The following is a 48,918-nucleotide window of genomic DNA, read 5'->3' as shown; positions in this document are numbered from 1 at the left end:
AATATGGCACAGGCACAACGGCTCGCGGGCTATGGTCTAGACGTTTTGAAGAAGCTGTTTAGAATGAAATAGCCCTGCTTTCTATAATCTCCTCGGTCTCTCGAATCATCATCCGTAGCTGAGGGACAGAATACTCATCATTAGAGGGAATCGTTAATCGATACTCCTGATAAATCATAAACTGGTGCTTACTTCCAGAAAAAGGGCCAGAAAAGCCTAGCTGTTGTAATTTCTGGATGAACTCTCGACGCTTACAAGGTGTCCAACGGCTCAAGGCTAGGCTCCTGATTTAAATCAATATTGTCAATGACGGGCATTCGATGTCGCAATTTCAACCCTAGCAAAATCCAGTCTTCCAAAGTTGATCGCAACTCATTTTGACACTCTTTTAAAGTTGAACCAAAGGCGATGACTCCCTTGCAAACAGGAATTTTCCCAACAAAGCTATGATCTTCAAGTTTGTCATACGTAGCCTCAGCCATCGCTTTGTCAACGTATTCGCTCAGAATGAATTTTACAGTCATTGAGTTTCCTTTTGCTTGTCGAATATTGGAATCTCCTTCACAGTTACATCCATTATATTTGTTTTTGTCAAGTTCCGGGATTTAGATTTCCGAAAAATGTTTTTGCAACAAATCGTGAATAAATCGATAACGCCGATCGCCAGTTTTTTGCAGCAGCAGGCGATCGGTCGCAGCATCGAGAAAACGCCTGTAATCCCAAGGAATGTAGCCGTTAGACCACATAACTAGGCGCAATATAAACCTTTCAATCCCCGGAATTCCCGGCAACAAAGCACTAATTACCGCAGCAACAGCACCCGCAGCTATTCCCCAAATTGACCCGGAGATTAGGGTGGCAATTAATCCCAAAATCACCCAAATCAGCCCGCCAGCCAGCTTAACTCCAAACTGATACTTGCGCCGTTCATCGGCTGTTTGCAGCCAGCTAGACGGTATGCGATCGAGGTAAAATTCTTGAATTCCTTGCTGTTCCATCCTTCTCGCCAACCATCCCAGCCAGTGGCGAATTTGTTCGGGCCGCAGTTCCTTACCTCTGGGATACTGCTTGACTTGCCCGGTCATTTGGTGGCGAATATAGGCAGTTAACAAATATTTGCGCTGTTCTTCTGCGGAAGTTATGCGCTTCCAAGCTTCAATTAAAATATCGTCGTAAGCCAAAGCCATCATGCTCAAAAGCAAGGGAACTTTTGCCAATTTCAACAACTCCGGCTCGTGCTCAATGCTGTACCAAAGTTCGCGGCTTCTGGCTTCTAGCAGATAATTCTGAATTTTAGTTTCTGTTAAAGGTTTCAATAAAACCGCTGCTTGCAGGCGAAATCTAGTCTGGCAGTTTTTGTAAGCTTCAAAACTGCTGCAAGCTACTAAATGTTTGGGTTTAAATTCGCTTTCAACAAACTGATTGATTGCTTGAATGCAGATATTTTGGCGGTCGGTTTCTACTTCGTCCAAGCCGTCGAGGAGAGGCAGCAATTGTTGTTCGGCAAGCCATTTTTTGCCAACAGCAGGAGAGATGCCGTATTTGAAGTGAAGTTGAGCAATTAACCAATCTGCGATCGCCCCGGATTCTGCTTTCCACGATCCGAGTTCAAACAGCGCTGGTACTGGCAAACTAGCATCTTTTTGGGCGCGGGAAACTAACACCCGAGCTAATTCTAGCAGCGTCGTAGTTTTGCCTGCACCCGTCGCTCCCAAAATTACCAATTTGCCGCCGGTGCGATCGAACACTTTAGCAATGCTTGCTTTGGGAGGAAGCCGAAAACTCGGACGGTTCCCCGCTTTCACTTCCACATCCCAACAGCGGTTAACACCAACAGCCGACGAGTCTTGGCTGAGGTTAGCCAGCACAGCAGCGTGCAAACACTGCGATCGTCCTGCTTGGACTTCCTGCTTCACCTCCTCCAACAATCGATCGCGAGGCGGTTGTAATCTCAGAGGAATCAATTTTGACATTTTATGTACCTCGCGCTGAACGCTTACTTTCGCAAATTTGCGCGCAAATACCCCAGAGCAAGATTACCATCAGTATAGGCGTCCAGTATATATTGACTCAAATTATTGCGACAATTATCCATGTAAAATTTTATATAAAAATCCTGACCCTGTGGCCCGCACTAGGTATTTCCACTATAAATTAACTGGCGATCGCCTCAACTCCCAAACAAAAATTATTAGTATAGATACAGAGAGGGTTTTTTATGCCATTTACGAAGGGTCAAATCATCACAGTAAGCTTAGCAGGAGTGGCAACAGCGGTGGGAGTGGCTGTTGCAACTATACAGTCGGGTGCGATGAAACAATCCCATCCTCCCCTTGCAGAATCACCGGCATCCACCACAAACCAGATTGCAGGGCCGACGAACAACCTTGAATCTCGGCAACCAGAACCTCTGCAAGCACAAACCCAGGCCGCACAATCTCCGAAATCCGAACCCCAACCTGCAAAAACCCCAGCACTTCAATCCTCGCTAGTTGCAGGAGTTTCTGGGCCAAAAGTTGAGCCAGTAGTTGTCACACCGCCAAATTCGGGTTGCAAAATCAGCCAAGCTGTAGTCAGCGATCCGAATCCACCGCTAAATGTGCGATCGATCCCGCAAGTAAGGGGCAGCAACATAGTAGGAAGACTTAAAAATAATACCTTTGTTTCAGTCGTCGAAGAACAAAACGGTTGGCTGCGAATTAACGATCCGCCCGGTTGGATTGCCAAAAACCGCACCGAAAGCAGTTGTTCTAACGTCAACCAGCAGATTAATTTTCGGCGGGGAGGAGATGAGGCAATTGTTAAAGGTCGAATCATCGGCGGCGGCACCCACTCTTACATAATTCGCGCCGCTAAGGGTCAAACTATGACTGTTAGGAATCGCAAAGATGTTTTCCCCCAAATTATAACTCCTGGTGGCAAGCTTTTAGCAGGAGATGCTTATCAAGGCAATGAAACAGAGTGGACTGGAAAAGTGCCAGTAACTGGCAATTACACATTAGAACTAAACTCAAATTTCCGGGGATACGAATACGAATTTTCGGTTAAATTACGATAAGTTTTCTGACATATTTAGGGAGACGGCAGTGCCGTCTCCCTAACCGGATCTGCGACTTTTAATAAATAGTATAATTAAGGAATCTCGGAAAGTGATATATCCAAAATCGCAAACTTCTGCCAATCTTCCGAATCAAAGTGCCACCATTCAGTTGTGATACTCATAAATCCGTGTTTTTTCATCGCATCCTTAAGCACTTGACGATTTTTCCGAGATTCGGCGCTGCCGCCTTGATAATCTCCGTGAGCTTTTTCGGTAAAATCATCGTAAGGTGTTGGCATTTCCAATTCTTTGCCGGTGCGATCGACTAAAGTCAAATCAATAGCAGCACCGCGATTGTGCCGCGAACCCCTAGCAGGATTAGCAACATAGCGCGGATCTGGCATAACTTCCCACATTTGCTTAGTCACAGAGAAGGGCCTGTAGCAATCGTAAACTTTCAAACCCAATCCAATTTTTTCCAAATCTGTTTGAACTAGCGCTAACTTTTGAGCAACAGAACTTCTCAAAGCGCATTTCGATATAGGGTAAAGTTTTCGTTTCAAGAAATTGTTAGTAGTGGCGTATCGGATATCGAGGCGAATGTTGGGATTTACGGTGCGGATGTCAACCAGTCGTGCCGAACGGGGAAGTTGACTCATGAAAATACTTTCAGGTACTACTGGGTTTGGTTCTGGTTGGGTAATGTGCACTTGTGGCGGCTCCTGGGCGCGGACAAATGTTGTGTAATGCAGTGTGGTTGTAGATAGTAATATTAGAACGAATACAATTAAATATTTTGTAAATCGGTTTAATTTCATAGCTGTGTTAAGTGGATATTTAATAGAGTTTTTACATTTCCTATCTTGGGAAATTTTCGTGCTTTTCGTGTTGTCTGTCATCCCGCCAGACCGACAGGGGTTGAAACCCCTGTCTCATAGCTAAAGTCCTCTGAAGAGGACTGAAATATTTCTCTAAAACTTTTATTTTATGAGTCTTTCAGTCGGTTTTAACCGACTTTAGCTATAAGACGGGGGTTTCAACCCCGGCGGACTGTGGGACAAGCGCGAGAACGCTCGATCTCTTCTCTCTCTCTGAGTAATTTTTAATTGTTAATTATCCTCAAATTCCCAAGCGCTGATACACTAAATCTAAATGCCTCAATTGATACTGCGGATCGAAACAATCATCAATTTCTTTGGTTGTCATCTTAGCTGTTACTCGATCGTCCTTAGCAATTAAATTGTAGAAATTGCCGCCCGGTTTGTTCCAAGCTTCGTGAGCACAAGATTGCACAATTTTGTAGGCGTCTTCGCGACTGGTGCCTTTTTCTACTAAGGCTAACATCACTCGCTGGCTGAAGATGACTCCGCCGTAAAGGTTCATGTTTTGCTTCATGTTTTCGGGATAGACTAGCAGGTGTTTTACTAAGTCTGTGGTTTCTACTAACATGAAGTGAGTGACTGTAGAACTATCGGGCAAAATCATCCGTTCTACGGAACTGTGAGAGATGTCTCTTTCGTGCCAAAGTGCAACGTTTTCTAAGGCTGCGACGGCGTTGGCGCGGACGATTCTCGCCATTCCTGTCAGTCTTTCCGATCGAATCGGGTTGCGTTTGTGGGGCATGGCGGATGAGCCTTTTTGCCCTTTTGAAAAGAATTCTTCGACTTCGAGAACGTCGGTGCGTTGCAGGTTGCGGATTTCTACTGCAAAACGCTCGATCGATGCTGCTAAGAGTGCTAAGGTTTGGACGTATTCGGCGTGTCGATCGCGCGAAATGACTTGAGTCGATGCACAATCGGGTTCGAGTCCGAGGTTTTGACACGCGATCGCTTCAATTCGCGGATCGATATTAGCATAGGTTCCGACTGCGCCGGAGATTTTGCCGACTGCAATGGACGATCGCAAATTCACCAATCGGGCGCGGTTGCGAAAGACTTCTGCCAGCCATCCTGCTAGTTTAAAGCCAAAGGTGATGGGTTCGGCGTGAATTCCGTGCGATCGGCCAACCATGACGGTATTGCGATGCTGTTGAGCCTGATAGCGAATAGCTTGACTCAATTCTTCGACACGTTCTAACAAGATATTGACGCTAGCGACTAATTGCAGCGCCAAAGCGGTATCGAGCACGTCGGAACTGGTTAAGCCCAGGTGAATGTAGCGGCCGGCATCGCCTACATATTCGTTGACATTTGTCAAGAATGCGATCATGTCGTGGCGGACTTCGGCTTCAATTTCGAGGACTCGTTTGGGGTCAAAATTAGCCTTAGCTTTGATTTCTTCGACTGCGGCGGCGGGGATGTAGCCGAGTTCGGCTTGAGCTTCGCAGACAGCGATTTCTACTTGCAGCCAGCTTTTAAGCTTGGCGGTTTCAGTCCAGATGTTGCCCATTTCGGGCAAGGTGTAGCGCTCTATCACGGTGGGAGTTGGGGAATGCGATCGTCTTATTGTACATCTGCGAAGCATCCGTCTTCAGTCGGGAGGGGGAATTTCGGGCGATCGAACTATCCCTCTTCTGAGTTTGAATATTTCGTTTGTTTCGGATATTGCGTTTATGGCAGGGTAAGTGTTATCGTGAAGGAAACAACCAAGTATATGCCGGCCAAATACTTACAAACCCCTTCCAGCAATGCCTGCACAGGTTTTCCCCGATCGCAGATTCTGTCTGCTGAGGCATAAAATATTGACCCTGTGCTTCAAAAACAATCACATCAAAAAAGAGATTAATTATGTTGAACCAAAAAGCATCGCTTGAGTCTGTTTTGATTCCCGAACAAAAACAAGAAGAAATAGCAAAATTAGATCGGATTCTCAGCCACGAATTTGCACAACCAAAATTAGTCGGAAGTAACGGAGAAGAGATAGTAATTCCTGAATCAGTCTACAGCATTTTGCGTCAGGTCGTGCGTGCAATGGCATCAGGTCAAGCTATCTCTCTAGTACCTCACAATCACGAACTGACAACACAAGAAGCTGCTGATATTCTGAATGTATCCCGACCATTTCTGGTCAAGTTACTAGACCAGGGAGAAATTCCTTGTATCAAAGTAGGAAAGCATCGACGTATTCGTTTGGAGGATTTAACTTTATATAAAGAACATCGAGACAACAAACGTCGCAAACACTTGGATCGGCTAATCGAGATGACCGAAGAAGCTGGCTTGTACGAGGCATAGAAATAATTCCAACATTAATATGTCTAAGCTTAGTGCTGTCCTCGATGCTTGTGTCCTGTTTCCTATGTATCTGCGCGATACTCTGCTTTCCACCGCCGAGGCTGGTCTGTATTTACCGTATTGGTCGCAGAAAATCCTTGATGAAGCAATGAGCAACCTTGTCCGCCAAGGGATATTATGCCAGGAGAAAGCAATCCATCTTGAAGCGGAAATCAATGCAGCCTTTCCCGAAGCAATAATTGAAGTACCTGTCGGCTTAGAGCAAATCATGAAAAATGACCCTAAAGACCGTCATGTTCTTGCTGCTGCTGTAACAGCCAAGGCTGATGTCATTGTTACCAGCAATCTAGCGGATTTCAAAGAAAAGGATTTAGCTCCTTGGAACATCAAATCGCTGTCACCTGATGAGTTTATGAGCGAGCTATTTGACGAATACCCGGACTTAGTAGTGAGATTATTACGGCAACAGTCAGAAAGGTACAAAAAACCTCCGAAGACTATTGCTGAATTACTTGAATTTTTGGAAAAAAAAGCAGGTATGCCCAAATTTGCTAGTGATATTTTGTTATATGAATATAGTCTAGATATTGTGCAAACTGCGGAAACAGTCTTAAGGAACTACGGCAGACAAATACCCGAAGGCGGTAAATTTCTTGAGGGAGAGCGGTATCGTATTTGGCAGCAAGAAGAAACGCTTACAATTACTGCGAAAGATGGTAGAGGTGAAATTCTACGATTTCAGAATGAGGAAATTGAGGGGAATATCTCATCAGAGGATATCAAAGCATTCCAAATATTTGCTCAAAGCTTGGATCGAGAATCAACAATAAATACGGTTGAGGAGCAAGAAGCTGATTAAAATAACCGATTTGCAGAAGCTGAAGGAGATAGAAGAATGAATAGCCATTACAGTCTCATCATCCATTGGTCAATTGGTCAGAAGAAGATCGACTTTTTGTTGTCAGTTAGCCTGAGTTTACCGATGTCATGCAGCCTTGCACTCACGGACACACTTACGAGGAAGCGGCAAAACACGGACAAGAATTGTTAGAAACATTGATTTAACTTTATCAAGAAGATGGCAAACCTCTACCAGAACCTCAGAAGTTGGGAAAACGATTGCAGATTGCGTAAAGTTGTTAATACCAAGGATTATAAATCCAAACGCATACTATTTCATTTTTACTGACCGATCGCGTCCCTTGAGTTAGTTGGATGACTGGTAAAATAAGTGCGATCGCATCTACATCATTCATCTCAGGAGTGTCTGGTGAAGAAATGACTAGGTGACAAAATGCGATCGCCCTGCTATTAGTAGTAGCTGCAACCCGTAAAATAACGATAATTTGGTAGACTCTGACAAGTTGTTTCGTTGACGAGCGCAAACATATTGTACCCACTACCACCTACACCTGCAATCCGGTAGACAACCCCTGAACCGTTGTCAACTTGCAAACTGCCATTGTAACTCATATTCTTGACCTGCATGAACTGCGAACCCAATCGATAGTTATATCCAGAAACTGGGCCGCCATCTGGTTTCACGGCAAACATATTCCGCCCACCGCCACCAGTGGATTTAATTTTGACCAGTACAGGTCGATTTCCACCCTCTAAAACACCTGCTACAAAAAGAACATTATGCTCAGGCACCCACATCATGCCATAGAACTGCCCCAACTTCTGTTCACCTAACCATTTTCCCGTACTTGCCTCAGTTTTAGTGAGAACTTTACGTTCATTGTTGACTGAAATGTTGACATCGGCAATCTTTAAGTTGGAAGTTGAAAACACACCCTCAGCATATACAGGAATCGTCGAGAAACCAATCATTGCCAAACATAGGATTGTTACTTTTTTGAGCATAGCTTCATCTTGGAGTAATCTTTTTTACATTATTCCCCGAATCTCAAAGGTATCAGAATTGTTGAGTGGCGGAAAATGGCGGAAAAAGACGGGAGTTTGATTAAGAATATTTACAACGGGCGGATTTTAGCGGATAATGACGGATAGAGTAGGATTTAAGTAGCAAAATATGGACGCAACAGAGGTGTTGAGATATTTAGACGAACTGGTTTTCGCTCAAACAGGTAAACACCTCGATAGTCTGCAAAGAGCAATTATTAAAGGCGTTATCAACGGTCATAAATACGCCGATATTGCGAAAGAATATCAATGTACGCGAGGTCATGCAAAAGATGAAGCTTACGCACTTTGGCAAATTCTTTCTGAAGCGTTGGGAGAAGATTTGAATAAGTCAAATTTTCGTGGTTCTATTGAAAGATTGGGATTAGATAACTCTCACTATCAAATCATTGGAAATTCTGTGGTGGGTGGTAATATTAACCTCTGTCGTAATCCTTCCCAAAATAACGAAAAATATGAATTGGAAAAATTTGAATCTATAGTTAGGGAAACTCCTACACCGGTTAACGATAGGGATGACAGTATTGAAACTGAGCGAAAGCTAGCTAAACTAGAAACGATACCGCGATTAGTAAAAATTGGCTTAACGGCAGAACAAATTGCCCAAGCTCTCGATTTGTCCCTAGAAGAAGTAGAACAAAAAATGCGATAAGTTAATTAATCATGAAATATACAGTTGTTATCCAATGGTCAGAAGCAGATCGATGCTTTGTCGTGTTTTTGCCTGAATTTGAGGATCTAATGCAACCAGTAACTCACGGAGATTATTATGAAGAAGCTATCTACAATGGGCGAGAGGTACTAGACTTACTAATCGAAAGTTGTCAAGCTGAAGGTAAACCATTGCCAGCAACTAAGAAGCTAGAACGATTATTTCAGGCTGCTTAAATTTGTTCATAGCAATATCAGTTAAATATGGAATAAGTGCAAAACCGATACACTCTGCTAAGCGGGGCGAGATCGATCGCTTAAACACAGGCACGCTACATATAGCGTGCCTGCGTAAGTCCTGTTTATTATTTTGGCTTGACTTCGCCCTTGAGTGCATTTACTCAAAAAGTATTGCGATTTTCAGGGTTATTCGCTAGAATAGCCAACCTGTCAAGTAAAAAAATCCCATCAACAAGACAGACATTTCCCACATCCGCTTATGACCATTGCCTATACTCCACCTTGGCTGCTGAACAACGGCCTATTAATGACGTTGTACACCGCATTAAGGGCTAGTCGCCGCTGGGAAAAGACGATCGCTCTCCCAGAACCCCCTTACCGAGAACACATCTTTACGGGTGCCTGTGGAGTCCCGATTTTCGGCTGGGTTGCCATCCCCGAAAATCCCCGATATACCATTGTCGGCACTTACGGTATTACTGGCGATCTGGATAATCAATGGTATCTCAAGCTATTAGGCCGTAAAGCTTATGCCCAAGGCTGTGCAGTGGTGTTATTTGACTGGCGAGCTCACGGCAAAACTGCCCAACTCTCTCCCACCCTGACTTCTGATGGCCTATACGAAGGCGAAGATTTCGTTCGGATTGCTGCCGCTGCTAAAGAAATGGGATGTCCCGCGCCTTTTTGGTTCACGGGTTATTCTCTGGGCGGACAATTAGCTTTGTGGGCCGTAAAATCAGCTCAGACGATCGCAGATTGGGGACCTGACTTAGGGATCGAAGAGTCAGAACTAGCAGGCGCGGCGGTGATTTGCCCCAGCTTAGACTCGAACCGTTCTCTGTCTTATCTAGTTAAAGATGAGTGGGGGAAATTTTTAGAAAAAGCGATCGCGCGACAGTTAAAAAAACTAGCAAAACAGATCGCCGCATCGCATCCAGGGGCGATCGATCCTGCAGCTATTGAACGCGCCAACAGCATTTGGGGCTTTGACAATGAACTGGTAATTGGCCCGTTAGGTTTCTCCTCTGTGGAAGAATACTATGAGGCTAGCAGCGCTCTACACATTTTGCCTCACCTCAATAAACCCACTTACATCCTTTATGCAGCAGATGATCCGATGTTTGATCCGGTGCTTGTCTCTGAGTTGCAAGCCATTAGCGCGAACAATCCAGCCTTAAAATTAGGGCTGACAGCCTACGGCGGTCATGTTGGGTATATCAGTAGTAAACGTTGTCAGAATGAATTTGCTGATAGCGATCGGTGGTGGGCATGGAATCGGATTTTACAGTGGTTCGATGCCTTGAGTGTTGATTAAGATTATCAAATAAAACCTGAACACTCCTCGGCAATAGTTGCAGGGAGGAAATGATTAGGGGGTTTAATCGATCTAGTGCAGAACGTTAAAACTATTTCGCAAAAACACTAGAGATCTCGGCACAACCTGAATGGCTCACTGGGACTCAATTGTGCATAATTTGCACAGCCAGTTGGCTTAACCTAGATGTGACGATCGCATAAGGATTAGAAGCAATTATAGTTAATAACTGGTGAATAAATATCGATTAACTTATTCGTTTTTTTGAGAAGAGTGTCAGCTATTAACTAGGTAAAACTAAAGCTCCAACTCTCAATCTAATCAAACCGCAAAGAGCGATAATTACTCTCTCGTATTTAGAGTTCGCTGTAGTTGGCTAGCATTATTAGTGTTATCTTCCCACGTCCTTGATTGATGCCCTCGTCCTCGGCAACAACAAACAGCACCGCCTCGTACAAAATCTTATTTGAGTTGAGAGACGGGGCGATCGCGCATCAAAACCAAAGAAACCGGGTTTTTTGCCGTTGCTGTCGGTTTTAACGCCGTATTCTCGTAAAAAACCCGGTTTCTGAGTACCCGCACCTCGATTTTCAGCTTTTAGAGAGAGGTAAAAAGTCCCCCGATCGCTACACTATGATTAACTAGGAACTCAGCAATTTTGGAGAAGAGGTGAATTGAAATTCGTTTCCGACCCGCAAATAAAAGTCAAAATCCGCAAAATGAACGAGCGGGTGCGGTGGCAAGAACAGTCGATCGTCGATCGGGGAATCGACCAAACTCGGATGGTTTTGGAATCTCAAACCACCGACTCTCCTGAGTTTTCGTTTTTAGTCGTAGGCGACAGCGGCACGGGCAATCACCGCGGCCACAATCCCCAGCGGCAGATTGCCGAACAGATGGTCTCCGAACGCGAAACTTGCCGTTTCCTCCTCCACACCGGCGATGTAGTTTATCTCGTCGGTTCCAGCGAATATTACTTGCAAAACTTTATTCGCCCCTACCGAGAATTTATAGTCGGCGGCGAGCATCCCTCTCGCATTGCGTACGATCGCATGGTGTTTAACTTTCCGTTTTTGCCCGTACCGGGAAACCACGACTATTACGACTTGCCCATAGTCTACGGCATTCTGTCGGCGACAGCTTTGCCGCTGCGCCGGCTGTTGGGTTCCAAGTTGGATCTCGATGTCGGCTGGCGCGGTTCCGATCGCGGAAATACCTACGCCAAAGCCTTTCTCGACTACCTGCAAGCTCACAAAATGCCGGGAGAACTCGATCGCCACTTAGACGCCCACTACACCGCCAGCACCAGCACAGGCCGCTGCATCCGCTACCAACCCGGACGCTTTACCCGCTTACCCAACCGCTACTACACCTTTCGCAGCGGCGGCATCGACTTCTTCGCCCTCGACTCCAACACCTTCAACGAGCCCTTACCGATCCCGAAAACCAAACAGGGCGACATTCGCCGCCAGAATTTGGAACTCGATCGCCAGAAGTTGGAACAAGAAAAATTGGTAATGCTCGAAATGTGCGATCGGCTCAACCCCCAAATTCCCGAGGAAGCCGAACAGCTAGACGACTTGGCCGCCAAATTAGAGCAAGTTGACGAAATGTTGATGGATATTGACAAACAACTGTCCCCCGACAAAACAGCCGCTACCGACGTTGAACAGCTCGAATGGCTGAAAAAAAGGCTGATTAACTCTTGGCGTGATTCCGAGGTGCGGGGGCGGGTAATTTACCTGCACCATCCCCCCTACGTGACCGAGGCGACAAAGTGGAATCAAGCTCAAACTTTGGCGGTTCGGTTGCGATTGCGCGAGGTACTCGATGGGGTGGCCGATGCCGTTGGGGAGGCGGCGCAGGGGCGTCCGCTAGTAGATTTGGTGCTGACTGGCCACGCTCACTGTTTGGAATACCTGCGGACTGGGGATACTGGACACGGTGACTCTGGGATTAATTGGATTGTCTGCGGGGGAAGCGGGCACAGTCTCCGCCGCCAGCGCCCGGAAGGGCCGATGTTGGAGGAAGCATTGAGTCCTGAAGCTTATCGGTTGGCGCGGCAGTCTGGTTCCGAAACAGCTAGCCGGCGGGTAGCGGAGTCTTTGCTATTTGTCGGCCGCAGCGGTCAAGGTTCCCACAAACGCCGTCCTTATTCGTGTTTGCGGATTGATGTTCTCGATGGGTGTCCCCCGAAGTTCCGCATCCGACCTATGGTTGTCGAACGATTTGAGGGGAAATGGCAGGAGATATCGATCGAACCTTTTGTGATTTAACTTTCGTTTTTCTGCAAGTTTCGATCGCCCTTAAACAGGTGGACTTTGACCGATTCCGGTTTCCGCTTTTTTAAGGCTAGAGGCGATCGAGAGCCGAACGATCGCACAAAATACTTTTATCAATTTAATTCAGGACAAAAATTCAATGATTGCTAACTTAACCGCCACCGGCTGGGAAATTATTTACCACCGCGCCCATGCTTTGCTCGCCGCCCAACTTGGCGGACAGTGGAAGCGCTCGAAATCTCCGCTTCGCTTGTACGAAACCATAGCCGCGATTTCGCATCACGATGATTTGGAGAAAGAGTGGGAAGATAATATTTTAACTGAAGCGGGCGCGCCCTTTGATTTTACGTTGCAGACGGAAACTTCTCTACCTAAAATTAAAGCCATGACGGAGAATTCCCTATATCGCGGTAGGTGGGTAGCAATGCTAATTTCTATGCACATGAGCTATCTCAATGAAGGAAAGCGGGGAGAGTCGAAGGAACTCGACGAGTTTTTGGACGAACAACTGGAAAATCAAAAAAAATGGCAAAAAGAGTTGAATATTTCTGAGGAAGATGCTAAGGCAGCTTATGCTTTTTTCCAGTGGTGCGATCGGCTATCATTAATTCTTTGCTGCCGCGAGTTACCCGCCGGAGAACGAGCTTTAGAAATTACTGTCGGCCCGGACGGCAAGCGCTACGATATTTTACAGCAGAGCAACGAACTCGTGACTGTAACTCCTTGGCCTTTTGAAGACGATAAGTTTACTGTGAACGTCGAAGCGTGCAATTTGGATAAAGTCAAGTTTGACAGCAACGAGGAAATTAAGGAAGCGCTGCAAAAAGCTCCGCGCCAAGTCTTAGAGTGGACTTTTGTCAAGTCTTAATTAAACCTTTGAAAAATAGGTGAGGGTTGTTGTCGAAGTTTAGCGGGCATGACATTTGTGTTAACTTAATGTTAAAACCATGTCTCATATTATGTCGGGTCGATTACCCCTAATAAGGTAGGGGCGGGTTCACGAAAAATATCTGCCAATAATTGACAATCTCAAAAACCCGCCCTGTTAATCGCGGTCACTCGATCGGACATGATATCAATCAGCGTTATAGTTGAGTCTTGCTCTCCCTTAACTCCCCTTAATAAGGGGGGGATAAGAACAGTCAAAATGGGTCTTATTAAGGGGGATGTGATGGCTATCGAAACTTCGAGACCAACGAAAAAAAATCGAGGGTTTCAGTTCAGCCATTATCCATTACCTATTACCTATTACCAACTATGAAACGTTCAGCTTGCCTAATTTTCAATCCAGTCGCCGGCAACAGCGACCCCGACCAAGACTTAGCTAGAATTCAGGAACTTTTAGAGCCTTTTATTGACTTAGACATTCGTCTAACAACCCCAGAATTAGACGCAGATCAAATCGCCCGCGAAGCAGTTGATAGAGGAGTTGAGGAAATTATTGCTTGCGGGGGCGACGGCACATTATCTGCAGTTGCTGGGGCGATTGTGGGCACAAATATTCCTTTAGGAATTATTTCGCGGGGAACGGCTAATGCTTTTGCTAATGCTTTAGATATTCCGAATACAATTGAAACCGCCTGCGCCACTATTTTTGGAGGGTTGACGCGGGTGGTGGATGCGGCGATTTGCAACGGTGAAATGCCGATGGTTTTGTTATCGGGAGTGGGTTTTGAGGCAGAAACCGTCGAACTAGCCGATCGCGAAATGAAGAATCGCTGGGGAATGCTGGCTTACATTTTGTCGGGAATTAAACAGTTAAACAATTTAGAAAGATTTGAAGCGGAAATCGAAACGGAAGATAGAATTATCAGCCTTACTGCTGTCGCGGTGACAGTGGCGAATGCAGCGCCGCCTACTTCGATTTTAGCTCAAGGCCCGGCGGGGATCGTTTTTGATGACGGCTTGCTGGACGTGACGCTGGTGGCGCCTGAGAATAAAGCTGGGGCGATCGCAGCTTCTTATCACCTTTTGCAAACAGCTTTGAGCGGCAATCCTACGGATCGCGACGACATTGGTTATTTGCGAGCAAAAAAAGTAACAATTAGTGCCGATCCGCCTCAAAAAGTGGTTGTAGACGGCGAACTCATCGGCATGACTCCGGTTTCTATTGAGTGCGTTCCGGGAGGTTTAACTATTTTTGTACCGCGAGTAGAAGAAGAACCTGTGGTGGAAAAACTCACCGGTTTAGCGGACATCGAAATTACATTGAAACCCTCAACTTAAAATTTTTAGCGACACAAACAATAAGAAAGACCGTCCGAGCGGTCTTTAATTTTTATGCGTCTAAAATTTGGCGAATGCGACGCTCCAAACGTTCTAAGTCGAGTCCGCCTTCATCGCGGCTGATGCGGCGCACGGTGACGTTAACATTGCTCAAATCTGCCAGCAAATCTTGCAGGATTTCTTGTTGCTGCCGAGCTTGAGTTATTTCGCGCGGTTCCTGCACCAAATCGCGAACAATTGTATCTTCCGCGCGCGAAGCCACGATCGGGTCTGCTTCGCCGTCTACGTGCACGAAAGTGCGCCGACCGGGCCCGCGTTCTTCTTCAATTGGTATTACTGCTGTTACTCGATCGGAGCGTACATATTTGCCAAATCCCAGGTGGACTAAGACAGAAGATTGTATTTTCATAGATAGCAAATTTTATTTGTTAGTTATCTATATTTTAACTTTTAAATATCGTATATAACAACTCAATTAGAGCTATTATTGCTACAATTTATTTCGGTTTTTAGTGTGTTTTATAGTTGTAAAATTTCCTAAAAAATGCTAAGTTAATTAACTGAATATAACTTACCAACGGTGGGTCAGAAACCGGGTTTTTTAGGAAAAGACGCGCTCCGACCAGCAGATTCCGTAAAAACCCGGTTTCTTTGGTCGGAGCGCGTAAATCCTGTTACCATAATAAAAATAGAGCTGTTTGCGATCATCGCCCGCAGCGCATTTCAGGGACACAGCCTACCGATTCTAGATTTGAGCATTACTTCCACAGAAAAACAGGAAAGCCTAAATCATGCTAATTAGTCTCGACTTAGTTATCAGTCTCCTGACGACAATTCCCTTCGGCACCCTACAAGACAAGCTTCAGCGCAACGAAAGAGTCATCAAAATCTTAAAAAAATTTAACCTCGATCCTGATGCTCCGCCCGCAGATTTTAGCGGAGTTTACGTTTATACTTTAGTCGAGTACGGCGCTGGCAAACCCAAACAAATTTTAGAACTGTTTCGCCAAAAAGAGATTGAATCAGCATTTCGCAAAGCCTTCGAGTCCGATAGCCCAGCCATTTTAATTCAAGCAGGCGATGAGTTTCTCAGCGAGTCTGCTTTGGGTCGGGAACTCCGAAATTTAGGGATTGACCCCAGACGGGAATTCATGGCGTTTGCGGCCGTGTTTATGGAGGTAGCAAAGCGGACGAGATCGATCAACGACGTGATGGTGGGAAATTCGATCGCATCTTTGCAAAAACGCCTATCTTTGGTAATGGATCGCATCGAACGCCTGCCCACTATCGAAGGAATTCGCACCGAGTTTGCACGACTGGAAGCTGAAGATTATCCCGCACTTCCCGCCGCCGCCGCATCAACTAATATTCAAAAGTCTCAAGCTTTTATTTTATCACAGCAAGTTCGTGGTTGGTTTGAAACATTAAGTTATAAGTTTGAAACCTATCACATCTCGGAAGATAACTATTTTGAATGGATTATCAATGTTCCCGTCAGACGCAATCGGTACGATCGCATTTTAGTGCGCGGAATAGCCGGAGAAGCCGGACTCAGAGACATCTCAGCCTTGCGCGAGTCGGTAGAAAAACAGCGCACCGATGAAGGCTGGTTAGTTACGGCCCGCCGCATCAGTCGCGCCGCGCGGGATGAAGTAGAGAAAGCCGAAAATCGTAATTTAGCTTGCTATACGTTCGATGAATTACTCGACCAAGATGCCGATTTTACCGCTTATCTGGATTGGCTAGAAACAGAAATTACCAGCCGGAAAATTAATACAAAATACGTGCCGCTAGCTTGTACGAAAGAAGAAATCGACCCCGATACTCACCGCAAGATAGGCGTGAGTCATTATGGCCAAGGAGATGGCTGGATCGAAGGTTATCTTGACCTGTGGTTGAATGACCCAGTAAAAGAACATATTTCAGTTTTAGGAGAATTTGGAACTGGAAAAAGTTGGTTTGCGATGCACTATGCTTGGATGGCGCTGCAACGCTACCGAAATGCTCAAAAGCGGGGATTAGAACGTCCGCGTTTGCCGTTAGTAATTCCTTTGCGAGATTACGCCAAAGCAGTTAGTGTCGAGTCGCTATTTTCCGAGTTTTTCTTTCGCAAGCACGAGATACCTTTGGCGGGTTATTCGGCTTTTGAACAGCTAAATCGGATGGGCAAGTTTCTGTTGATTTTCGATGGTTTTGATGAAATGGCCGCTAAGTGCGATCGGCAAGAAACCATCAACAACTTCTGGGAATTAGCAAAAGCCGTCGTTCCCGGCGCAAAAGTCATCCTCACTTGCCGTACCGAACACTTTCCTGAAGGCAAGGAAGGACGGGCATTGTTCAATGCAGAACTGCAAGCATCAACAACCATTTTAACAGGCGAAATTCCCCAATTTGAAGTCTTAGAATTAGAAAAATTTAACGACGACCAAATTAGGCAAGCGCTGTCATTTCAAACAGAAGCGGCGACTGTCGAAAAAGTGATGGGAAACCCGCAACTATTGGATTTAGCGCGTCGCCCGGTGATGACCGAGTTAATTTTGGAAGCATTGCCCGATATTGAAGCTGGAAAACCAGTCGATATGTCGCGGATTTATCTGTATGCGGTGCGGCGGAAGATAGAGAGAGATATCAAAGCAGAACGTACTTTTACTTCAGTAGCAGATAAGCTTTACTTTTTGTGCGAACTGTCTTGGGAAATGCTGTCTACCAACCAAATGAGTCTCAATTATCGCGGTTTTCCCGATCGCATTCGAGACCTGTTTGGTTCCGTCGTGCAGGAGGAAAAAGACTTAGACCACTGGCACTACGACATGATGGGTCAAACGATGCTAATTCGCAATGCAGATGGGGATTATACTCCAGCCCATCGTTCGTTATTAGAGTTTTTTGTCGCTTACAAATTTGCAGCGGAATTGGGAGTTTTGGCCGCAGATTTTACCGAATTAGTTGCGCCCGAACAGTCTTGTTTAGATCCTAATGCAGCGCCTCAAAAATATACTTGGTCTAATTATTGTCGATTGCAAGCCCAAAAGAGAAACAATGGTGAACTTATCGCGCCTTTGCAGGGATTTACTACTGAAGATTTAGGGCAACTTTGTCAGAGTTTCGGAAAAGCGCCGCTGACAAAAGCTGTGATGGATTTGTTGTTACCAATGGTAGGGGCGGTGTCCTCGTGCCGGCCCTGCCTTGATGTAGGGGCAGCTACGGAGGAATTATTGGAAATTCTGGAAGCAACGCGGGGAAAAACAGAAAGTGAGGTGGGTTATGTGGGAGGGAATGCGGCGACGCTGTTGGTGAAAATCGATCGCACTGCGTTAGAAACAAAAGACCTGTCTCGTGCGGTTATTTTAGGTGCTGATTTTACAAATGCGACGCTGCGTCACGTCAACTTTGCTGAAGCTAATTTGGCTAATTCTGATTTTACTAAAATCTTCGGAAGGGTTCGGTCAGTAATATTTAGTCCTGATGGCAAACTGTTAGCTACAGGTGATAGTGATGGCGTAGTTCGCTTGTGGGAAGCTAGCACTGGCAGAGAAATATTGACCTGTAAAGGACATACCAACGTGGTGGAGTCAGTGGCCTTCAGTCCTGACGGTGAGATACTTGCTAGCGGGAGTTATGACAAAACAATCAAGTTATGGGATGTCAAGAGTGGTGAATGTTTAAAAGTGTTGCAGGGACATACCGAATCAGTAATGTTTGTCACCTTCAATCCTGATGGAAATATACTTGCTAGTGGGAGTTTCGATCGCACGATAAGGTTATGGGATATCCGCAGGGGTGAATGCCTCAAAACTTTGCAACACCATACTAAAGTTGTATTTTCAGTTGCTTTCCATCCTGCTGGTGAAATACTTGCTAGTGGAAGCGGCGACAAAACAGTGAGGTTGTGGAATATCGGTAGCGGTGAATGTCTCAAAACTTTGCAAGGTCATACTAAAAACGTGTTTTCAGTTGCTTTCGATTCTGCTGGTGAAATACTTGCTAGTGGAAGCGCCGACAAAACAGTGAGGCTGTGGAATATCGGTAGCGGTGAATGTCTCAAAACTTTGGAGGGACATTTCGATCAAGTACGGTCTATCGCCTTGAGTCCTTCGGGCGAAATACTGGCAAGTGGAAGTTTCGATCAAACTGCGAAACTGTGGGATATTCGCACTGGTGAATGCTTGAATACTTTGCAAGGACATTGTAATCAAGTAGGGTCAGTGGCTTTCCATCCTGCGGGTGAAATACTTGTTAGCGGTAGTTATGACCAAACGCTGAGGCTGTGGGCTATTAGCAGCGGTGAATGCTTGAATACGTTGCAAGGGCATAGCACTCAAGTAAGGTCAGTAGCCTTTAGTCCAAACGGTGAAATTCTTGCCAGCGGCGATGACGAACAAACAGTCAGGCTGTGGGATGTCAACACTGGTGAATGCCTGCAAATCTTGCAGGGACATCTCGACCGGGTACATTTAGTTGCCTTCCATCCCAACGGTGAAATACTTGCTAGCGGTAGTTATGACCAAACGTTGAGGCTGTGGGATGTCAACACTGGTGAATGCCTCCATACTTTGCCAGAGTGTGGAAAGGAAGTACGCTCGATCGCCTTTAATCCTTCGGGTGAAATACTTGCCAGTGGTAGTTATGACCAAACGGTGAGGCTGTGGGATATCCGCAGTGGTGAGTGCCTCAAAACCTGGCAAGGGCATAACACTTCATTATACTCGGTTGCCTTCAGTCCCTTGGGCGAAATATTTGCCAGTACAGGTTATGACGGAACGGTGAGGCTGTGGGATATCCATACTGGTGAATGCCTCCAAATCTTGCAGGGGCATACCGGTTCGGCACGCGCGATCGCCTTTAGCCAGAATGGTGAATTAGTTGCTAGTGGAAGTGTGGATCAAAAAGTAAGACTATGGGATATCAACAGCGGTGAATGCCTCAATATTTTTCACGGGCATACTGATTGGATAAGTTCAGTTGCCTTTAGTTATTCTGGTGAAATAGTTGCTAGTGGAAGTGTCGATCTAACGGTAAGACTATGGGATATTCGTACAGGTGAATGTCTCAAAATTTTACAAGGTCATACCAGTAGAATTAACTATGTTGCCTTCAATTCAGAGGATCAAATTATTGCTGCTTGCAGTCGGGATGGCACAATTATGATTTGGGAGATTGAGACCGGTGAGTGCCTCAAAATACTCAAAAGTGACAGACCTTATGAAAACATGAATATTGCAGGAGTTACGGGTTTAACAGAAGTTGAAAAAGCCACGCTCAAAGCTTTAGGGGCTGTTGAAAATTAATCATCGAAAAGTAGAAACTATGCAGTCAGCAATACGGATTACAACCAAAGTTCTTGCAGGAAATAAACTTGAAATTCAAGTGCCACCTGGATCGGTGGGCGAAGAGGTTGAAGTTTTTGTGATCATACCAGAAAAGCCGCAAGGCAGGCGGCGTAAGGTGTTGGAATTGCTTACAGAAATCCGCAGCCGTCATGTCTCTAGAACTGTTGAAGAAATTGACCGGGAACTAGAAGAAGAAAGAAACTCATGGGACAACTAAACCTACCATCCTCTGCTACAATTTACTTGGATACACAAGTCATTATTTACACCGTTGAAGCTCACCCGAATTACTATTCGCTTCTCCAACCCTTGTGGCTGAAGTTTCAAACAGGTGAGATTGAACTTATGACCAGTGAATTGACGTTACTGGAAACCTTAGTTTTCCCTCTGAAAAATGCTAACACTATCTTAGTCAGTGACTACGAACAACTTTTATTATCCTCAGATATACAGCTAGTTCCCATCACTCAATCTGTACTGAGAACAGCAGCTAATTTAAGAGCTAATACCAATCTCAAAACCCCTGATGCTATTCATGCTGCAACAGCCATCAGTGAAGGTTGTACGCTGTTTCTCACCAATGACAATGGATTTCGTAATGTTCCCAATCTATCTGTTGTCATCCTGAGTGATGTTTTGGCATCATAATCATAGGCGATCGCATTCCCAAAATAATGCTATTCTTCTCTTTGGATATATCTGAAAACCTGTTCAACCGTCAGGTTGACTTCGGGGAAGGCAGATGACAAAATACGATTTCTGATAGGACTTACACACGGGTGGTCAGAAACCGGGTTTTTTACGAGAATACTTCGTTGAGGCCAGCAGAAACGGCCAAAAACCCGGTTTCTAACGTAGCCTACTGACTAAACTGTTGAGCGTAGTAGCCAGCATATCGATCGCCCTTTTCCAGCAACTCCTCGTGCGTCCCTGATTCGACAATTCTGCCTTTTTCCAAAACTAAAATGCGATCGGCTCTCCGCACAGTAGCCAAGCGGTGCGCGATAATAAACACAGTGCGATCGCGCATCAATCTTTCCAGCGCTTCTTGCACTAAACCTTCGGATTCCGAATCCAGCGCAGATGTAGCCTCATCCAAAATCAATATTCTCGGATCGAGCAAAACTGCACGGGCGATCGCAATTCTTTGTTTTTGTCCCCCAGATAAGTTTACACCCCTTTCTCCTACCCAAGTTTGGTAGCCGTCAGGAAACTGACTAATAAATTGATGAGCGTTGGCAATCTCCGCAGCTTTTTGAACATCTTTCAGTTCATAATAAGATTGACCGAAAGCGATATTTTGAGCGATCGTACCCGAAAAAAGAATAGTTTCCTGCGGTACAATGCCGATTTGCCGCCGCAGAGTATTTAAGGTGACATCTTGAATATCAATACCATCAATTAAAATCTGTCCCGCTTGCGGATCGTAAAATCTGGGTAACAAGTTTACTAAAGTAGTTTTACCCGCACCCGATGCGCCCACGAGAGCAATCATTTCTCCGGGCAGCACCAACAAACTCATATTTTGTAAAATCGGTGTCTCTGAGTTATAGGCAAAATTAATGTTGCGGTATTCGACTTTACCTGTAACATGGGGAAGTTCAGTTGCCCCCGGCTTTTCGACTACTGTCGGTTGAATTGCTAATAATTCAAAAATGCGATCGCTAGAAGCTTCTCCCTGCTTGAAATCGCCGTAATTAGCAGTGGTAATAGCGATCGGATCAATTAAAAGTGCCACCCCTGCGATATAACTGATAAATTGAGTACCTGTGAGATTTCCTTGAGAAATTTGCCAACCTCCCAAGAAAAAGAGCAAAATTACGCTCATCGCTTCCAGAAAGCCAACTACAACGAACTGAAGTGCTTTTACTCTTTCTGACAAATACTTAGCGCGGCGGTTTTGTTCTGCTTCTTCTGCAAAGCGGGCAATTTCGTAGTCTTCAGCCACAAATGCTTTGATTAAACGAATGCCGCTGAATACTTCTGTCAGCAAAGCTGATAAATCAGAGATACGATTTTGACTTTGCCGCGAGTAACTTAGCAGTTTCTCCCCAAACCAACCAATTAAAATAGCCATCAGCGGTGCAATAATTAATGCACCTAAAGTTAATTGCCAGTTGAGATAAATCATATATCCCAGAACCGCAATTAGCTGCAAAACACAAGGGATAAATTGATGAAAAAATTTATTTACGACTTCGCCAATGCGGTCAATATCTTCGGTGAGGCGGTAGGATAAGTCTCCGGTTTTGGCAGTTTCAAAGTAGCCGATATTGAGTTTTTGCAGGTGGGAGTAGACTTTTTTGCGGATTTCTAAAGCAATAGTCAAAGCTGCTTTTGCCATCAGCGTATCTTGACCGTACTGGGCTGTACCGCGAATTAGAAATATAATGGCGCTGAGTGCAGCAATTTGAGCGAACCCCTGTAAATCTCCTTTACCTATAAATTTGGCAGTTTCGCCAACTAGCCACGCTATAATTGGCCAAAATATGGTAAATACTACGGTACAAGCTAATGCTTTACCGATGGTTTGTTTTTGGGGACGGAGGTAGGGTAAGATTTGCCAGTATGTCGATCGAGTTTTCAAGATATTTTGCCCTCGCAAATTCTGTTTTTGGGAATCTCTGCAAGAATATTCAAACTTAGATCCCCCCTAACCCCCCTTAATAAGGGGGGGACAAGATTATTATTCAAAGTCCCCCTTCTTAAGGGGGATTTAGGGGGATCTCTGCGTCACTCATTGCGTAAGTCATAGAGATATTGGAGCCAGAATATGATAACAGCGATCGGACAAATCTCAACAATCATTCTTCACCGAAAACATCCGGGATACACAGCCCCCAGATTCATCCGTGGGGTTAATTGTCCAATTCTTCAATCTAAAATCTAAAATCTAAAATCATTCCTGACCGTCGGCATGAGTAGCCTGCACTTTAGCCCCCGCGACAACTTCGCCCCGAAAGGTGGCTGACTGTCCGGGTGCAAGAGTAACTGGTTGAGCGTAGATAAATCCGTTGTCAATTAAATTGCCTGACTCGTCCAAAACTTCATAATTGACTTTGACATTCTTGATTGTTTTGCAGCCTTGATTAAGCACTTGACCGCTGAAAAAGTTGCCGTCATAATTTGCCGCAGCAATTGACACTTTTGCAGCGATGTTGGAACCGGGAATGCAAGTTTGAGCAGTTCCAGAAGCTGGCTGTTTCTCGCACAATTTGCCCAAGTCTACTGTTTTGCCGTCGGGGGTTTTCATGTAGCAAAACGGCTCGTCAACTGGTGAGTTTTGAGCAAGTGTATTTGTAGCGTCTGTAAGCAAAGGGCGAACCGAGCTCGGCGACATTAGCAAACTAGATAAAGCTAGTGTTAAAGGTAAAATAATCATGTTTTTTTAGAAGAAGTTGTACATGATAATTCACATAATTTTTACGTTTGCATATCTCTATGTATGGTGTACCTTACGAGTCATTTAAATTTTCGGGCGGGCTAGAAGCCCACCCCACAAGAATTAGATGCACGGGCTAGGAGCAACGGCAAACAAGAATTAGATGCGAACCCTACGAGATTATCTAATACTCGGCTTTCTATTCCTAAGATTCCGCGCTCCGGGAATTTTCCGGCTCGGACGGCGATTGTTCAAACCGCTCGCAGTTCGAGCATTCAAAGCATCAGCAGGAGCTATCAAACCCAAATCTTGCAAAATTTCAACAGCCGCCCTTTGTCCCGTTTCGCAAGCGCCTTCCATGTAACCTTGATTTTCCAGCGAAGTGTGTTCCCCGGCAAAAAATAAGTTCCCAACTCGTTCGCCTTCAACGCCGTACATTTGCGTCCACTGTCCGACTAAATAGCAGGAATAAGAACCTTTAGAAAAGCGTTCTCCCGGCCAATAAGCTCGCACAGCTTTGCCCGATCGCAAATTTCTCACTCCGGGAAAAACTGTTTCAAATTGGTTCAAAAATCTTTGTGCTTGGTCTTCTGGAGTTCCGGCACCGATCGACAAACCCTGCTTTCCTCCTGTAAAATTAGTAACTAAACCGTTAGGAGTAGGAGCGAAAGGCGTAGCTTCCCAGGTACTCTGGAATTCTAAATCACTATAAACAGAAGCAGTCGATCGATAAAGTTCCCGCCAAATCCGGCTACGGTAGCCAGTAACTAACTTAGAATTAGTACCGTAACCCAATTGCTCGATCGCCCGCTGCTTTGGTTGGGGCAAAGGTACGTTAATTTTAACGTCTCGCAGAGTGCTGAACGGCAAAGTTAACAACACTCGCTCGTAAGTGCGCTCGAACGCGCTTAATCCCGATCGCAAATTTACCCGATACCGGCCATCCGGCAAAAGAGTAATCGCTTCCAAAACCGTCCCCGCCTCTATCGAACCAGACAATTGACCCGCCAAACGGTTGATAATTTGACTGTTGCCGCCGTCAATTTGATAGCGCTCATCGCTGTCGCCGTACAATTCAAAACTGCCCGCTTCAGAACCGATTAAAAACAGCAGATTTAACGCCGACTGTTCTTCGGGATCTCGACCGTAGAATACCGTATAAGCAACCCGCAACAATTGTCGCAGTAGCGTGCTAGTATCAGCTTGGTCTAGATATTCCGCGATCGAAAGATTGTCCAATCTTTCTGCTACTTCCGTAAAATCGAGATAGCTAATGTTATCTCCGATAGCGCCCAAATCTCCATTGATTTTAGTCGCTAGCGGCGCAAAATCCGCGATTATTTGCTCAAGAGGAAATCGTCGCCCTTGAAAGAAAAAAGTATCCTTCACCAATCCACTCTGCACTTGAGCTAAGTCGATCGCCCGCAAACCCAATTCCGTCGCCAGCGAGATTAAATTAGTGTGGCCGGTGTCAATAAATTCTCCCCCCACGTCCGCCGGAATTAGCGTTCCAGCCACCTTGGGAATAGTGCGAATCCGCCCCCCCACGCGGTTAGTTGCCTCGATTATATCGGCGCGCACACCCGCTTGGCGCAAACGATAGGCGGCCGTCAAACCCGCAATTCCCGCACCCACAACCAAAATCGGCGATCGTCCGCCCTGTTGAGCAAAAGCTCCCCCTCCATCCCTGGTAAAAGTCGCAGCAGCGGCAGCCCCCGCAGCAGCTAAACCCCCGTGCAGCAACTGGCGACGAGATATGGGAGAATTGGGAATGCGATCGCTCAGCATCCCCAGCAGTTCATCAGCCGGAATGCCCGTTTCCCTCGATTTCTGGGCAATACTCGCAGCGCGGCGCAGCATTGCCATCAGTGCAGATTTAGCCATAATTAAGACATCCTCACAAAACAAAACTTTGATGTAAACTGAATTCTCGATCGTGCAATTTCCAGACTAAAGTCCAGAGAGATTTTTTTAATAATGCTAACCCTCAGAACACTGTTCGACAGCAAATTTTATCTCGAAAACAACTCAGATGTCGCCGTAGCAGTTGCCAGAGGCACGGTATCGAGTCCCTTCGATCACTACCGAAAAATTGGCAAATTTGAAAATCGCGACCCGAATGCCCTGTTCGACGCCAGCTATTATTTAGACACCAATACAGATGTAGCGGTATCAGCCAAACTCAACGGCTTTTCAGGAGCCGATCACTTTATTAGATTCGGTCAATTTGAAATTCGCAGTCCCAACCCATTCTTCGATGTTAATTTTTATCTAGCAAGCAACCCAGAGGTTCAGACAGCAGTCCAAACAAATCAATTTACCGCATTTGAGCACTACTTCAACGTCGGTCAATTTGAAAACCGCAAACCCAGCGTTTTCTTCGATCCCAGCTTTTATCTAGAAAAATATCCGCTGGTAGCAGCAGCAGTCACAAGCGGCGCAGTTAAAAGTGCGATCGATCACTACATTCAATTCGGCCTACAAGAAGGACTGTTGAGCACTCTCCCCGATCCCGCCGACAATTTGAACGCAGCAAAAAGCCTGGGCATTCTGACTGAAATTCAAACGGCGAGCGATTTTGTGGGAGATGCTGAACCAGCCGACATTTACAGTTTTATCCTCAATACTCCCAGCCTTTTCAGTGTAACTGTTGACGGTTTGAGTGCAGATGTTGATGTTGAATTAATTCAAGATCTCAACGGCAACGGCGCAGTTGGATTAGACGATCTTATTGCTTCGTCTAACAATTTAGGCACGGCTTCAGAAACAATTGTCAGCAATGGGCCTCTACCTGCAGGGACTTATTTTGTCCGCGTTTCTCAATTTCAAGGCGATACAAATTATGACTTGAGATTGCTAGCGGCTCCTTCTCCCACTCCGCTTGTATGACAGGATGGCTTACAGTCGAAGGCAGCCCAAATTTGAAGGTGGAAGACAGAAGGCAGAATTAAAGAAAAATTTATCATTCCCTAATTCTGCTGGTTTGTCAGTTAGATGTTGTCCGGTTAATTGCTTATAATATAATTGTTTGTCATTAGTTTTTTAAGAAAATAGAGGAGTTCACTCCTCACTACCAACTTAATTATATTTTTTTGACCGGACTTGATTTTAAAACAAACAATTCTCTCTTCATTCTTCCATCTTTCATCTTCCTTCATACCGATGTTTCACTTATTAGTTGCTGGCCCGTTGGGAGAGGGCAAAGATTGAACAGGTGTCGGAGGCCAATTAGAGCGACTTCTCGTTAGAGTAGTAGACACCAAAGCATAGCCCAAAACAGCAGGAAGGACGATCGCACTCAGAAACACGATCGTCACCGCCCAACTCATCGTATTCGAGATCGGGCCGTAATGAGTGCGGTAAGGGTCAAAGGTTGGTAAATTAGGCCTCGGCGCGTCCCGCAGCGCGATCGGACGTTTGAACCGCACCCGCCTGTCGTCTAGCTTTTCGAGTAAAATCCAGCCAACTTCCGCCTCTTCCCCGCAAAGCTTGTGAAAAATCGCAGGATTGCGGAACAAATCGTTGCTAGCCCGCACAATCTTGTACTCCCAAACCGTCAAATCAACAGCATTAGGTTCAGATTTGGGATTGCCCTTGGCTGGCGCATTTTCAGGCGCATTAAAATTATCCTCTTGAGATTCGTACCTAGTCAAAACTTCCTCCTCCTCATCGCATTTTTGCCCCGCATCCCATTGCTCGTGGCTCACCAAAAGACCCACAAGCGCAGTCTCCAAGCCGAGACTGCCAATCATCAAACTCCAAATCAGAATTTCCACCATAAAAGGAGTTAAAAGTTAAAAATCAAAAACTCAAAAGACTCGCTTTTAACTTTCAATCTTTAATTTTTAAATAGCCTTCTACCACACAATCTGCACCCACCGCGCGCCAAGAAACCCGCTCTAAAGTCAAAGCCTCAGTCATTGCCGAAAAGCCCAAATCTCCCACAGGAGTTGGAGCTCCTTGGCCACCGACAATTTTAGGAGCAATAAAAGCCATAATTTTTTGAACTGCACCCTCAGTAATTGCCTGAGCCGCCAAAGTGCCACCGCACTCCCAGAGTACAGAAAGAAAAGATCGATCGTACAAATAAGCCATAACATTAGTCGGTGTCAGAGGCGAGAGCTCCACAACTTCCACCCCTTTGGCAATCAAAAATTCCTGAAATTCCGGGTTAACCCCAGGCTCAGTCAGCACCAAAGTAGCCGCCACAGAGGTTTCCCACAACCAAGCAGACTTCGGCAAATCCAAAGTGCGGCTCATCACCACCCGCAGGGGATTATTCCTATCAGGCTGGTGACTCGTCAGTAGGGGATTGTCCAGACGCACCGTATTTCCCCCAACAATCACAGCATCGCAGCCGACGCGCACCCGGTGTACCTCGCTCCGAGCCTCCTCGCCTGTCACCCAAGCGCTGTGGCCGCTACTGGTAGCAATTTTACCGTCCAAAGTCATTGCATATTTCAAAATTCCCAAAGGCCGGCGGTACAAAATCCGGTGTACGAAAGCCTCGTTGAGTTTTTGGCAAGCTTCCCCTTCCACTCCCGCCACCACTTCAATGCCAGCCTCTCGCAACCGGGCCAGCCCAGTTCCAGCTACCAAAGGATTCGGATCAACCATGCCAGCCACTACTTTTGCCACCTTGGCCTTAACTAAAGCTTCGGAACACGGAGGAGTCCGGCCGTAGTGGTTGCAGGGTTCCAGGTTCACGTAGACGGTCGCTCCTTCGGCGAGTTCCCCCGCTTCCCGGAGCGCAAAAACTTCGGCGTGAGGTTGACCGGCACCGGGATGAAACCCTTCGCCGACAATCTTGCCGTCTCGGACAATTACAGAACCGACAAGGGGGTTGGGTGCGGTTTTGCCGAGAGCACGGCGAGCCAATTCTATGCAGCGGCGCATCATGGCTCGATCGAACTCTTGAACTTCGCTGTTTTCCAGTTGTTTTGTACCTTGCTGCTGTCCGTTAGTTAAGCTGGCGATCGCTTTAGCGTGCGCCGGAAAAGTTTCCATAGGATTTTGGTATTATATCTATCCCTGAGTGTACTGAACTTTGATGCTAATTTTGGCTACGAACCGACGATCAATTGCGGCTGGGGCAAACTGTACGTTACCAGGAGTGAAGGGCAATTTAGGGCATCGATCCGGCACGCCCGATCGAATAGCTTTAACATGAGTAAAGAATAGCAGGCGCTTGAGAAAACAATGAGTCAGGACATGAAGCGGGAATTTGCCAGCCGCGACGAATTAATTGCCTACGTGCGTGAACAGTTCCCCGAAGCCACCGGCCGGGACAGCAGCCTACCCCCAACCCCAGGCGGGCGGAAAGCAGCCGAGACAGCCCTGCAACAAATTGACCCCGGCAAATACGCCTCAACCCGCAATTTCCTCAACGGTGCGGTAACGCGCTTGTCGCCCTATTTGCGCTACGGAGTTTTGAGTCTTGCGGAAGTCCGGGATGCCGTACTGGAGAAGGTGCGGCATCCAGAAGAGGCCGTAAAACTCGTCAACGAGTTGGGTTGGCGAGATTATTGGCAGCGACTGTACGCCGAATTGGGCAAGGGCATTTGGCAAGACCGGGAACCCTACAAAACTGGTTACACTGCTAAAGATTACAGCGAAACTCTGCCACAGGATGTCGTCGAGGGCACGACTGGTTTGGTTTGCATCGACAGTTTCAGCCGCGAGTTGCGAGAAACTGGTTATTTGCACAATCACCAGCGGATGTGGACTGCCGCTTATCTCGTACACTGGCGCCGCGTGCGTTGGCAAGCCGGAGCTCGCTGGTTTTTACAACATTTGCTAGATGGAGATCCGGCGAGCAATAATCTTTCTTGGCAGTGGGTAGCGAGCACTTTTAGTCACAAACCTTATTTTTTTAATCGGGAAAATTTGGAGCGTTACACTAAGGCGGTTTATTGTCGCGATTGTCCTCTGTATGGGCAATGCGATTTTGAGGGAACTTACGAATATTTGGAAGGGAAGTTGTTTCCTCATGGCGAAAAGGTCGATCGTAGTGGCGGTTCTAAAAGTTGGCAAGGCTCTAAAAAAGGTAGCAGAAATTAAAAATTCATTAGTCATTAGTCATTAGTCATTAGTCATTAGTCATTAGTCATTAGTTATCAACAGTCAACTGTCAACAGTCAACAGTTAACAGTTAACAGTCAACTGTCAACTGTCAACAGTCAACAATTACTAATTTATGAACAATCCGATTATTTGGCTGCACGGTGACTGCTTGAGTCCTGAAGGCCCGGCTTTTCAAGCGCACCCACAGGCACCGGCAATCTGGGTTTGGGATGATGCGCTCATTGATGAATGGCAGTTGAGTCTCAAACGAATGGTGTTTATTTACGAATGTTTGCTGGAGTTGCCGGTAGTTATTCGGCGGGGGGATGTGGCTGCAGAAGTTATCGCTTTTGCTAAAGAATCCGGCGCTAATCAAGTGGTGACGGCAGAAAGTCCCAGTCCTCGGTTTCAGGATATTTGCCGGGAAATTAAGCGATCGCACCCAGTAGAAGTTTTGCCACCCGAACCCTTTGTCCGCTACGATGGTTACATTGATTTGAAGCGTTTTTCTCGCTATTGGCGCGTCGCTGAAAAATATGTTTTCTAATTGGGAATTGGGAATTGGGAATTGGTAACTACAAAATGGTAACTGGGAATTCGTGTTAAATCCCTTAAATCCTGTACACTGCTCGTTGCCAAACTTCAACTCCCCTTCAAACGCTCCAACAGCCATTGAAATCTCGATGCCGCCAAATCGGGATTTTCGACATTTTCCGGGATAGCGCCCTCGTCGTCGGGCTCTTGATATATTAAACCATCACTATCATCGCCAAAACGTTTGACTGTACCCCGCAGTCTCGACGACAGAAATTTGGTAATCGCCCGATAAAACCGCAGGGAAAAAAGCACGTCTTTCTCTAGTTTTTCAGTTAGCAGCCGCCGGGGAATTGACAGGATGAGGCACTCTTCAATTGCCGTGACGCTAGCAGAAGGAAGCCTCCCGTCTACAAAAGACATTTCGCCCAAAACTTCCCCGGAAATAATTTTTCCAATTTCTTTGTCGCCCAAAGATGATACAGAAACGCTCAAAGTTCCCTCCAGAACTATGTACAGGGCGTCTAAGGGCTTACCTTCGGTGATGAGGGTGGTGCCGGGGAGGACTTGGGTGCGGGTGCCGTTGGCGAGCATCCAATCGATGTCGCGATCGCTCAATTCGCCTAATATGACTAGAACTTTGCTCATAAAGTCAGGTTGAGATGAAATAATTTGTATTTTTTTACTTGTTTAGTTGCGTGCTGTTGTGAGATGGTCAGACCCTGAGCGAAAGCGAAGGCTAAACTTTACAAATAGAACACTAAATTTTACACAATTTTCATAAAATTCCGTAATTTTTACACGATCGACCCACAAATATTTCTCGGATCGGTGGTATTATTCTACATTAATTGTCATGGACTGTGCAGCAGCCGATCGCGTTGTATTAACTGCACTTGCGGTGGACGGCGGGGCTGCCAAAACAGTTTTGAAAGCTTGTTGTCTCTTGGTTTCGAGCTGGTGCGCCCTCAAAAACCGGATTTTTCCGGCGTGGCTGCGAGTGCAGCGCCCCCAAGTACAGTCTTGTAGAATGCAAGCCAGACGCGCGATCGACCCATCAATTAAACAGGAGCAAGGGTGCAATCATCCCTAGGATTGATTTTTTGCCGATCGATCTGTAAATTAAAATTAGCCTCTAAACCGGGCGTCGGTTCTTAAATCTAATCAGCTTGAGAGTTGACTCTTCAACGATTGAGTGCCAATCTAGGAACAACACAACTCATATTTGTGTCTTTTTTTAGCAAAGCTCTCGACGGTCGCCCTCAAACACTTACACTTTTAACACACCCTTCATTGAGGAGTTTCTATGAATAGTCTATTTTCCAAGTCTACTTTTGCGTTAATAAATCTTGCAGCTTTAGCTGTTTGTTGCAGTACCATGTCAGCGAAAGCTGAAACTGGCAACTTGCCCGATGTCGCTACAACTGCAACAATAGCCGCTCAAAATATTGACCAAATTTCTGAGCCGACGGCAACTTCAGCAGTTAAACCCGACGCAGAAACAACGGCTAGTAATAAAAAAATTGATTCAATCAGTTGGAGCGAACTAGCAGAAGCTGCAGAGCCAGTCGCCTCTGAACCGGCAGCCAACTTGCCAGTATCTATTGCTGCACCCGAAAAATCGGAAGCAGCAACATCTGAAATTGCTGAGACAGAAACAACGCCAAATACATCCATTGCTGCTGAGATCCAAAAGTCGGAAGAAACCGCTAAAATTGCTGACAATGGTGTCAAAGTTGAGTCAAAAGTCGAGACTGCCAAAAAGAGCGATCGACCTAGCTCAATTGTTGCCCAAAGCAATAATCTTGAAGTAACAGCAACGAAGGAAGAAAAAGAAGTCAAAACAGCACAAGAATTGTTGAGCAATCCTGTCAGCACTTCCGCCTCAGCTTTGACAAACCAACCGAAAGTTGCTGAAAAACCTGCAACTGTCTCCGAAGCAACTGAAAAAGTGGCTCAGGGAACTCAAATTCGACCAGGCCGAGCTACCCGTTCTGGGCCCAGCTACATCGGCATTGGCGGCAATCTAGGTTTTGGCGGAGATTCAGCCTTAGGCGACGGTTCATTTGCCATTATTAGCAAAATCGGTTTGACAAACAATTTGTCGGTGAGACCGACTGTTTTGTTCCAGGACGACTTAGCTTTTCTAGTTCCCGTTACCTTCGATTTTGTATCTCAAGAGACCGTCGAAGTCACCGAGGATTTTGTGATTACTGCTGCTCCTTATGCAGGTGCTGGCGTAATAATTTCTACCGGGGATGACGGTACTTTGGGCTTCCTGATTTCGGGGGGTGTAGATGTGCCGCTGACGAGAAATTTTACAGCAACAGCGGGACTGAATGTTGGTTTTGTAGACGGAGCTGAAGTGGGATTGTTAGTCGGTGTCGGCTATACGTTCCCGAATATTGCCAGGTAGTGTTGCTGTTTGAGCAAACGCAGGACAAATAAATATGTGCGGGGTTGGCTGTAGGAATACAGTCAACCCTTTTTGATGATGGAAAATCTGCCTATGCGATCAATGTAGGGTGCGCCATAAGCACAGAGCGGTAATGTAGGGTTGGAAATCTTCGTAGAAACCTGGTTTCTTTACTCGTCCTGGACGCACAAGCCCGATCAATGAATGATAATAGGTCGTTTCAGCCATCAATCTAAGTCCAGAAAGCCGGAATATTCGTGACAGCGCGCAAGTCTGATAGTTGTATAATATAGCAAAACCATTTGATTTGTAAACAATGGATTCAATCATCACAAACGTTTCAGGTGGTTCTACATTCACGACTCAAATAGACTTGCTATAGACAGACTAGCCAAGCGTAAAAAGTAGAATCCTATGCCGCAGGGAATCTTCAACAAAATCCTCAATCAGCTTGACACTCTGGAACTGCTAGAACTACAGCAACTAGAGCGCGCTATAGGGATATATCTGGCCCAGAAAGAACAAACTGCTCAACGGACAAAATTGCACCAAGCGCTGTTAACTTCTGGTTTAGTCAAAAAAATCAAGCATTCTTCTGGGAGTCAGCAAACAGAACGGCGACTAATTCAGGTAGAGGGCAAGCCTGTTTCTGAGACAATTATTGAGGAACGCCACTAGATGACAATTTATTTTGTAGATAGCAGTGCGCTGGTCAAACGCTACATTAATGAAATAGGTTCGGCATGGGTTTTGAGTTTGTGCGATCCTGCACTTAACAACGATATATTGATTGCTGCTATTACAAGTGTTGAAATTGTTGCTTCAATTACCAGAAAGTCCGCGGCAGAAGTATCAATGCGACAGATGCTACAGCAGCGTGCAATCAGTTCAGGAGTGACCTACAATCTGAGTATCAGGTTGTAGAATTCACCGAAAGCATTATTAACTCTGCAATGGCATTAGCTGAAACCTACGGATTGCGAGGCTATGATGCTGTGCAGCTAGCAACAGGCTGTGGCATAAATAACCTTTGCACAGCTAACAGTTTGCCTGCGATGACTTTTGTATCTGCTGACGGGGAGGTGAATGCAGCAGCAACAAGTGAGGGTTTGATAGTTGAAAATCCCAACAACTACCCCTAATGTCGCAAGCCCGTACAGTAAAAACCGCACAAATCTCCTTTGTAGCCGAGTATCGGGATGCTCCAGGATCGATCGTACTTTCTCACAAACCACCCGAAAAAACCGTGACTAAAACAGAAATCTTAGCAGCACTCAAAAATCTGACAGCAGAAGAACGCCTAGAAATCATCGAAACAGCTTCGCGGATGATGCGCGAAGAAATAGAAGAAAAAGCCCAGCGCAAAGCTGAGAGAAAACGGAAACTCAGAGCCGCAGCAGAAGCAGCAGCCCCCTTGTATGAACCAGGAGGGCCGCTTCACGATTTGTGGTCGCCCGACAGCGAACCGTATTTCGATTCCGAGGAAGAATACCTGAGCGCAGGGGTAGAAACTAATGCGTAAGGGCGAAATTTGGCTTGTCAGACTAGATCCAACGGTGGGAGATGAAATCGGCAAAACTAGACCTGTTGTGGTTGTTAGCGATGATGAAGTGGGAATTTTGCGGCTCAAAGTAATTGTTCCAATTACAGCATGGAACGATCTTTTTTCCCCGCTTGATTGGATGGTGCAGCTCGAACCGACATCAGAAAATGGCTTGGCGAAACTCTCCGCCGCCGATACTTTTCAAGTCCGTTCCGTTTCGCAACAAAGATTTGTCCGGCAACTCGGAACCCTGTCCGAGACAATTATGGAAGAAATTGCAGAAGCACTGACAATTGTTCTCGATCTGGATTGAATAACTAGGCAACAGCGTACAAATAGTGTTATTTATAAATAGATTGTATGGCGCGATGGCCTAAATGATTCCTATACAACTTACACTCAAAAATTTTCTCAGCTATCGCGAAGCTGCTTTAGACTTTCGCGGCCTGCACACCGCTTGCATTTGCGGGCCTAACGGTGCTGGCAAATCCTCCCTCTTAGAAGCCATATCCTGGGCACTTTGGGGCTGTTGCCGCAGCGATACGGAAGACGATATCATCCATATCGGCGAAACAGATGTGCGCGTTGATTTCACTTTCTCCACCGGCGGCCAAATATACCGGGTGATTCGCAACCGTCGGCGCGGACAATCGGGAAGTTTGGAATTTCAAGTCAGCTTGAATTCTGCCGAGAGTGAGGAAAAACTTAATTTTCGCACGCTCACAGACAAGGGGCTGAGAACAACTCAGCAAAAAATCCTCGAACACATCAAACTAGATTACGATACTTTCATCAATTCGGCTTATTTGCGGCAGGGGCGAGCTGATGAATTTATGCTCAAAAAGCCGATCGAACGCAAACAAGTTTTAGCCAACCTGCTCAAACTCGACTCCTACGATACTTTATCCGACCAAGCCAAGGATACGTCCAAACAATTTAAAGCTCAAGTCGATCTACTCAAACAGAGTTTGCTAACCGTACAAGAGCAACTGCAACAAAAAGAGACGATCGCCTCCGAACAAACTCAATTGCAGCAAGCAACCGATTTGCTTCAGCAGCAGCAGCAAGCCGACACAACCGAGTTACAGCAACTGCAACTCCAGCACCACAACCGCCAAACTTGGCAAAAACTCCTCGCCGGCCACCAGCAACAGCACTACAATATCACTCAAGAATGCCGCCGCTTGCAGCAGGAACTCAACGCAGCCAAACAGCAGCAAAATGAGCTGCAAGCCCTCCTAGGACAAGAAAATGAAATAACAGCAGGCATCGCGTATTTCCACAGCTTGCAAGCCACAGAAGAAAGTCTGGCTGGAAAATTCAAGGTTAATCAACAAGCCCAAAATCAGCGCCAACAATTGCAAGAACAGCAGCGGCAAGAACTGAGCTTTTTGCAAAGCAAAATTCAGCAGTTGCAAGCTCAATTAGAAGTTTTAGAACAGGATGAAAAAGATGTTCTGGAAATTCTCAAACAGCAGCCGGAGGTTGACAAAGGACTCGCACAGTTGCAAGCAGTTCGATCGCGCCTCAACGAACTAGAGCAACTGCAACTGCAAGTTTCGCCGCTGTTACAACAGCAGCAGCAAAAGCAACAAAAGCTCGATCGCGCCCGCGCCGGTTTAACCGCCCGCTTAGACGAAATCAACCGACAGGTGCAAGTTCAGCAGCAGCAGCGACAGCCACAATTACAGCAGGAAATCTCGGCCATCGCCAATCAAATTGTGCAGTTGGAAAACAAGCGAGTTTATCAGCAGCGAGTCCGCGAAAAAGGTCAAGAAAGGCACGACTTTCTAGGGAACCTGCAAGCCAAAAGCCGCGACTATCAAACCAGACTCGCCGAGATCGACCAAAAACTGCAACTGCTGCGGAAACATGAAGGAGAAAAAACCGCAGGTGAAGGTAAAGCCTCGAATTTTGCGGAAAACGAGCCATCGAATTCGCCTTTAATGGTGCGGGATGCAAATTTTGGCAATTGTCCTTTGTGCGATCGACCTTTAGACGAACACTACTGGAATTTGGTAGTCACAAAACACCACACCCAACAGCAGGAAATCTGGAACCAACTGTGGGTTGTCCGCGAACAGTTGGCCGTCTCCGAGCGCGAAATTCAAGTCCTCAGACATGAATACCGCGAACTAGAAGAGGAATTAGCGCCCTACCAAGAATTGCGGGAACGCCGCAGTCATTTACAAGCACAATTAGATAGCCTGGGCCAAGACGAAAACCGGCTGCAAAGTATGCGTCAAGACGCTGCAGAAATAGAGCGGTTGCTACGCACCGGCGAGTATGCAGCCGATGATTTGGGCGAACTCCAGCAAATCGAACAGCAACTGCAACAGCTCAATTACAGCGATCGCAGCCACTCCCTCGCCCGCAGCGATGAAAAGCGCTTGCGGTGGGCGGAAATTAAGCAAGCTCAAATCAAAGACGCTCAGCAGAAACTGAATAAAATTAATGCCCGCCGCCCGGATTTGCAAACTCAATTAGCCACCGTACAGCAACAGTTAGAACAGCAAAAAAATAGCTCGGAAATACAGCAGCAAATTCTGTCTTTAGATAGATACATTGCGGAAGTTGGCTATAATTTGGAACAGCACGAACACGTCCGCAGCGAAATGCGCCGATCGCAGTTTTGGATCGCGCGCGCCGAAAAATTGCGCTCGGCAACTGTGCAGTACCCGCAAGTGCAGCAGCGGGTTAATGAAATAGCAAATTCCATCGCAGTGCGCGATCGAGATTTGCAAGCTGTCAGCGCTCAAACTTCCGCGATGAACCAGCAATTGCAAGAACATCCCGATCCCACAGCCCGCATAAGTGCGATCGAACAGCAAATCAGTCGCCGCCGCCAGCAGCTAGACCAACATTTGGGAAGTCTCGGACGCCTCCAGCAGCAGCAGCAAAATCTAGAAACTCTGCAAGTTCAGCTAGTAGCTCAAAAAGAGCAAATGCAAGTTGCCAAACGCCAGCAGCGAGTTTATCAAGAGTTGGGTCAAGCCTTTGGTAAAAACGGCATTCAAGCTTTAATGATTGAAAATGTTTTGCCTCAACTAGAAGCTGAAACCAATCAGATATTGTCCAGATTGAGCGCCAATCAATTGCACGTTCAATTTATTACTCAGCGGGCTGCTGCTTCTAAAAAAGCAACTAAATTGATTGACACTTTAGACATTTTAATTGCTGATGCTCGCGGGACTCGCGCCTACGAAACTTACTCGGGCGGTGAAGCTTTTCGGATTAATTTTGCGATTCGGCTGGCGCTGGCGAGACTGCTGTCTCAGCGGGCGGGCACGGCTTTGCAAATGTTGATTATTGATGAAGGGTTCGGGACTCAGGATGCTGAAGGGTGCGATCGGCTGATTGCTGCAATTAATGCGATCGCCTCCGACTTCGCCTGCATCCTCACCGTTACCCATATGCCCCACCTGAAAGAAGCTTTTCAAGCCAGGATTGAAGTAAGCAAAACTGCTCGGGGTTCTTGCATCAGCTTGTCTATTTAAAAGGGTTGATGAACCGGATGGAAGGAGGAGAAGAAAAAAAGTTGAAAATATCAGTATTTTTACCTTCTGTTTTCTTTCCCCCTTCGCTATTTTCACCTTCTGTTTTCTGGATGAGTGCCGAATGTCTTTGGTTATACTAAATTCCCCAAAAGAAGGTAATAGTCTGCCCGTCCCCCCAACCATAATGGAATCAGTCATTGCCAATCTAAAATCTAAAATGGTATTAGTCGTCTCCCCCGTCGGCTTTTTTGGGCTGCTGACTTTGTTAAAAAAGCTAAATTGAAAATAAAATTATACAATAAGAATGGCTCAAGCTATTTATAAATTTTTATTGTTCTGTCCCCTCCCTGGGAATTTGGATATTGCCACAGATGACAACAGACTCTTTCAACCTGTCTCTCCTAGAACGGGCGATCGCAGCGTCGAGCAACAGCATCCTCATCGCCGATGCTCGCAAGCCTGACATACCTATTATCTACTGCAATCCTGCTTTTGAGAAACTGACCGGTTACAGTGCCCAAGAAGTTATTGGACGCAACTGCCGGTTTTTGCAGGGCCCCGATACCGATCAGGCCGAATTAGACAAACTTCGCAGCAGTTTACGATCGGGAACGGAAATTCAGGTAGTTCTCAAAAATTATCGCAAAGACAAAACTCCTTTTTGGAACGAATTAATGGTTTCCCCTATCCTAGACAACGAGGGAAAATTAACTCATTTTATTGGAGTTCAGAACGATATTAGCAAAAGAGTAGCAGCCGAAACAGCCAGGGAAGAAAGCGAAGAAAGATTGCGGGCGATCGCCAGTACGACTCCCGTTCCCCTGTTAATTACGCGCCTAGAAGACAGCGTAATTTTGTATGCAAATCCTGCTCTCGGTGAAAGTTTAGGTTTGAGTTATGAACAACTTATCGGACGCAAAAAGATTGGACTTTATGCCAATATCAATGACCGCCGTCAATTGATAGGATTAGTCAAACAAAACGGCTTTAGCGACAGCGAAGAAATCTGCCTCAAGAAAGCAAATGGCAGTTTTTTTTGGGTAAAAATGTCGATGCGAGCGATTAATTTTAATGGCGAAGCCGCAATTTTATCGGCATTTTACGATATTACCGATCGCGTAGAAGCAGAAACAGCACTACGGCAAAGCGAAGCGAGATTTCAAAAACTAGCCGCCAACGTTCCCGGGATGATTTATCAATTTCAGTTAGCAGCAGACGGCGCTATGTCATTCCCCTACGTCAGTTCCGGCTGCCGCGATCTCTGGGAATTAGAACCAGAGGAACTCCAAAATTCAGCTATTCCCGCGATCGAAATGATTCATCCAGACGATGCGCCAAGCTTCCAGGAATCTGTTGCTATCTCAGCTAAAACTTTAGAACCTTGGCGGTGGGAAGGCAGATTTGTTTTTCCGGGCGATCGGATTAAGTGGATTAGCGGGGCTTCCCGGCCAGAACAGGGCGAAAAAGGTGACATTATTTGGGACGGCTTGTTGATTGACATTAGCGATCGCAAACTTGCAGAATCAGCACTGCGACAAAGCGAAGCCAGATTCCAAAAAATGGCCGCCAACGTGCCGGGAATGATTTATCAATACTTGCTGCATCCCGGCGGTTCCGATGAATTCATTTATGTAAGTTCAGGCTGTTGGGAACTATACGAATTAGATCCCGAAAAAGTTCAACAAAACTCCGGTTTAATGTGGTCAATGGTGCATCCAGAAGACCTAAAACCCATGTTAGAATCAATCGCAATTTCCGGGAAAACTTTAAAACCTTGGATATATGAAGGGCGGATCGTAACCGGATCGGGAAAACTGAAATGGATTCGCGGCATTGCCCGCCCCGAACTGCAGCCTGGGGGCGATATACTGTGGGAGGGAGTGACAATCGACATCAGCGATCGCAAGCTAGCCGAAATCGCTCTCAGCGAGTCAAAAATCGCCCTGCAACAAGCTTATCAAGAACTAGAAAAGCGCGTCCTAGAACGCACGGAAGCCTTGGAAACATCCAAAAAAATGCTGTGGTTGGTAATCAATAACATCCCTCAGTTAATTGCCTGGAAAGATCGAGATTTAGTTTACTTGGGAGGCAACAAAAACTTTGCCAAAGTCGCAGGTTTCGATCACCCCAGTGACATCGCTGGTCTCACCGACTTCGATATGCCCTGGAAGCCGGAAGAAACAGAATTTTTTCGAGCCTGCGACCGCCGCATCATGGCAACCAATACCCCCGAATATCACATCATAGAATTCAAAATGCAAGCCGATGGCACCCAGCGCTGTCTGGATACAAATAAAATACCTTTACACGACAATTCAGGCAATGTTGTCGGCATTTTGTCTACGTTTGAAGACATCACAGATAGGCTTTCCCTAACAGCTAAAGTCCGGGCCAGCGAGGAACTATTTCGCACAATTTTTGAAGATGCACCCATCGCTATCTACTTAGCTAATTTAGACGATAACAAGTTAGTGCGAGTCAATAAAACTTACTGCGAAATGCTGGGATATACCGCAGCAGAATTGCTCGCCCAAACATTTATTGAACTTGGGCATCCCGAAGATTCACCCAAAAATCTCCAAGTTGCTGATTCTCTTAAGCGGGGAGAAATTACTCACTATCAAATCGAACTCCGCCAGATTACCGCTACAGGTAAAATTGTTTGGGTAAATGTGACAGCTACTATGATTCGAGACGGTGAAGGACAACCTATTTACAACTTAGGGATGATTGAAAATATAACCAATCGCAAAATTTCCGCCGCCGCACTCCAAGCTTCTGAATCTCAATTAAGAAAACAAGCCGCCCAATTGCAAGAAGCTTACGAACAACTACAAAACGCTCAAATCCAATTAGTTCAATCCGAAAAAATGTCGAGTCTCGGTCAGATGGTGGCTGGGATTGCCCACGAAATCAACAATCCGGCAACTTTTATTAACGGCAATATTTCTCATACCTACAACTATTTTCACGATTTAATTGAACTGTTAAGTCTCTACCAGGAATGCTATCCGTCCCCAGTACCTCTGATTTCTGAAAAAGTTAAGGACTTAGAGTTAGACTTTCTCAAGGAAGACTTGCCAAAAATGCTTAATTCCATGAGAGTAGGAGTAGAAAGAATCAGTGATATTGTGTTGTCGCTGCGGAACTTTTCGCGACTGGATGAATCAGAAATGAAGTTGGTAGACGTTCATGAAGGAATTGACAGTACACTGTTAATTTTGCAGCACAGATTGCATCATGCAAGTATAAAAAGCGGGATTGAAATTATTAAAGAATACGGAAAAACATCCAAGATTTACTGTTGTGCGGGTCAGTTGAACCAGGTATTTCTAAATATTATCAGCAATGCGATCGATGCTCTCGAAAACCAACCGGAACCTCGGACGATCGTGATTCGCACCCTCATGAAAAAAGCTAGTTTGAAAAGCCACAGTAAAAACCAGCTCAGTGATTGCGATCGCATTGTAATTTGCATCGCCGACAGTGGCCCGGGAATGAGCGAAGAGGTTCGCAAGCGGCTATTTGACCCCTTCTTCACCACCAAGCCCGTAGGGGCTGGAACCGGCTTAGGATTATCCATCAGCCATCAGATTGTGGTAGAAAAACATAAGGGAAGCCTGCAGTGCATCTCAGCGCCCGGACAGGGAGCGGAATTCTGGATTGAAATCCCCTGCTGAGCGATCGTCCATTAATCTAAAAGTTTAAATATCTAACTTTTAATTCCCAATTGCCGTCGGTGCTTGAGTTATCAGGGTGTTGAATTAACCGCACTCAGAGATCGGAACAAATCGCACTCAGCGGTGTGCTAATCTGCTGCCCTTATTCGCTAGGCAAATATGCTGAAAAAACTACCTTTATCCTGGTCTCGCTACATTCCAGCCGGGTTGACGCTGGCTTTGGGTGTCGGGCTGTCGGTTTTGACATTCGCCTTGGTTTGGGACTGGGAAGACAAGCGCCGCGACTACGAAATGCACCGCCGCATTGACGATATTTCGATCGGCATTGAACGCCAGCTCAACTCCGACTTAGATACTGTTCTCGCCCTCAGCGACTACATGAAAGCCTTCAGCGCCGTCGAGCGTTCCTCTTTTGCCCGGTTTGTCGCCCGGCCCCTATCCGTCCACCCCAGCCTGCAACTCCTAGCTTGGGCCCCCCGCGTCCCCAATTCCGAGCGGCGCAACTACGAAACCAAAGCTAGAGCCGAAACAGATCCCAGCTTCGAGATTACAGAGCGCGGCCCGCGAGGAGAACTCCGCAAGGCCCTCCAGCGTTCCGAATACTTCCCGGCTTTCTACGTCGAACCGCCAGCCGGAAACGAGACAGTATTAGGCTTTGACCTCGCCTCCCACCCAGAAATCCGCGCCGCGCTCGATCGAGGGCGCGATACAGGAGAAATGATTGTCACCAACTACATCGGCTTAACTCAGGGCACTTCCCCGGAACAGGGTCTTTTGGCAATAGTTCCGATTTACGAAAACAGCAGTAACCCGACTACCCTGGAATCCCGTCGCCAATTGCTACAAGGATTTGTTCTGGGCGTATTTCGAGGCAAAGATATTTTCCAAACCTCTTTAAAAGGACGCAATACCGAGTACCTCAATATTTATCTCGCCAGCGAGGCTCCAGACAAGCAAGAAGCAGCGCCACTGTTACCGCAAAGGGCCAACCAGGTTCTCAAAAATCTCCCTGCTGAGAGGCAAATTCAGCAATTTGCGGTGCAGTTCCAATCGGCGAGCCAACAAGTGCTTCCAGCATCAGCCGCTGCGGAACGATCCCTTATGCCAAACTGCCCGATTCTTGACAATCCAGGCCCGGAGTATAAAGCTTGCAAAAGGCGGCTGAAAATTAGCGGCCGCCAGTGGTCTATGTACGTGTCTGCCACGCCGGAAATTCGCAGGATTCGCAAGCACTGGCGCTCTTGGGGAACTCTGACGATGGGGATGCTGTGGACTCTGATTCCGGTGACATATATGCTGACAGCTTTGAGCCGCACCGCTCAAATCGAAAAGCTAGCCGGAGAAAGAATTCGCCAAGCCGAACAGTTGCAGGCTGCTTACCTACAGTTGGAACTAGAACAAGCTAAATCCGAGCAACTGCTGCTGAACGTTTTGCCGGCAGCGATCGCCCTGCGTTTGAAGGACAATGAACACAATATCGCCGAAAGTTTTGCGGAAGTAACTGTGATGTTTGCCGACATTGTGGGGTTTACAGAGCTTTCGTCGAGAATTTCAGCGACGGCGGTGGTGGAAGTGCTCAACGATATTTTTTCGGCTTTTGACCACTTGGCCGATCGCCACGGTTTGGAGAAAATTAAGACTATTGGTGACGCTTACATGGTTGTCGGCGGTTTGCCTACGCCCCGAAAGGATCACGCCGAGGCGGTCGCGAACATGGCGATCGATATGCTACACGAAATTAGGCTCCTGAGTTTAGAACATTCGGAACCTTTCAGCATTCGGATTGGGATTAGCAGTGGGCCTGTCGTTGCCGGCGTCATCGGCTTAAAAAAGTTTATTTACGACCTCTGGGGCGACACAGTAAATATTGCTTCGCGCATGGAATCCCACGGGATTACCGGCTGCATTCAAGTCACCGCCGAAACCTACGAGATATTAAAAGATAAATATACTTTTCAGAAGCGCGGCGCTATTCAAGTTAAGGGCAAGGGATACATGGTTACTTATTTACTGACTGGGAAAAAAGATTATTAACACCGCCCAAAAACGGATACAAGCCTCCGACTCCCCGATCGACTCAGACTTTCGATCGCAAAGCTAAAATAGTCTAAGCTCAAGGTATTCTATCACCCGTGCACCAACTGAGGAAAAAGCATGACGACGCTGCTAATTCAAACCCAAAGCGTCCCACTGACGGTCAATTTCCCTGCGATCCAATCGATGACTGTTGAACAGTTTTATGAATTCTGTCTGGTTAATCGCGATTTGAGAATTGAGCGTACTGCCAGTGGGGAAGTTATCATTATGTCACCCGCCTTTTCAGATACAGGGAATCGAAACGGTAAGATTGCCCTACAATTGGGGAACTGGGCAGAAGAAGATGGCACAGGTGAAGCGTTTGACTCCAGTGCCGGCTTTACCTTGCCAAATGGAGCAACCCGATCTCCCGATGCCTCATGGATTAAACTAGAGCGCTGGAATGCCTTAACTGAAGAACAAAAAGCCTCATTCGCACCGCTTTGTCCAGACTTTGTGATTGAATTGCGGTCTCCTAGTGACAATCTCAAGGAATTGCAAAACAAGATGCAAGAATATATTGAGAACGGTGTATCGCTAGGCTTTTTGGTCGATCGCAAAAACAGAAAAGTCTACATCTACCGTCCCGATCGCGAACCTGAAATCTTAGATAATCCTGAAACAGTCAGCGGCGATCCAGAGTTACCGGGATTTGTCTTGCGGATGGCAAAAATCTGGTGATTTAGATTGTTAAACCATGACCGAAGACATCAATTCATCGCTCATTTCAAAATTCGCCGTCACACTTTGCACGTCGTCCAAATCTTCCAGTGCATCCATTAACTTCAGGAGCGATCGAGCTTTTTCAGGAGTGTCTATTTCCACTGTATTGCTGGGAATCCAGCGATTTTCCGACTGCAAAACTGCAAAACTTTTTTGTTTCAAAACATCAGCCAACTGTTCCAAATTAGCCACACTTGTAAATACCTCTGCACCTTCAGTATCCTCATCAATTAATATCAAATCATAAGATTCCGCAGCCGCCTCTAGCGACGCTTCAAACAATTGTTCCTCATCAATCGGGCCGCCTACCGTACAAACTCCTTTGTTGTCAAACATCCAGCCCACACAACCTGTTTCGCCCAAGTTTCCGCCATTTTTAGTAAAAGCTTCTCGCAAGTCAGCCGCTGTGCGGTTGCGGTTGTCTGTCAGCGCTTCAATCAGAATAGCAACCCCGCCAACGCCGTAACCTTCGTAGCGAATAGCTTCTAAATCCGAACTTCCTCCCGCCAAGCCCGCACCTTTGGCGATCGCCCTTTCTATGTTTTCATTAGGAATATCCGCCGCCTTCGCTTTTTCAATAGCCGTCCGCAGTTGAAAATTGCCAGCGGGATCGGGAACTCCGCTGCGGGCCGCGACAATAATTTCGCGAGATATTCTAGCAAAAACCTTGCCTTTAACGGCATCAACTCTAGCTTTTTGGCGTTTAATATTCGCCCACTTACTGTGTCCTGCCATACCTATTTAAGATTTTCGATTTAAAATGTGCGATCGAGATTAAACAATAACAACCAGATTCTCACAGATCAGATTAACGTAGGGTGCACCTCGGCGCACCTTACACACATAGCATAAAATGCGATTTTTCGCACGAATCTCAACTTTAATTAAACCGGATCACGGCTTCAGAGTCAGTCAGGTGAGAAGTATCGCCATTAAGTGCGATCGACCATTCTCCCTCACCCCGCACCATTTTCACCAAACAGCACAAAGAAGCGTTAATTTCCGTTTCTGCACAGCCCGCCAGCCCGATCGCAGTTCCTAAAACCGACGCACCGTGACCTACCAATAGCATATCTTCTGGAAACTCAGCCGCGAGGCGTTTAGCAGTTTCCCCCGCCCTTTTGAGACAAGCTTCCCCAGTTTCGGGATAATTAGCAATACCGCCTTTGTAGGAAGCATCAATCCTGGGAAAACGCCTGCACAAAGCTTCGACTGACTCAGTTTCCGGCCTTTCTGTCATCCATTCCGGATTCAGCCATTCGCACAGTCCCCACTCTAGTTTAATTGATAAATCGAGAGCTTCTGCCGCGTGATTTGCTGTTTGGACTGTTCGCAGAAAAGGGGAAGCAAAAATGTGAGAAATTCCTTCACCTTTGAGGCGATTGGCGAGTTGTTTAGCTTGAACGTGACCGTCTTCGGAAAGGTGGGGATCGTAGCGGTGTTCTGCGGTGATAAACCAGTCGGGGTTAACGAAGTCGATGCGGTTTCCGTGTCGTGCGATCCAGACTGTTTGTGGCATGAGTTGGTTTGAGTTTGGCTTCTAGGTGTAATATTATATCAAAGTTTGTTAATTTGATTTCTTGCGAAGCTATTGATGAGATTTTTTTTAACCGCAGATGTACGCAGATAGACGCAGATGGATGGTGGATTGGGTAAGGGGTGATGGGGTGCGATCGGGTTTGTTAATTCTTCCAAGTTAGAGTTTTACCAATCTTGATTCTAAAGCTAAATTAACTATTCTTTCTAAAGAAGTAAATTCGTCACTTTTTCCAATTATCTTAAAATAGTATGTTATGGACATCGCTAACGGCGAACCGTGACGGTAGTTTCGTCCATACTTGCTCACATAAAATGCCAAATTATTCATAACATAATTCTTTCTGTATGCTGGATCGTTCAAAAATTTATCCCTGGCACCTAATGCCCTATAGGAGGTATCAGGCATTAACTTAGCTGAAGGAGAAACCATACCTACTTTGTACTCATCCTCATTAACCATTATGCCAATTCCCTTCCGAATATAACCTGTATCTGTGACTATTTCCCAATTCGTCCAAATTCTCATTCTAGCTAGGATTTTATTATTGTTGTATCCTCTGGGAAGTGGCAGCCATAAAAACATTGCAGGGCTATTTCGTCTGGCATCAAATCTAAATTCAGCAATCAATTTATTTTTGCCGAAACCATACTTAATACTACTAGAGTCAGTAAGTTCCTTGACCCGTCTATCACAGCCTAGAATCTGTCTGCGAACGCTCAAAACTCCTTCGCGTTCAGTTTCATTACATTCTTGCATAAATTTTAAAAGCAACCTTGGCGGTTCAGATAGAGTTTCGTTGCTGTATTGTTCTCGATATGTAATCTCTACTCGTGCAATATGTTCGGCATCTACATCTTTAAAGTGTAAATATAATTTTTCCTCGTCAGGAACGATCGCAAATTGCAAAAACTGAAAAAATAGCCCGTGATACTTCCTATCTGTAAAATTATCCCTGTGAAATTTAGGCGCAATTGCTATTAAGCGAACTGGTTGATCGTAATCCACGCGATCGGCAAAAGGTTTGTGTTCCAACAAAGCATCGTAATAACGGGTTAACTGCTGAACGACATATCTATCTTCGCCGTTTTTCAACTCCAGCACAACTAACCGTTTATTCTCGTCCACCGCTATAATATCGCATCTTTGCTCGTTGACAGTGAATTGCCGCTTGATGACTGTCAAACCGAGCAAACTTTGCAAGTGAACTTCGACAAAATCCTCTAACACTTCTTCATTTGCAAATTCCCACCCCGACCCTGTTTTCCTCAATGCGGCGCTGCTTAGCATTTTGACAATTATTAAAGTTTTTAATTAATTTTACCGCAACTGTGCGTTATAGTGTCCACAACTATTTGACACTGCGCTAAAATTAAATCAGTGACTCTGTATTGTCCAATGGCTCAATCTATAAAGCAACTCCACGCCCAAATTCAAGCCATGCCCAGCGATTCGGTTAAGGCGATCGTGCTTTCATGGCTGAATCAGTCCAACGGTAATCTCAGCGACTTTGAACAATCGCAGAAATTGCCCCGGAAACGGAGGGACATCAGTGGGGAGAAATTGACACAGCAAATGAGTTCCAACCCCTCAGCGAAGAACAAACGATCGCCCAAAGTCTCAGGGCATTGCAAGATTATTAGACAAACAAGATAGGTATTTCGGGCGATCGGGTTAAGCAATGAGCCGATAGTTTAGGAAGCGATCGTTTTGGCTACCTATGCCAAAATAAAGTTAGACAATAAAGTTAACCATTCATCATAACTTTTATGACTCTTACACTCACCTTACCCCCAAAAATCGAAGCACTGCTGCGCCAACGGGCGGAAAGTACAGGACAAGATATAACCAGCGTTACCCTAGCTGTTATCGCGTTCGGACTTAGCTTTGATGAAAGCGATTTCTTCGAGGCATTAGAAGGGATTCAACGCGGACTTGATGACTTCGATAGGGGTCAGTTTTCTACTCTGGAAGAGTTTGTCGATAGACAAAACCAGAAATACGGACTTTCTTTGGAAGCATAATGTATCGCATTGACTTTTCCAGTACAGCTCAATCTGAAGCTGATGCAGCGTTTCTGAACTTTTCCCAATTCACAACTCCCGAACGCGCTCAAGCATGGTATCAGGGTTTGATTAAAGCGATTTCCTCACTGCAAGAAATGCCGCGTCGTTGTGTTTTAGCCCGTGAAAACGCATTTTTCAGCCAAGAGATTCGCCAGCTTCTGTATGGCAGTGGTAAAACCACGTATCGCATACTCTTCACTATTTTTGACGATCAGCCTATACCAACGGTGAGGATTATCCACATTCGCCATGCACTCCAGCGTGCGATTGGCGAACCCCAAGATGAGGCAGGACCTTATGCTTAGCTTATCTAATTTTTTTGAAATAAGCGATCGCAAATTGCCATGCCCTCCGCAGCCGCGAATCACATTCGCCCTCTAACTCGCAGCATCTTATTGCCACCTTTTTGAAACTCATAAGGAGCCTCTTGAATTTCTACCCTAAAATTTCTCTTTTTCAATTCGGCGACGATCGGGTTTAAGTGATAGGATTCCTCTCCGCTAAAACTCTGCAATAGAGGGAATACCCGGACTTCCTTTGCAACCCGACACATTTCTGTAATTGCTTCTAGATGAAATTCTTCGGAAAGCAGGTGAGAATAAGCAAATAAGAAATGGCTGCACAAAGCTAAATCGAATTGACCGTTCTCGAAAGGCAAAACTGGCAGCTCAGCATTCAGGTAGCGGCCTTGCTGCAAGCCTAATGGAAAATCTTCTAAAAATTCCTGCATCGCCTTCATTCGCACTTCGCCTAGCTGGTAGGGCGATTCAAAATTATTCCACAGGTAGCCGTCTAAATTGGCCTTAACACCGTCAATCACAGTTTGATATGTTTCTTGGATGCGATCGCCAATTTCCACCGCAGTAAACTGATAAACTGGATCGCAAGAAATTACCTTTTTACCTTGGCGAGTCATTTCCGCATTGAAACTCGCCGGGCCACCGGCACAATCAAGAATTGCTAGCTTGAGGTCACTGGATGTCAAGCTAAACATTCCTATGTATTCATCCAAGCAGCGTCCCCAAGGAATTACTTTATCCAATTTTAGTGACACTTGTCTTTGTCCTGCAGAGAGAATTATTTAACATTTTACCTCAAATCAGGGTGGTTTTTTCCTATCTCATTTCTGTGGCGGGTTGATTTAGACCTCTTGCGAAAGTGCGCTCTTTCTAGGTAAAATAAAAGAAAAAATTAGCTTAATAATATGAACTACGAAGA

General features: G+C 46.0%; 45 protein-coding genes. 29 read left to right on the top strand and 16 right to left on the bottom strand.

What is annotated here, in order from left to right; genetic code table 11:
• Positions 1-251 precede the first annotated feature (251 nt).
• Complete coding sequence (locus tag QUB44_RS20375) at positions 252-524, bottom strand: type II toxin-antitoxin system HicB family antitoxin (protein WP_333370241.1); 273 nt, start codon at positions 522-524, stop codon at positions 252-254.
• Between the two features lie 81 nt (positions 525-605).
• Positions 606-1,973, bottom strand: a complete 1,368-nt coding sequence (locus QUB44_RS20370) for an NACHT domain-containing protein (RefSeq protein ID WP_333370239.1) — start codon at positions 1,971-1,973, stop codon at positions 606-608.
• Positions 1,974-2,218: 245 nt separating this feature from the next.
• Between QUB44_RS20370 and QUB44_RS20365 the strand changes: the two genes are divergently transcribed.
• A complete protein-coding gene (locus QUB44_RS20365) occupies positions 2,219-3,058 on the top strand; it encodes an SH3 domain-containing protein (RefSeq protein ID WP_333370237.1) in 840 nt (279 codons plus the stop codon).
• A 74-nt stretch (positions 3,059-3,132) separates the two neighbouring features.
• Here QUB44_RS20365 and QUB44_RS20360 read toward each other — a convergent pair whose 3' ends face one another.
• Together QUB44_RS20360 and purB are read right to left on the bottom strand one after the other, a co-directional pair.
• Positions 3,133-3,858: a M15 family metallopeptidase gene (locus tag QUB44_RS20360; RefSeq protein ID WP_333370235.1), complete on the bottom strand. Its 726-nt coding sequence runs from the start codon at positions 3,856-3,858 to the stop codon at positions 3,133-3,135.
• A gap of 301 nt (positions 3,859-4,159) precedes the next feature.
• Positions 4,160-5,455, bottom strand: coding sequence for an adenylosuccinate lyase (gene purB / locus QUB44_RS20355; RefSeq protein WP_333198176.1), 1,296 nt, complete (start codon positions 5,453-5,455; stop codon positions 4,160-4,162).
• 311 nt (positions 5,456-5,766) lie between these two features.
• Here purB and QUB44_RS20350 point away from each other — a divergent pair, with 311 nt between their 5' ends.
• Positions 5,767-6,213, top strand: a complete 447-nt coding sequence (locus tag QUB44_RS20350; RefSeq protein WP_333103939.1) for a helix-turn-helix domain-containing protein — start codon at positions 5,767-5,769, stop codon at positions 6,211-6,213.
• 19 nt (positions 6,214-6,232) lie between these two features.
• Positions 6,233-7,072 carry a PIN domain-containing protein gene (locus tag QUB44_RS20345; RefSeq protein WP_333370233.1) on the top strand — a complete coding sequence of 280 codons (840 nt, stop codon included), beginning with the start codon at positions 6,233-6,235 and terminating at the stop codon, positions 7,070-7,072.
• Positions 7,073-7,524: 452 nt separating this feature from the next.
• Here QUB44_RS20345 and QUB44_RS20340 read toward each other — a convergent pair whose 3' ends face one another.
• On the bottom strand, positions 7,525-8,079 hold the full coding sequence (locus tag QUB44_RS20340) for a hypothetical protein (protein WP_333370231.1): 555 nt from the start codon (positions 8,077-8,079) through the stop codon (positions 7,525-7,527).
• 169 nt (positions 8,080-8,248) lie between these two features.
• Here QUB44_RS20340 and QUB44_RS20335 point away from each other — a divergent pair, with 169 nt between their 5' ends.
• The 6 genes from QUB44_RS20335 to QUB44_RS20310 all read left to right on the top strand — a co-directional run bounded on the left by QUB44_RS20335 (position 8,249) and on the right by QUB44_RS20310 (position 14,853).
• The gene (locus tag QUB44_RS20335) at positions 8,249-8,791 is read left to right on the top strand and encodes a hypothetical protein (protein ID WP_333370229.1); all 543 of its coding nucleotides are present in this window, start codon (positions 8,249-8,251) and stop codon (positions 8,789-8,791) included.
• A gap of 89 nt (positions 8,792-8,880) precedes the next feature.
• Entirely contained in the window at positions 8,881-9,027 is a 147-nt protein-coding gene (locus QUB44_RS20330; RefSeq protein WP_445299911.1) for a type II toxin-antitoxin system HicB family antitoxin, read from the top strand.
• Between the two features lie 262 nt (positions 9,028-9,289).
• On the top strand, positions 9,290-10,345 hold the full coding sequence (locus tag QUB44_RS20325) for an alpha/beta fold hydrolase (protein ID WP_333370224.1): 1,056 nt from the start codon (positions 9,290-9,292) through the stop codon (positions 10,343-10,345).
• 674 nt (positions 10,346-11,019) lie between these two features.
• Complete coding sequence (locus tag QUB44_RS20320; RefSeq protein ID WP_333370222.1) at positions 11,020-12,621, top strand: metallophosphoesterase; 1,602 nt, start codon at positions 11,020-11,022, stop codon at positions 12,619-12,621.
• Between the two features lie 145 nt (positions 12,622-12,766).
• Positions 12,767-13,495, top strand: a complete 729-nt coding sequence (locus QUB44_RS20315; protein ID WP_333370219.1) for a DUF3891 family protein — start codon at positions 12,767-12,769, stop codon at positions 13,493-13,495.
• A gap of 389 nt (positions 13,496-13,884) precedes the next feature.
• Positions 13,885-14,853 (top strand): YegS/Rv2252/BmrU family lipid kinase, encoded by a 969-nt coding sequence (locus QUB44_RS20310; RefSeq protein WP_333370217.1) that lies wholly within the window; start codon positions 13,885-13,887, stop codon positions 14,851-14,853.
• Positions 14,854-14,905: 52 nt separating this feature from the next.
• Here QUB44_RS20310 and QUB44_RS20305 read toward each other — a convergent pair whose 3' ends face one another.
• Entirely contained in the window at positions 14,906-15,262 is a 357-nt protein-coding gene (locus QUB44_RS20305; protein ID WP_006631047.1) for a hypothetical protein, read from the bottom strand.
• Positions 15,263-15,644: 382 nt separating this feature from the next.
• On the opposite strand from QUB44_RS20305, the gene QUB44_RS20300 reads away from it, so the two are divergent.
• Genes QUB44_RS20300 through QUB44_RS20290 form a run of 3 tightly spaced genes read left to right on the top strand, consistent with a single transcriptional unit; the run spans position 15,645 to position 20,831 of the window.
• Positions 15,645-20,141: a WD40 domain-containing protein gene (locus QUB44_RS20300; RefSeq protein WP_333370215.1), complete on the top strand. Its 4,497-nt coding sequence runs from the start codon at positions 15,645-15,647 to the stop codon at positions 20,139-20,141.
• Positions 20,142-20,160: 19 nt separating this feature from the next.
• Entirely contained in the window at positions 20,161-20,400 is a 240-nt protein-coding gene (locus QUB44_RS20295; RefSeq protein WP_333253403.1) for a hypothetical protein, read from the top strand.
• The gene (locus QUB44_RS20290) at positions 20,388-20,831 is read left to right on the top strand and encodes a type II toxin-antitoxin system VapC family toxin (protein ID WP_333093073.1); all 444 of its coding nucleotides are present in this window, start codon (positions 20,388-20,390) and stop codon (positions 20,829-20,831) included. Before QUB44_RS20295 ends, QUB44_RS20290 begins: the two co-directional genes overlap by 13 nt.
• A 211-nt stretch (positions 20,832-21,042) precedes the next feature.
• On the opposite strand, the gene QUB44_RS20285 is transcribed toward QUB44_RS20290, so the two are convergent.
• The 3 genes from QUB44_RS20285 to QUB44_RS20275 form a co-directional block, all read right to left on the bottom strand.
• Entirely contained in the window at positions 21,043-22,770 is a 1,728-nt protein-coding gene (locus QUB44_RS20285; RefSeq protein WP_333370213.1) for an ABC transporter ATP-binding protein, read from the bottom strand.
• A gap of 312 nt (positions 22,771-23,082) precedes the next feature.
• A complete protein-coding gene (locus tag QUB44_RS20280) occupies positions 23,083-23,565 on the bottom strand; it encodes an FxLYD domain-containing protein (RefSeq protein ID WP_333370211.1) in 483 nt (160 codons plus the stop codon).
• Between the two features lie 180 nt (positions 23,566-23,745).
• The gene (locus QUB44_RS20275; protein ID WP_333370209.1) at positions 23,746-25,449 is read right to left on the bottom strand and encodes an NAD(P)/FAD-dependent oxidoreductase; all 1,704 of its coding nucleotides are present in this window, start codon (positions 25,447-25,449) and stop codon (positions 23,746-23,748) included.
• A gap of 93 nt (positions 25,450-25,542) precedes the next feature.
• Between QUB44_RS20275 and QUB44_RS20270 the strand changes: the two genes are divergently transcribed.
• Positions 25,543-26,454 (top strand): PPC domain-containing protein, encoded by a 912-nt coding sequence (locus tag QUB44_RS20270; RefSeq protein ID WP_333370207.1) that lies wholly within the window; start codon positions 25,543-25,545, stop codon positions 26,452-26,454.
• 278 nt (positions 26,455-26,732) lie between these two features.
• Here the strand turns inward: QUB44_RS20270 and QUB44_RS20265 are convergent, their stop codons facing one another.
• On the bottom strand, positions 26,733-27,344 hold the full coding sequence (locus QUB44_RS20265; protein WP_333370205.1) for a hypothetical protein: 612 nt from the start codon (positions 27,342-27,344) through the stop codon (positions 26,733-26,735).
• 52 nt (positions 27,345-27,396) lie between these two features.
• Positions 27,397-28,572: a bifunctional diaminohydroxyphosphoribosylaminopyrimidine deaminase/5-amino-6-(5-phosphoribosylamino)uracil reductase RibD gene (gene ribD / locus QUB44_RS20260; RefSeq protein WP_333370203.1), complete on the bottom strand. Its 1,176-nt coding sequence runs from the start codon at positions 28,570-28,572 to the stop codon at positions 27,397-27,399.
• Between the two features lie 192 nt (positions 28,573-28,764).
• On the opposite strand from ribD, the gene QUB44_RS20255 reads away from it, so the two are divergent.
• Both QUB44_RS20255 and QUB44_RS20250 read left to right on the top strand, forming a co-directional pair.
• Positions 28,765-29,625, top strand: coding sequence for an FAD-binding domain-containing protein (locus QUB44_RS20255; RefSeq protein ID WP_333370201.1), 861 nt, complete (start codon positions 28,765-28,767; stop codon positions 29,623-29,625).
• 136 nt (positions 29,626-29,761) lie between these two features.
• Entirely contained in the window at positions 29,762-30,175 is a 414-nt protein-coding gene (locus QUB44_RS20250) for a hypothetical protein (RefSeq protein ID WP_333370199.1), read from the top strand.
• A gap of 95 nt (positions 30,176-30,270) precedes the next feature.
• Here QUB44_RS20250 and QUB44_RS20245 read toward each other — a convergent pair whose 3' ends face one another.
• On the bottom strand, positions 30,271-30,810 hold the full coding sequence (locus QUB44_RS20245; RefSeq protein WP_333162786.1) for a cyclic nucleotide-binding domain-containing protein: 540 nt from the start codon (positions 30,808-30,810) through the stop codon (positions 30,271-30,273).
• 208 nt (positions 30,811-31,018) lie between these two features.
• Between QUB44_RS20245 and QUB44_RS20240 the strand changes: the two genes are divergently transcribed.
• From QUB44_RS20240 to QUB44_RS20190, 11 genes are all read left to right on the top strand, one after another.
• Positions 31,019-31,255 carry a hypothetical protein gene (locus QUB44_RS20240; RefSeq protein WP_333370197.1) on the top strand — a complete coding sequence of 79 codons (237 nt, stop codon included), beginning with the start codon at positions 31,019-31,021 and terminating at the stop codon, positions 31,253-31,255.
• Positions 31,256-31,540: 285 nt separating this feature from the next.
• Entirely contained in the window at positions 31,541-32,578 is a 1,038-nt protein-coding gene (locus QUB44_RS20235; protein ID WP_333370195.1) for a hypothetical protein, read from the top strand.
• Between the two features lie 414 nt (positions 32,579-32,992).
• Positions 32,993-33,256, top strand: a complete 264-nt coding sequence (locus tag QUB44_RS20230; RefSeq protein WP_333370193.1) for a hypothetical protein — start codon at positions 32,993-32,995, stop codon at positions 33,254-33,256.
• The gene (locus tag QUB44_RS20225; protein WP_333370191.1) at positions 33,257-33,502 is read left to right on the top strand and encodes a hypothetical protein; all 246 of its coding nucleotides are present in this window, start codon (positions 33,257-33,259) and stop codon (positions 33,500-33,502) included.
• A gap of 29 nt (positions 33,503-33,531) precedes the next feature.
• Positions 33,532-33,720, top strand: a complete 189-nt coding sequence (locus QUB44_RS20220; protein ID WP_333370189.1) for a hypothetical protein — start codon at positions 33,532-33,534, stop codon at positions 33,718-33,720.
• A complete protein-coding gene (locus tag QUB44_RS20215) occupies positions 33,720-34,100 on the top strand; it encodes a hypothetical protein (protein ID WP_333370187.1) in 381 nt (126 codons plus the stop codon). The genes QUB44_RS20220 and QUB44_RS20215 overlap by 1 nt, the downstream gene beginning before the upstream one ends.
• Positions 34,093-34,434, top strand: coding sequence for a type II toxin-antitoxin system PemK/MazF family toxin (locus tag QUB44_RS20210; RefSeq protein ID WP_333370185.1), 342 nt, complete (start codon positions 34,093-34,095; stop codon positions 34,432-34,434). Before QUB44_RS20215 ends, QUB44_RS20210 begins: the two co-directional genes overlap by 8 nt.
• Positions 34,435-34,498: 64 nt before the next feature.
• A complete protein-coding gene (locus QUB44_RS20205; RefSeq protein ID WP_333370183.1) occupies positions 34,499-37,618 on the top strand; it encodes an AAA family ATPase in 3,120 nt (1,039 codons plus the stop codon).
• A gap of 371 nt (positions 37,619-37,989) precedes the next feature.
• Complete coding sequence (locus QUB44_RS20200; RefSeq protein ID WP_333370181.1) at positions 37,990-41,298, top strand: PAS domain S-box protein; 3,309 nt, start codon at positions 37,990-37,992, stop codon at positions 41,296-41,298.
• 159 nt (positions 41,299-41,457) lie between these two features.
• The gene (locus QUB44_RS20195; RefSeq protein WP_333370179.1) at positions 41,458-43,332 is read left to right on the top strand and encodes an adenylate/guanylate cyclase domain-containing protein; all 1,875 of its coding nucleotides are present in this window, start codon (positions 41,458-41,460) and stop codon (positions 43,330-43,332) included.
• Between the two features lie 120 nt (positions 43,333-43,452).
• Positions 43,453-44,055 (top strand): Uma2 family endonuclease, encoded by a 603-nt coding sequence (locus QUB44_RS20190; protein WP_333370176.1) that lies wholly within the window; start codon positions 43,453-43,455, stop codon positions 44,053-44,055.
• 9 nt (positions 44,056-44,064) lie between these two features.
• Here the strand turns inward: QUB44_RS20190 and QUB44_RS20185 are convergent, their stop codons facing one another.
• From QUB44_RS20185 to QUB44_RS20175, 3 genes are all read right to left on the bottom strand, one after another.
• Positions 44,065-44,832 carry a YebC/PmpR family DNA-binding transcriptional regulator gene (locus QUB44_RS20185; RefSeq protein ID WP_333370174.1) on the bottom strand — a complete coding sequence of 256 codons (768 nt, stop codon included), beginning with the start codon at positions 44,830-44,832 and terminating at the stop codon, positions 44,065-44,067.
• Between the two features lie 145 nt (positions 44,833-44,977).
• Positions 44,978-45,616: a histidine phosphatase family protein gene (locus tag QUB44_RS20180; RefSeq protein WP_333370172.1), complete on the bottom strand. Its 639-nt coding sequence runs from the start codon at positions 45,614-45,616 to the stop codon at positions 44,978-44,980.
• Positions 45,617-45,793: 177 nt separating this feature from the next.
• Positions 45,794-46,924 (bottom strand): endonuclease NucS domain-containing protein, encoded by a 1,131-nt coding sequence (locus QUB44_RS20175; protein ID WP_333370170.1) that lies wholly within the window; start codon positions 46,922-46,924, stop codon positions 45,794-45,796.
• A 108-nt stretch (positions 46,925-47,032) separates the two neighbouring features.
• Here QUB44_RS20175 and QUB44_RS20170 point away from each other — a divergent pair, with 108 nt between their 5' ends.
• The 3 genes from QUB44_RS20170 (at position 47,033) to QUB44_RS20160 (ending at position 48,005) form a co-directional block, all read left to right on the top strand.
• Entirely contained in the window at positions 47,033-47,290 is a 258-nt protein-coding gene (locus QUB44_RS20170; protein ID WP_333370168.1) for a hypothetical protein, read from the top strand.
• A gap of 113 nt (positions 47,291-47,403) precedes the next feature.
• Positions 47,404-47,658, top strand: a complete 255-nt coding sequence (locus tag QUB44_RS20165) for a hypothetical protein (RefSeq protein ID WP_332985310.1) — start codon at positions 47,404-47,406, stop codon at positions 47,656-47,658.
• Complete coding sequence (locus tag QUB44_RS20160; protein WP_333370166.1) at positions 47,658-48,005, top strand: type II toxin-antitoxin system RelE/ParE family toxin; 348 nt, start codon at positions 47,658-47,660, stop codon at positions 48,003-48,005. The genes QUB44_RS20165 and QUB44_RS20160 overlap by 1 nt, the downstream gene beginning before the upstream one ends.
• A gap of 59 nt (positions 48,006-48,064) precedes the next feature.
• Here QUB44_RS20160 and QUB44_RS20155 read toward each other — a convergent pair whose 3' ends face one another.
• A complete protein-coding gene (locus tag QUB44_RS20155; protein ID WP_333370164.1) occupies positions 48,065-48,754 on the bottom strand; it encodes a class I SAM-dependent methyltransferase in 690 nt (229 codons plus the stop codon).
• Between the last annotated feature and the right edge of the window lie 164 nt (positions 48,755-48,918).

The organism is Microcoleus sp. AT3-D2 (assembly GCF_036705715.1).
Classification (GTDB): Bacteria; Cyanobacteriota; Cyanobacteriia; order Cyanobacteriales; family Microcoleaceae; genus Microcoleus.
This window is presented reverse-complemented; position numbering and strand designations above follow the sequence as displayed.

Excerpts from the sequence above, each read along its gene's own strand:
- QUB44_RS20365 (WP_333370237.1), top strand. The coding sequence starts at position 2,219 with ATGCCATTTACGAAGGGTCAAATCATCACAGTAAGCTTAGCAGGAGTG.
- QUB44_RS20325 (WP_333370224.1), top strand. The coding sequence starts at position 9,290 with ATGACCATTGCCTATACTCCACCTTGGCTGCTGAACAACGGCCTATTA.
- QUB44_RS20195 (WP_333370179.1), top strand. The coding sequence starts at position 41,458 with ATGCTGAAAAAACTACCTTTATCCTGGTCTCGCTACATTCCAGCCGGG.
- QUB44_RS20270 (WP_333370207.1), top strand. The coding sequence starts at position 25,543 with ATGCTAACCCTCAGAACACTGTTCGACAGCAAATTTTATCTCGAAAAC.
- QUB44_RS20375 (WP_333370241.1), bottom strand. The coding sequence starts at position 524 with ATGACTGTAAAATTCATTCTGAGCGAATACGTTGACAAAGCGATGGCT.
- QUB44_RS20235 (WP_333370195.1), top strand. The coding sequence starts at position 31,541 with ATGTCAGCGAAAGCTGAAACTGGCAACTTGCCCGATGTCGCTACAACT.
- QUB44_RS20315 (WP_333370219.1), top strand. The coding sequence starts at position 12,767 with ATGATTGCTAACTTAACCGCCACCGGCTGGGAAATTATTTACCACCGC.
- QUB44_RS20370 (WP_333370239.1), bottom strand. The coding sequence starts at position 1,973 with ATGTCAAAATTGATTCCTCTGAGATTACAACCGCCTCGCGATCGATTG.
- QUB44_RS20295 (WP_333253403.1), top strand. The coding sequence starts at position 20,161 with ATGCAGTCAGCAATACGGATTACAACCAAAGTTCTTGCAGGAAATAAA.
- QUB44_RS20335 (WP_333370229.1), top strand. The coding sequence starts at position 8,249 with ATGGACGCAACAGAGGTGTTGAGATATTTAGACGAACTGGTTTTCGCT.
- QUB44_RS20170 (WP_333370168.1), top strand. The coding sequence starts at position 47,033 with ATGGCTCAATCTATAAAGCAACTCCACGCCCAAATTCAAGCCATGCCC.
- QUB44_RS20275 (WP_333370209.1), bottom strand. The coding sequence starts at position 25,449 with ATGGCTAAATCTGCACTGATGGCAATGCTGCGCCGCGCTGCGAGTATT.
- QUB44_RS20240 (WP_333370197.1), top strand. The coding sequence starts at position 31,019 with ATGGACTGTGCAGCAGCCGATCGCGTTGTATTAACTGCACTTGCGGTG.
- QUB44_RS20255 (WP_333370201.1), top strand. The coding sequence starts at position 28,765 with ATGAGTCAGGACATGAAGCGGGAATTTGCCAGCCGCGACGAATTAATT.
- QUB44_RS20330 (WP_445299911.1), top strand. The coding sequence starts at position 8,881 with ATGCAACCAGTAACTCACGGAGATTATTATGAAGAAGCTATCTACAAT.
- QUB44_RS20220 (WP_333370189.1), top strand. The coding sequence starts at position 33,532 with ATGGCATTAGCTGAAACCTACGGATTGCGAGGCTATGATGCTGTGCAG.
- QUB44_RS20290 (WP_333093073.1), top strand. The coding sequence starts at position 20,388 with ATGGGACAACTAAACCTACCATCCTCTGCTACAATTTACTTGGATACA.
- QUB44_RS20210 (WP_333370185.1), top strand. The coding sequence starts at position 34,093 with ATGCGTAAGGGCGAAATTTGGCTTGTCAGACTAGATCCAACGGTGGGA.
- QUB44_RS20305 (WP_006631047.1), bottom strand. The coding sequence starts at position 15,262 with ATGAAAATACAATCTTCTGTCTTAGTCCACCTGGGATTTGGCAAATAT.
- QUB44_RS20200 (WP_333370181.1), top strand. The coding sequence starts at position 37,990 with ATGACAACAGACTCTTTCAACCTGTCTCTCCTAGAACGGGCGATCGCA.
- QUB44_RS20280 (WP_333370211.1), bottom strand. The coding sequence starts at position 23,565 with ATGATTATTTTACCTTTAACACTAGCTTTATCTAGTTTGCTAATGTCG.
- QUB44_RS20245 (WP_333162786.1), bottom strand. The coding sequence starts at position 30,810 with ATGAGCAAAGTTCTAGTCATATTAGGCGAATTGAGCGATCGCGACATC.
- QUB44_RS20190 (WP_333370176.1), top strand. The coding sequence starts at position 43,453 with ATGACGACGCTGCTAATTCAAACCCAAAGCGTCCCACTGACGGTCAAT.
- QUB44_RS20350 (WP_333103939.1), top strand. The coding sequence starts at position 5,767 with ATGTTGAACCAAAAAGCATCGCTTGAGTCTGTTTTGATTCCCGAACAA.
- QUB44_RS20180 (WP_333370172.1), bottom strand. The coding sequence starts at position 45,616 with ATGCCACAAACAGTCTGGATCGCACGACACGGAAACCGCATCGACTTC.
- QUB44_RS20160 (WP_333370166.1), top strand. The coding sequence starts at position 47,658 with ATGTATCGCATTGACTTTTCCAGTACAGCTCAATCTGAAGCTGATGCA.
- QUB44_RS20185 (WP_333370174.1), bottom strand. The coding sequence starts at position 44,832 with ATGGCAGGACACAGTAAGTGGGCGAATATTAAACGCCAAAAAGCTAGA.
- QUB44_RS20250 (WP_333370199.1), top strand. The coding sequence starts at position 29,762 with ATGAACAATCCGATTATTTGGCTGCACGGTGACTGCTTGAGTCCTGAA.
- QUB44_RS20165 (WP_332985310.1), top strand. The coding sequence starts at position 47,404 with ATGACTCTTACACTCACCTTACCCCCAAAAATCGAAGCACTGCTGCGC.
- QUB44_RS20300 (WP_333370215.1), top strand. The coding sequence starts at position 15,645 with ATGCTAATTAGTCTCGACTTAGTTATCAGTCTCCTGACGACAATTCCC.
- QUB44_RS20230 (WP_333370193.1), top strand. The coding sequence starts at position 32,993 with ATGCCGCAGGGAATCTTCAACAAAATCCTCAATCAGCTTGACACTCTG.
- QUB44_RS20345 (WP_333370233.1), top strand. The coding sequence starts at position 6,233 with ATGTCTAAGCTTAGTGCTGTCCTCGATGCTTGTGTCCTGTTTCCTATG.
- QUB44_RS20265 (WP_333370205.1), bottom strand. The coding sequence starts at position 27,344 with ATGGTGGAAATTCTGATTTGGAGTTTGATGATTGGCAGTCTCGGCTTG.
- QUB44_RS20205 (WP_333370183.1), top strand. The coding sequence starts at position 34,499 with ATGATTCCTATACAACTTACACTCAAAAATTTTCTCAGCTATCGCGAA.
- QUB44_RS20175 (WP_333370170.1), bottom strand. The coding sequence starts at position 46,924 with ATGCTAAGCAGCGCCGCATTGAGGAAAACAGGGTCGGGGTGGGAATTT.
- QUB44_RS20215 (WP_333370187.1), top strand. The coding sequence starts at position 33,720 with ATGTCGCAAGCCCGTACAGTAAAAACCGCACAAATCTCCTTTGTAGCC.
- QUB44_RS20360 (WP_333370235.1), bottom strand. The coding sequence starts at position 3,858 with ATGAAATTAAACCGATTTACAAAATATTTAATTGTATTCGTTCTAATA.
- QUB44_RS20310 (WP_333370217.1), top strand. The coding sequence starts at position 13,885 with ATGAAACGTTCAGCTTGCCTAATTTTCAATCCAGTCGCCGGCAACAGC.
- ribD (WP_333370203.1), bottom strand. The coding sequence starts at position 28,572 with ATGGAAACTTTTCCGGCGCACGCTAAAGCGATCGCCAGCTTAACTAAC.
- QUB44_RS20340 (WP_333370231.1), bottom strand. The coding sequence starts at position 8,079 with ATGCTCAAAAAAGTAACAATCCTATGTTTGGCAATGATTGGTTTCTCG.
- QUB44_RS20225 (WP_333370191.1), top strand. The coding sequence starts at position 33,257 with ATGACAATTTATTTTGTAGATAGCAGTGCGCTGGTCAAACGCTACATT.